A 57,671-nucleotide genomic window follows, 5' to 3' on the forward strand; every position below is an offset into this window, starting at 1 on the left:
ATTGTTGCCCAACAGCACCATATTTTCGATGGCACAATTGCTGATAATTTACGTTATGCCGCCCCAGCAGCAAGCAAAGAACAAATGCTTGCTGCTTGCCAACAAGCACAACTTGCTGATTGGATAAAGGACTTAAAGCAAGGCTTAAATACTCGCTTAGGTACAGGTGGTAGAAGCTTATCGCGAGGACAATCACGGCGGTTAGCATTAGCGCAAGCACTCCTTCGTGCGCCAGCTATTTTGGTATTAGATGAGCCGACCGAGGGACTGGACAATCAATCTAAGCATCAAGTTATGGATGCGATATTAACCAGTATGCAGCATTGTACTGTGATCAGCATAACTCATGATCCGGCCTTACTTGCTAATATGGATAACGTAATTTGGTTAGAACAAGGACAAGTAAAAGCAATAGCAACGCATCAACAATTATTAGCTGAACACACTGACTACGTAAACTTGATCACGCGGTTTTAGTTAATCACTTCAATGGTTACGTTGATCACCCCTAAATTCGGCTCGGCGAGTTTCTCAAACGCATGCTTAGTTAAATCGATGATGCGGCCGCGAACAAAAGGGCCGCGATCATTGACTCTAACGACTACTGAGCGGTTATTTGCAGTATTTGTGACTCTCACCTTAGTGTTGAATGGCAACCGTTGATGTGCGGCCGTCATGGCTTGTTGGTCAAACTTTTCACCACTTGCGGTCAGTCGGCCATGGTATTTATCGGCATAAAAACTGGCCTTACCCTGCTCTGTGATGCCTGTATTTGCATCAGAATAACTTGCAGGCGAGCTACTACAGCCTGCTAAAATAGCCAAAGATAAGCTAATTAAAAGTGGTTTAATCAAAATTCAACGCTCCTTTAGTTTGCATAAAGGTAGCAGCAAGCCTGATACCAATCGACTTAAATATTTAACCATTCTAGCGGGCTAAATAAATGACTAATAACTTAACACGATTGGTATGAGCTTTAACTGAATTAACTGCTACAAAACAAAAAAGCCACCGATTATTGTTCATAATCGGTGGCTTTTTTAATAGAGCACATTATTAACGAATAATACCGCGCTCAGAATTTTTAACGAAATCAATCATCATTTGTACCGCTGGGTACTTAGCAGCATCTTCACTCAAGGTCGCAAGTGCGTCTTCTACACCTAAGCTCTTACGGTAAAGTGTTTTGTAAGCACGGCGCGTTGCCATCACTTCATCGCTTTCAAAACCACGGCGCTTCATACCTTCGGTGTTGATTGCAACTGGGCCCGCAGGCGTACCAATGGTTGTTACAAATGGTGGTACATCTTTGTTGACGCCAGAATACATACCAACAAAAGCATGTGCCCCCACTTTACAAAATTGATGAATACCTGAGTTTCCTGCAAGAATAACCCAATCGCCAATATGTACATGCCCTGCAACAGATGCATTATTAGCAAAAATAACGTTATCGCCAATCACCGCATCATGCGCTACGTGAGTGTATGCCATAAACAAGTTGTTGCTACCAATCTTAGTAACACCTTGATCTTGAATAGTACCACGATGAATAGTGGCACATTCACGAATGACATTGTTATCACCAATGATTAGTGTTGTTGGCTCATTATTGTATTTTTTGTCTTGGCACGCTTCGCCTACAGACGCAAATTGAAATATATGATTGCCAGAACCAATTGTTGATGGTCCTTTGACCACCACATGAGATTCAATAATGCAGTTATCGCCAATCACTACATCGTTGCCAATGTAGCTATACGGCCCAACTGAGACATTATCGCCTAACTTTGCACCTGGTTCGATTATAGCTGTAGGATGGATCACAATTAAAGCTCTCTTCTCGCACACATAATTTCGGCACTACATACTACTTTGCCGTCGACTTTTGCTTCAGCAGCAAACTTCCAGATATTACGGCGCTCTTTTAAAAACTGTACATGTAAATGCATAGTATCGCCAGGAGTAACTGGTTGTTTAAAACGCGCATTATCTATCGCTGCAAATAAATATAGCTCATTTTCACTGCGATTTTCGACTGTTTTAAAACCTAATAAACCGGTTGCCTGCGCCATGGCTTCTAAAATTAATACACCTGGAAAAATAGGCTGGTTTGGAAAGTGGCCAGTAAAGATAGGTTCGTTAAAAGTTACGTTCTTAATCGCATGCAATGATTCACCTGGGGTGTAATCAAGTACACGGTCAACCAGTAGCATCGGGTAACGATGCGGAAGTAAACTTAAAATTTCTTGTATATCTAGGCTATTTAATTCGTTTGCCAAAATAGCATCCTTATCAATTATCAACGTTTAATGACTTAGTCAGAGTCTCTAGCGCTTTAAGGCGGACTTTCATCTCTGGCAAATTACGTAAATGAGCAATGTTACGACGCCACTCTTTATTGGAAGAATGTGGCAACCCAGAAGAGTAAACACCCGGTTCTGAAATCGCTTTAGTTACCATGCTCATACCCGTAAGTATAACACCATCACAGATATCTATGTGACCATTTATGCCGACAAGCCCTGCAATTTGGCAGTTTTTACCAATAGTGGTACTACCAGCTATCACGGTACACCCGGCAATTGCTGTGCCTGAACCAATTTCTACATTGTGAGCTATTTGACATTGATTATCGATAATCACGTTACTATGAATAATAGTGTCGTCAAGCGCACCACGGTCAACCGCAGTACCGGCTCCAATCTCTACTTTATCACCAATAATAACACGACCGAGCTGAGGGATTTTTATCCATTGCCCTTTGTCGTTAGCATAACCAAAACCGTCACTGCCAATGATTGCTGATGATTGGAATAAACAATCACTGCCAATCTCTATGTCGTGATAAATACTGACATTTGCCCATAATTTTGTGCCACTGCCAATTTTAGTGTTTTCACCAATAAAGCAATTTGCACCAATTTGCACGTTATCGCCAATCACAGCACCGGCTTCAATTACAGCATTCGCAGCAATCGCAGCAGTATTGGCTACCGTAGCTTGCGGGTGAATAACTGCACTTGGGTGAACCCCGGCTAATGCCGAGCGTGGTGTAGTATCCAGTAACTGCGCTAATTTTGCGTAACAAACATAGGGGTTTGCAACAATCAGCTTATTACCTTGGTAATATGGTGCATCAGCGGCTGATAAGATCACGGCACTGGCCTGAGTATCTGCTAATTGTGAGCGATATTTCTTATTCGCTAAAAATGCAATATGCCCAGAGCGGGCATTTGCAAGTGTAGCTATTTTTGAGATTTCTATAGCGCCATCACCATCAAGTTCGGCGCTTAGAAGTTCCGCAATCTGCGAAAGCGTATAATTATGCATATATCAGTTCTATTGCTTACTTACTTTATCAACAACTTTGCTTGATAAATCAACAACTGTTTTCGGGTTAAAGTAGATAGTCGTATCTTTAACTTTAACTTCATCGTATTTACCATCTTTAGCAATATCTTCGATTGCTTTGATGATAATACCTTGTACTTTAGCAAGCTCTTGGTTTTGACGTACTTTAATTTCTTGCTCTAAAGGACGACCTTTTTCAGCAAGATTTTTTTGCATGCCTTCTACTTTTTCACGTAACGCATCTTTTTGCGCTTGGCTCATAGTTGTAGCTTCACGTTTAAACTTTTCTGCTTCAAAGCGAATATCGCCTTGTAGTTTTTCTAGCTCTTGGCGACGCTCTGCAAACTCAGCTTGTAACGTTTGCTCAACCTTTGCCATTTGTGGAATTTGTTTGTAGATTTCTTGCATATCTACAATACCAACTTTATGTGCAAAAGCACTTACAGAAGTACCCATCATAAGTGTTGCTAAAATGGCGATTGCCGATGATTTAAATGATTTTTTCACAAAAAACTCCTTTAGAATGTATTACTAATGTTAAAGCTGATGGTCTTCGTATCGTCATCTTCTTCTTGTTGCAATGGATACGCAAAACTGATCAGCATAGGACCCATAGGTGAGATCCACTGCAATGATAAACCGGTTGAAACCCTAAAGCGCATCGGATCTGAATAATCCTCAAGCTTAGCGCGTTCATCCGGCCCTAAATTTTGATAACGGTCAACGTTAAATTCGGTGTCCCATACGTTTGCAGCATCAACAAAGAAGCTAGTACGTACAGAGCTGGTGTTATCTTCATCTAAGAATGGTGTTGGTACGATTAATTCCATACCCGCAACAGCCTTAGCATTACCACCAATACGCCCTTGTGGTGTTAGTACATCAAACTCAGGCGCGCCGCCTATACTGCCAGTCAAGGTACCATCTGGCAATGGGGTACCAGGAATTAATTGTGGCGTACGAGAAATAGCACGCGGCAATATGGTATTACGGTCAAAACCACGTAGTTCCATTTCCGTTATACGGAAATATTCTTGGAATGGCAGAGTTTGGTCATAACCATTGGTTGTACCATAACCATTACCATAGCCAAGTGCGGCACGTGTTGAGAACACCCAACGATGGTTATCGCTGATCGGCCAGTAAAAACGTGAGTCATAATTTAGTTTGAAATAAGTTAAATCTGAATTAGGCGTTGTACCGGTTAAATTAAGTGTTTGGCGAGAACCTGCCGTTGGGAATAAACCACGGTTTACAGTCACTCGAGACCAACCTACACTCAGCTCGTACTTAGTAAAGTCAAAGCCAGCATCTGGGTTATTCGGATCTAAGAAGGTCTCACGCATTACACGCGTTTGCTCGTATTCTGCAATTTCAGACAACTCTTCTTGTATCCAACGCACACCAAAGTTAATACGGTTTACCGCATCAATTGGGAAGCCGATGTTAGTACCAATACCATAGCTCTTCGATTTATAATCGATAAGGCTGAATTTACTTGCATCGTAGTTACTGTAAAAGATGCTACTGCCCTGCGATACACCATCAGGGGTAAAGTAAGGGTCAGTATACGATAAGCTCACTCGCTCAGAACCACGTGACGTATTGATGTTAAAACCAATCTGGTTACCAGTACCTAAGAAGTTAGACTCAGTCACACCAATATTAAATTGCAAGCCTAGGTAAGAACCATAAGCAAGACCGGCATTAAAACTACCAGCTGATTGCTCTTTTACGGTAAAGTCGACGTCTACTTGGTCATCAACACCTGGGACTGGCACCACATTAAATTCAACGCTTTCCATATAAGGTAAACGCTGAATTTGCAATTTAGAACGCTCTAGGTTTTGGTTTGAAAGCCACGCACCTTCCAACTGGGTCATTTCACGACGTAGTACTTCATCCGCGGTATTTTGGTTACCACCGACAATGATACGACGAACATAAACGCGCTGCCCCGGATTCACTGATAGGGTTAACTGAACTTCTTTATTTTCGTCGTCTATTTCAGGAATAGTACGCACTTCTGCGTTGGCATAACCAAAACGTGCTAAATAGCTTTTGATAAACTCTTCTGACGAAGTCACCACTGAGCCATTGTAAAGCTCACCGGCACGCAGTGGAATAACACTTTTGATTAATTCTTCACGGCCCAGTAAATCACCAATGAAGTCAAAACCTTTAACTTTGTATTTAACGCCTTCGGTGATATTCGCGGTAACATAAACCGATTCACGCTCTGGGCTCACTGATACTTGTGTTGAATCGATATTAAAACGTAAATAACCACGGTCTAAATAGAAACTACGGATTTTTTCAAGATCGCCTTCAATGGTTTGTTTCTGGTAGCGATCGCTGCCCATAAACTGCCACCACGGTAAATCTTGTTGTGATTCGGCAAGCGCAAGTAAATCTTCGTTGCTGAACAATTCATTACCAACTAAGTTTATTTGGCGAATTGATGCAGCGTCACCTTCATCAAACTCAAGCTTGAGCTTAACGCGGTTACGCGGCAATTTAGTGATGCTGACATCAATCTTAGCGTTATATTTACCAATACTGTGGAAAAACTCAATTAAGCCTTTCTCAATGTTATCAACCACTGTTTTATCAAGTGGTTCACCTTGGCGAATATCTTGTTGATCAAGCGACTGAGTTAGCTGCTCATCTTTGATGTCTTTATTGCCTTCAAACTCAATAATACTGATTGTTGGACGCTCTGTTACTCTGAAAATAACATTGTTGCCATCACGTAGCGCCTTGATGTTGTCAAAGTGGCCTGAGTTATACAAAGACTTAATCGTTTTTGAAATTGTGTAGTCATCAACACTGTCACCCACATTAATCGGGATATGTGTTAATGCCGCTCCCAACGCTACGCGCTGTAAGCCTTCAACTTTTAAATCGTCAACAATAAAGGAGTTTTGGCCTAGGGCTGCAAAGCTAGCGCCTAATAAACTTGTTACTGCCAAATGTTTTTTTATAGCCATTTTATTATCTTTATCCTTTACAACGGTATTACCGCTCAACACCTTAAAACTATACTTTAACGGTGTTTTACAATCGTGTTTTTAATTCGAGACTGTCGCAATTACTTATAATCGCGATACATCATTGAACAAAGCGAAACATGTAAGAAAAATGAGTAACAAGGCACCCACTTTAAAACCAAATTCTTGTGTCTTTTCAGAGACCGGCTTTCTACGAAAAAGTTCAATTATGTAATACATTAAGTGCCCACCATCAAGTACTGGTAACGGCAATAAATTAAATACGCCTAAGTTTACACTGATCAATGCTAAGAAGCTTAAAAATGCCACTAAGCCATAGCTTACGCTCGTTCCCGCACCGACAGCTATACCAACCGGACCACTTAAATTTTTCACTGATACTTGACCAGTAATTAAGTTGCCAATCATATCAAAACTTAGACTGATCAAGCGCCATGTTTCACTTACGCCCAGCACCATACTATCGAGTGGGCCATAATGTCTAGTTTCAATGTAACCATCTGGCCACTTTTCAACCACAGGCGCGACACCTAAAAAGCCTTGTAACTGACCGTCGTTATTACGCTGCCCTTGTGGCGTGACGTTTATACGTTCTATAGTATCTTGCCTTTTTACACTAAATTGTAATGATTTGTTAGCGGATTGCTGAATAACATTAACTAATTGAGTCCAATCGGTCATTGTTTCGCCATTTACTGCGATAATTTCATCCCCCGCCTGTAAATTAGCTGCGGCAGCGGCAGAATTAGCTGAAATAGTTGCAACTGTCAAAGTCGCTTGCGGGCGAAACGGGACAATACCCAATGAAGCCAATGGCGGTACATCTTGCTGATCCAACTTCCAACCATCGATATCGAGTGTTTTCACCTGTTCTTGAAATTGCTCATCGCGCACCGTAACAGCTACGCTTTTTTCACCTAAACTCGCCATTAGTGCAAACGTAGCATCTTGCCAAGTAGCAATATTATCGTCGCCAATTTTGACAATATGTTGACTTGGCATAAGGCCAGCTTGCTCTGCTCGGCTACCTTCTGTGATCGTACCAACAACCGGTTTAACTGATTGCACACCCACCATGTACATCACAGCTAAAGCAAAAATAGCAAAGATGAAATTTGCCATAGGCCCTGCGGCAACAATCGCGATCCGCGCTTGTACTGATTTAGCGTTAAATGATAAATGGCGTTGCTCAGCTGGTACGTCATCAACGCGCTCATCAAGCATTTTTACATAGCCACCCAGTGGGATTGCAGCAATAACGTATTCAGTGTCGTACTTATCATGCCATTTTATCAGTGGCTTACCAAAACCAATTGAGAACCGTAACACTTTGACACCCGCTTTACGGGCAACCCAAAAATGCCCGTATTCATGTACTGTAACCAAAATACCCAGTGCTAAAATAAAAGAGCCTAAATTCCACAGAAAATCGAACATATTAGCGATTCACCTTTGCAATAAGTTGTGTTGCTTGAAGTCGAGCTAAACGATCACACTCAAGGATTTCATCCAGTGTGTGTACGTTGACATCGATTGTATTGTCAAGAGTTTGTGCATTAATGTGGTAAATATCGGTAAAGCCGATTTGCCCTTGTAAAAATGCATTTACAGCAACTTCATTTGCCGCATTGACGGTGGTAGTTGCCCCCTGCCCAGCTTCGCAAGCTGCGATAGCCAGTTGCAGATTAGGGTAACGAGCAAAATCAGGTTTGGTAAAGGTAAAATCAGCAAGGGCTGAAAAATCAAGCGGTGTTACTCCGCCATCAATCCGAGCAGGGTAAGCCAAAGCGTGGGCGATCGGAGTACGCATATCAGGGTTGCCCATTTGCGCTAATACCGAGCCATCTTGGTACTGTACCATTGAGTGAATAATGCTTTGCGGGTGGATCACCACTTCAATATCTTTAGCAGCGCAGTTAAATAGCCATTTGGCTTCAATAAACTCTAAGCCTTTATTCATCATAGTGGCCGAATCAACCGAAATTTTTTGCCCCATTGACCAATTAGGATGCGCCACGGCTTGTGCCACAGTCACATCTTTTAAGGTCTCGATATCACGAGTTAAAAATGGCCCGCCAGAGCCGGTAAGTAAAATTTTACTGACGCCGTGTTCATGCAGCTTTGCATCGCCTTTGGAGCCTTGCAGTGCAGTTGGTAGACACTGAAATATAGCATTATGTTCGCTATCAATGGGCAATAAAGTGGCTTTATGTTGTTTAACTTTATCGATAAACAACTGCCCTGACATGACCAGAGATTCTTTATTGGCCAGTAATACTTTTTTCCCGGCTGCTACTGCACTTAGTGTGGGTATTAGCCCTGCCGCCCCAACAATCGCAGACATCACCGCATCAACGTCTGGGTGTGCAGCTAATTCACTCATCGCAGCAACGCCACTGCGTACCACTGTTTTACAGCCGCTGCCTGATAGCAATTGGCTTAATTGGCTGGCAGCGTGATCATCGGCCATCACAGCATAGCGTGGTTGATGGCTAATACATAATTGCGCCATTAATTCGCTATTACTTCCCGCTGCAAGCGCAAATACTGCAAACTGTTGTTGATTGCGCGCTACCACATCTAAAGTGCTTAAACCTATTGAGCCGGTAGCACCTAAGATCACCAATTGCTGTTTACAACTCATAGACTAAGTGTCCACGCATAACACAAAACAAAAATGGGCGCCGCAGCAGTTAAGCTATCAAGACGGTCTAAAATGCCACCATGGCCTGGTAAACATGAGCCACTGTCTTTTAAGCCAGCCTCACGTTTAAACATACTCTCAAGTAGGTCACCAATGGCAGAAAATAAAGCGATAAACATGGTCATTATGGCGTAAATTGGCCATACAGACATATCAACATCGGTGAAATGACAAAATGCGAGTACAAAAATAACGGCCGCTACAACGCCGCCTGCAAGACCTTCAATGGTTTTATTTGGGCTTACTTTCGGCATTAATTTATGTTTGCCAAAGTTTTTACCGGTAAAGTACGCGCCAATGTCAGCACTCCAAACAATCCCTAAAACGACCAGTATCAGCATTGAACCAAAATGAGTTGATTGCTCATAGTTAGCACTGCGCAATGTATTTAGCGCAAGCCATAAAGGCACTAAGGTTAGGATCCCCGCAATAGCGCGCATGACTATGCCTTCATTCCATGCTTTCGCCATCGCTGGATAACGCCACACTAGATAAGTGGCTACAAGCCACCAAGAAAATGACAGTGTGAAGATATAATTTGCATCGCCGACTAACTGCCCATCAGTCCATAACTCATCAATTGGCCAGTGCCAATTAAGCAGTACCAGTAATAATCCAATAAATACCACAAACGAACAACGTTTCACTTTATCGCACAGGCCCATAAATGCGGACCATTCCCACGCGCCCAATAAAACAATTGCGCCGGCAATATAACTAAACAGTGTAAGTGGAGTATAAAAAACCAATACCAATGCCAAAGGTGCTAGCACTAAAGAGGTTAAAATTCGTTGTTTTAGCAAAGTGTTACCCTTTTAATTAGGTTTCGGCGAGTAATTGCTTTATTTGTTCGCCAGTACAACCAAATCGTCGCTCTCTGGCAACGTAACAAGCGATAGCGTCAGCAAAAGCTGCTTCATTGAAGTCAGGCCAAAGCGTATCGGTAAAATAAAGTTCAGCATAAGCAGCTTGCCATAATAAGAAGTTGCTTATACGTAAATCGCCGCCTGTGCGTATCAGCAAGTCAGGTTCAGCTTGATCATGCATGCTCATATGTGCAGCTATATCTTGCTCGGTAATATCATCAGGGTTTAACGCCCCTGCAGCAACTTGTTTAGCTATTTGCTTAGCAGCATTAGTCATATCCCAGCGACCACCATAATTAGCAGCCACATTGAGTTGCAAGCCGGTGTTATTAGCCGTTAATTGATGCGCGGCATCAACCTTGCTGCGCAACGCTTCTGAAAAACGAGATAAGTCACCAATGATGGTTAATTTTACATTGTTTTTGTGGAGCTTTTTTACTTCCTTGCTTAATACATACAAAAACAATTCCATCAAGGTACTTACTTCATCTTCTGGGCGATGCCAATTTTCACTACTAAACGCAAACAGAGTCAATGACTCAATCTTCAATTTAGTACAAAACTGTACAGAATGACGAACTGCATCCACGCCTTTTTTATGACCGTATACGCGCGGCCTATTTTTGGCTTGTGCCCAACGACCATTGCCATCCATGATTATAGCGACATGCTTGGGTAAACATTGCTGGGAAATTTTATCAGCGTTAAGAACCATAAATATCGAGTATTCCATAAAAAAACGCCGCCTAGTATACCCCAGACGGCGTTTCAAAACTAATAAATTTCTAAACCCTAGTTCAGCTTATTTAGCTGCTTAGATTTCCATCAACTCGGCTTCTTTCGCCGCTAGTTGCGTATCCATCTCTTTAATGAACTTATCGGTAAGCTTCTGAATTTCATCATCAGATTGACGCGCTTCATCTTCAGAAATCTCTTTATCTTTCAATAAGCTTTTCACATCGCCATTGGCATCACGACGAATATTACGGATTGCAACACGACCGCTTTCAACTTCGCCACGAACGATTTTAATTAAATTTTTACGGCGTTCCTCTGTTAGCGGAGGAAGTGGTACGCGGATCACCGAACCTGCTGACATTGGGTTTAAACCTAAGTCAGAAGCCATGATCGCTTTTTCAACTGCTTGTGCAAGCGACTTATCAAATACACTTAATGCTAGAGTACGTGAATCTTCAATTGTTACATTAGCAACTTGGTTTAATGGCGTTGGTGCGCCGTAGTATGGCACCATAATGCCATCCAAGATTGCCGGATGAGCACGGCCAGTACGGATTTTAGATAATTGACTGCTAAGTGCCGTTACACTTTTCTGCATACGTTCTGCAGCATCTTTTTGAATATCGTTTATCACGGTTCAATCCTAATCTAGTTAATAACTTCATCTGAGGCTTGTGAAGAAATAAGCGTGCCTTCTTCTTCGCCCATAATTACACGCTTTAACGCGCCTGATTTATTCATGTTAAATACGCTCAATGGCATATTATGATCGCGCGCCAATGTGAATGCCGCAAGATCCATTACTTTTAATTCTTTTTCAATGATTTCATTGTAGCTCAAGTGACGATAAAGTGTTGCGTCTGGGTTTTTCACCGGATCATCACTATAAACACCATCAACTTTTGTTGCTTTGATCACTGTGTCTGCTTCAATTTCAATACCACGTAAACACGCTGCTGAATCGGTTGTAAAGAATGGGTTACCAGTGCCCGCTGCAAAAATAACCACACGGCCAGTTTTTAGTAAACTAATTGCTTCAGCCCAGTTGTAAGCATCACACACACCGTTTAGTGGGATAGCCGACATCAAACGGCAATTTACAAATGCACGATGCAGTGCATCACGCATTGCAAGGCCGTTCATTACCGTTGCTAGCATGCCCATGTGATCGCCCACTACGCGATTCATGCCCGCTTCGGCTAATGAGCCGCCACGTAAGAAGTTACCGCCACCGATAACTAAACCCACTTCTACGTCGAGTTCTACAAGCTCTTTAATTTCTTGCGCCATACGGTCTAGTACTTTTGGATCGATGCCGAAGCCTTCGTCTCCCATTAGTGCTTCACCGCTTAATTTGAGAAGAACGCGTCTAAAAATAGGTTTACGATTGATAGTCATATAATTGGGCCAACTTTATAAAAAAAGGATAAAAAATAACCGCGCTTATGATTTTCACATAAAGAGCGCGGTTATTTTAAAGAATTTTCAGCGATGACGCAAAAGCAAATAACAGATTAATTTCATCTAACTCACTTTTTCGTCAAAGGAAATCGATTTTATTGACCTTTAGCGGCAGCAATCTGCGCAGCTACTTCAGCAGCAAAATCTTCAGTTTTCTTCTCGATACCTTCACCAACTTCTACACGTACGAAGCCAGTAACTGTTGCGTTTTTCTCTTTAAGAATTTCGCCAACAGATTTTTTAGGTTCCATGATGAAAGCTTGACCAGTAAGAGAAACCTCACCAGTAAATTTCTTCATACGACCAACAACCATTTTCTCAGCGATTTCAGCAGGCTTGCCTTCATTCATCGCGATATCGATTTGTACTTGCTTTTCTTTTTCAACAACATCAGCAGGTACATCAGCAGGTGTTAGGTATTCTGGGTTTGAAGCAGCAACGTGCATTGCGATGTGCTTAAGTGTTTCTTCATCAGCAACACCCGCAACAACAACACCAATACGCTCACCGTGACGGTACTCAACTAGCGTTTCGCCAGCGATGTACTGTAGACGACGTACATTGATGTTTTCGCCAATTTTAGTTACTAGCTCAACACGATCATCTTCGAACTTAGCTTGTAAGTCTTCGATAGCAATCGTTTCAGCGATAGCAGCGTCAGCAACTTTGTTAGCAAATGCTAAGAAGCTTGCATCTTTCGCTACGAAGTCAGTTTGACAGTTAACTTCTACTAGTACTGCAACACCCGCGTTTTGCTTGATGATGATAGTACCTTCAGCAGCAATGTTACCTGCTTTTTTAGCCGCTTTAGCAGCGCCACTTTTACGCATGTTTTCAATCGCTAACTCGATGTCGCCATCAGTCTCAGTTAACGCTTTTTTACAATCCATCATGCCAGCGCCAGTGCGCTCACGTAATTCTTTAACTAGGGCAGTAGTTACAGCCATTAGTAAATCCTCAAATCTGAATACAGGTTTTAGATAAGCGGGTTACCCGCTCTACAAGAATAGCAAGTCTTCACCTAAATTTAGGTGAAGACTTGATGACAGCTAATTACTCAGCTTCTACGAAGTCGTCTTTCTCAGCTTGAGCAACGATATTGCTCTCACGACCTTCAGTGATTGCTGCTGCAACTGCGCCAGTGTAAAGCTGGATAGCACGGATCGCATCATCGTTACCAGGTACGATGAAATCAACACCGTCTGGATTAGAGTTAGTATCAACGATCGCAACAACTGGAATACCTAGGTTGTTAGCTTCACGGATAGCAATGTGTTCGTGGTCTGCATCGATAACGAAAAGTGCGTCAGGAAGACCACCCATGTTCTTGATACCACCAAGGCTCTTTTCAAGCTTTTCCATTTCGCGGTTAAGCATTAACGTTTCTTTCTTAGTTAACTTCTCGAAAGTACCGTCTTGGCTTTGGATTTCAAGGTCTTTAAGACGCTTGATTGATTGACGAACTGTTTTCCAGTTAGTCAACATACCACCTAACCAACGGTGATTTACGTAATACTGATCACTTGCGATAGCTGCATCTTTAACTGCTTCGCTTGCTGCACGCTTAGTACCAACGAAAAGAACTTTACCTTTGTTAGACGCTGCACCAGTTAAAAACTTAAGTGCGTTGTTGAACATTGGTACTGTTTGCTCAAGGTTGATGATATGTACACGGTTACGTGCACCGAAGATGAAAGGCTTCATCTTAGGGTTCCAGTAACGTGCTTGGTGACCGAAGTGAACACCAGCTTGAAGCATATCGCGCATTGAAACGTTTGCCATTTTGTATTTCCTCTGTTTAGTTTAGGGTTAGGCCTCCACATACCCCATAGCACCAACACCGCAGTTAAATGAAACTGAAATGCACCCAAGTGTATGTGACGATACGTGTGTGTGTTAAAATAAAATTGTGTTTGCCTTAAATACAAAAAATCATTTAAGAATTTATTTGTAAAAAGACGGCGCGCTTTATACCATATTAAAAATAAATATTCAACGTTGCGTGCAAAAATTGTGCGACGATAAATGTAATGAAACTCGATAATGGAGCCTCCATGAGCGCTGTGATCAAGACCCCTGAAGAAATAGAGAAAATGCGTATTGCCGGGCGCTTAGCGGCAGAAGTCCTGGAAATGATAGAACCGCATGTTGTCCCTGGTGTGACCACTGATGAGCTAAATACAATTTGCCATAATTATATTGTTGATGTGCAAAAAGCGGTTCCTGCACCTTTGAACTACCATGGTTTTCCAAAATCAATTTGTACCTCAGTAAATCATGTAATTTGCCACGGTATTCCAAATGACAAAGCATTAAAAGATGGCGACAGTGTCAATATTGATATAACCGTGATCAAAGATGGCTACCACGGCGACACATCAAAAATGTTTCATGTTGGCACGCCAAACATCCAAGGTAAGCGCCTTGCTGAAGTAACCCAAGAAAGTCTTTACTTAGCAATTAAAATGGTAAAACCTGGTGTGCGTTTAGGAGACATCGGCGAAGCAATTCAAAAATACGCTGAAAGCTTTAACTACTCTATCGTTCGTGAATATTGCGGCCATGGTATTGGCAGTGAATTTCATGAAGAGCCGCAGGTAATGCATTACGGCCGTGCTGGCACTGGTGAAACATTAAAAGCAGGCATGTGTTTAACGATTGAACCTATGGTTAACGCAGGCAAACGTCAATGTAAACTATTAAAAGATGACTGGACTGTAGTTACAAAAGATCGTTCTTTGTCAGCGCAGTGGGAACACACTTTATTAGTAACTGAAAATGGTGTTGAAATTTTAACGCTGCGATCAGATGATACGATAGACAGGATCATTGAACATTAAATACTGATTCACCCAATCTAAGGTGAACTAGTATGCTAAGGAGCCAGCCCACGTGGCATTACCAAATAAAGTTAAGAAGTTGCTCAGCGATGCTGAGCAACTCACCGATTATCGCGATTGTTCTAGTTATTTTTATAAATGGTTACAAAACGAGTTTTCAAAACAACCCGTCGGTAATTTGATTAATGCTCGGGCTGAGTTTATTGACCGCCTACTGATCAAACTGTTTCATGTTTATGATTTAGCGCATGAACCTGATTTAGCCTTGATTGCTGTAGGCGGATATGGCCGCGGCGAACTGCACCCTTATTCTGATATCGATTTTTTATTATTAGTGACTGAGCAACCATCAGAAGCAATCTGTGAAAAAATTGGCCAGTTTGTTACTATGCTGTGGGATCTCAATTTAGAGATAGGCCATAGTGTGCGAACCATTGAGCAAGCGATTGAGCAAAAACGTGAAGACGTCACCTTTGCCACCAGCTTACTCGAAAGCCGGTTACTGTTTGGTAATCATATCGAATACGAAAAACTCAAAGCCCATATCCTCGACACGCCAATTTGGCAGTCCGATGAATTCTTTTTAGCAAAAGTAAACGAGCAACAATTACGCCATAAAAAATGCCATGGCACGGCGTATAATCTCGAACCCAATATTAAAGAAAACCCGGGTGGTCTGCGCGATTTGCAAACCATTATTTGGGTCGCTAAAAAGCATTTTAGAGCCGAAACCTTACAAGAATTGATAAGTCACGGGTACCTTACACACGAAGAATACCAAGAGCTATTAGAGTGTTTAGAAAACCTCTGGAATATTCGTTTTGCGCTGCATTTAGCAGCAGGACGCTCGGAAAACCGTTTACTGTTTGATCACCAACCACTGGCCGCCGATTTACTCGGTTTTGGTAGCGATGGTAAAGCCTCTGTCGAACGAATGATGAAACGGTTATTTAGGATCATGAGCCGCGTGCGTGAGCTCAATCAAATGCTATTGTCGTACTTTGAGCAAAGTATTTTGCCTGAAAGTAACGAGCAAGCCGTGATTGAACTTGACCGTAATTTCGAACGCGTTGGCCATCAGATTAGAGTAAAAAACCCGTCAGTGTTTTTCCGCCGTGACCAACTGTTTGTATTATTTGAACACATTGCCGACAACCCTGAAATCACCCATATTTACCCAAGTACGATTCGCACCATTCGCCAAGTACGCCGACGCCTGTTAGGTGATTTACAAGATTATGCCGCCTGCCGTGAAGCATTCCTGCGGCTAGTAAAACATCCTAACGGCATGGGCCGCGCATTTACACTGATGCACAAACACGGCATGTTAGCAGCGTATTTACCGCAGTGGCGTAATATTTTTGGGCAAATGCAGTTTGACTTATTTCACGCCTATACCGTGGATGAGCACACCCATAAGTTGATCAACAATATTTACCAGTATTTTGGTAAAGACAACGTCGCAGAGTTTCCTATTTGTTGTGAAATTGTCACCCGCATGGACAAACCCGAGCTACTGTACTTAGCGGGTATTTTCCACGATATAGCCAAAGGCCGTGGTGGCGATCACTCCGAACTTGGTGCTGTTGACGCTATTGCCTTTGCCAAGTTACATCGTTTTTCAACTTCCGATGGCAAATTAATTGCTTGGCTGGTTAGTAATCATTTGCTTATGTCTGTAACTGCACAGCGAAAAGATATTAATGACCCAGATGTAATTAAAGACTTTGCTACCCGAGTTAAAACCGAGCGACAACTTGATTACCTGTATTGCTTAACGGTAGCAGATATTCGCGCTACCAATGATAATTTGTGGAATGATTGGAAAAACACCCTATTGCGTGAGCTGTATTTACATACTCAACGCGCATTACGGCTAGGCCTTGAAAACCCAATGGATCAACGCGATCAAATTCGCGATAAAAAGCATCAAGCCAAACAACGCCTCATCAACAATGGCTATGATGAAAATCAGATTGATTTAATTTGGAGCCGCTTTAAAGCAAATTACTTTACTGCTTTTAGTGAGCAACAGTTATCATGGCATACTGAACACTTACTAAACTGTGACGATTTAAGCCAACCCAGTGTTGCGGTATCAAATACCGCCATGCACGGCGGTACGCAGATATTTGTCTACAGCCCCTACTCCGGTGGTTTATTTGCCCGTTTGGTAAGTGTGATTGGCTCTAAAAAAGCACAAATCCAACACGCCCAAGTGCTCACCACTCGCGACGGCTATGTGCTGTTTAGTTTTGTAGTACTTGAAGTCAGTGGCGATCCGATTGCCAGTGCTCAAGCACAATCAATCAAACGGGGCCTTGATCAAGCCCTGGCCGATCCGAAAAAGAAAATTCGCTTTAAAAAGAATCGCTCACAGCGCTTTAAAGACTTTAATATTAAGCCAAAAATTATTCTGCGCCCGCACCCGCGTAAAGATCGCAGCTTAATCGAAATTCAAGCGGTGGATATTCCTGGTTTATTAACCAAAATAGCCGAAGTGTTTCAAGCCCATTTATTACATATACACGCCGCACGGATCACCACAGTGGGTGAACGTGCAGAAGATTTCTTCGTGGTCTCAAATAACGAATACCAAGCGCTTACCGACGAAGAACAAGCAAAAATTCACCAAGCATTGCGTAAAAAACTCAACGCAGAAACCGAATAAGAGGACCTTATGTCAGATTTAAAAAACATCATTGAAAACGCCTGGGATAATCGCGATAGCATTAGCCCAAGCACAGTATCAAGCGACGTAAAGCAAGCAATTATCGATGTACTTGAGCTACTTGATAGTGGTGCTGCGCGAGTTGCAGAAAAAATCAGTGGTGAATGGGTAGTCCATCAGTGGCTAAAAAAAGCGGTTTTACTGTCGTTTCGTATTCGTGACAATCAACCAATGAACGACGGCGTAAACCAATTTTACGACAAAGTACCGCTTAAATTTAGCGATTATACGCCGGAGCAATTTCAACAAGGCGGCATGCGTGTAGTACCAAACGCGGTTGCCCGTAAAGGCAGCTTCGTCGGTAAAAACGTGGTATTAATGCCTTCTTATGTAAACATTGGCGCATACGTTGATGATGGCACTATGGTTGATACCTGGGCCACTGTAGGCTCATGTGCACAAATTGGTAAGAACGTCCATTTATCAGGTGGTGTTGGCATAGGCGGTGTTTTAGAGCCATTACAAGCCAATCCTACTATCATTGAAGATAACTGTTTTATTGGCGCACGGTCTGAAATCGTAGAAGGCGTGATCGTTGAAGAAGGCGCAGTTATTTCAATGGGTGTTTACATCAGCCAAAGTACTCGTATTTATGACCGTGAAACTGGCGAAACTCACTACGGCCGCGTACCAGCAGGCGCAGTAGTTGTCCCTGGTGCATTGCCATCAAAAGACGGTAGCCACAGTTTGTACGCTGCAATTATCGTGAAAAAAGTAGATCAGCAAACCCGCGAGAAAGTAGGGATTAATGCATTGTTGAGATCGATAGACGAATAAAGCTGTGAGCTTTCAGCCGTCAGCGATCAGCTGATTTGAGTTAATAGCTGGGTTTGAGGATATCACTCCCAGCTATTTTATTTTCAGCCAATCCAAATTAATTAAAACCGAGTGCCTACTTTCCCAGTCAAATCACAGATCACTAAACTGAAACCTGACGGCTGACGGCTGACGGCTGACGGCCTGTCTCTTGATCACAAGTCGAGTTCCTTCATAAAAGCATAGGACTCGACTAAAAATACCAACTTCACCCAGCCATCCCACATGGCTTTTGTGCCAACACGCCCTGTTCGTTTACTATCGTGCCAACCTCCCAATTTGGCTATCGCATAATATGCCCACTTTAACGACGGGGCTTTCTTCGGCAGTGCAGCCTGCTGATTTGTCGCTTTAAAGAGTAATTTCCAACTTAATGTGTCTAAATAGACTTCGCAGCTGATTTTTTCTGCTTCTTCTCTATTTTGAGCAAGCTCCCTTAATTGCAAAAGTCTGACCGCTATAAATGCCTCTATTACTGCTGCCTTTTTTAAATTATCTAAGTGTTGCATGCGTAACTTTTCAACTTCTGTTCCTTCCGTTTTCCAAATCTTATGGAACTCTTCTATGCGCCACCTTAACTCGTAATAACGCGCTATTTTTCTTGCTTCTACTGCATTTGTAACCGACTCTGTTGTATACAGTAACCACTGTAATTTATTCTTGTTGTCGTTATTTTGTTCCGTGCATACCACGAGGGTCAGCGGGGCTTCTTTTTCACCTTTTGCTCTTTGTGGTTTTTTCAATTTAATCGATGTAAAGCTTACATCTATATGGGCTGTTCGTGCTTTTCTCCCGCCTCTTTGTTGAATATCTATTTCATACTGACCTGCGGGAGTGAGTGTCGGTAAAATATCTTCTAATTTATGATATTCACCTACAAGACGACGATTGTCTTTTGCTCTGACAATAAAGCGGTGTTCATTTTGTATTTGGTAATCAAGGTATTCATACATGTCCGCTTCGCGGTCACATACGTCTATTACATTACTTAAATCACCAAGGCGCTCTTTAACTTCTTCAACATTATTTTGCCATTTGTAGCTTTCTTTTAGCTCTCTATCACGGCATTGCAGCGTATTTTGTTTACCCGTTTGTTTCTTCTCTCTATACCAGTAATGTTGGTATGCAAGCCCTATTGCTTTTTCTTCATTTGCATCGAGCATCAGTGTTGAGTGAGCGTATAAAGTGCGACCTTTAGAGCTGCGCTTTTCATCAGATGCCGAATTGACCTCACCTAATTCATCACATACTGAATGTTTATAGCTCAGCCCTGTTGTATCTTGAAGAGCAAGCACGAGTGGTCGCTCTTTAACGATGGTGTCAGTATGCGCAAACCCAGCTTGCGCAATGTCATCAGCAGAAATATTATCGTTACGGATAAAGCGATATGCGCCTTCAATACTTGCAGGGTCTGGACAAGATGACATTAAGGACTTACCGGCATTACTTGCCAAAGAAGCGGCTATCTTTACAAGGCGTTTAGTGCGGCGAGGATCGTTAAGCTTAGCTTTACTGAAAATAAGTTGCGCCCATTCGAGAGATTCATTGCTTACCATATTCATGACCTATTTTTTTTGTATATTAGATCATGAATATAAGAAAATAGAAACTTCTGTATAAGAGACAGGCTGACGGCTGACGGCTGACGGCTAAAAATACTCCTATTTACCATTTCGCATAATGATCTTCGGTGAAGCCCCACTCGCCGCTGAGGGTAATGACTTCATCTGCAAGGGTAATGTCACCATAAAAACGGCCGAAGTGTTGAGTGAAGTTAGTCGCGATAATAATTAAGTTGGTTTTATCTTGGCGTTTACCTATTGGTTCGAAGTATAAATTGATGATACCGTCGTTTGAACGCAGCCGCCATTTACTCGTTGCTTTAGCATTACCATAGCGCTCAAATTGAAAATCGACCATATCAATTTTATAAAGCGTGCCATCGAGCCACAAGGCGTTTTCGGTAAAACCTGTTTCAATAACCCCCGCACTTAAATTTAAACCTAAGCGGCGGCCATCAGCTAATGTGCAGGCTAAACTCCCCCAGTTCCAAAAGGTTTCGCGACGCATGAAACCCGCGCTCCAATCAACACTTGCCAGTATTTTAAGCTCTTCAAATACATATTTGTTACCACGCCACTGAAGTGTTCCAGTACAGGGTAATGCGGCAGTTTTTTGGGTAAAATGAAAGCCTGTAAAACCGGCACGAACACACACCGCAAGCGGGTTATAATTTATCGATTCATCAATACAGGCACTAATTTTCAGCCCGGACTTTAAATTTACCTCTACCGAGCGTATTTGCGGCTTAGCGGTTGTATTAATAGTTACGCTGTTACGCCCTTTTCGAAAAGTCGCTTGCCCGGTGTTTGGTGTGCTATCAATACACGTATTTAAAGCCAGTAAGCTGATAAAACTGACTTCATCGAATTCTGTCGTTTGTGGGTCGTATACATATACAAAACAGTGACTCGCAATTTTTAAATCAACGATCGCTAAACCAATAATTAACTGCTCACAACTCAAACTAATAAATTGAAATTGATTAAAGCTTAACTTTTTAAAAAGCGTACTTCTGGATTTACCCATAGTACTACGCAGGTCAAAATCCAAGTAATTGATGTCATCTACTCCATCTGGAAAAATACCAAAGTCGGCTTGTCCATCTTGGTCAATCAGCTCATGCTTTTTCATGATAAGCTCCTTGCTTTTTAAACAACATTTTATCGATTAAAAATATTGTTAGTAAGTCTAACTCAAAACAACTTAAAAATGATCGCTTAAAAAAGTGCCACCGAATTTATACTTAAAGTGTTACAAGTTATTACAAAATTGCCTCTTTTGGCTGATTTAGTGGTTTCTTGGTTACTTTTGACACACATGCTATTTACCATACTGGCACTTTTTTCACATACCACTACAACGCACAAAAACAAATATTGGAACACTCACTATGAACCTGACACGTAGTTCGCTGAAAAACCCCGCGAGTGTCATTGTTATCTTGGTACTAATTATATTGTTTGGCATATTAAGCATTTTTAAGCTGCCAATCCAATTAACCCCTGATATTGAACAACCGCAAATAACTATTTTTTCTGGCTGGCGCCAAGCAGCGCCAGAAGAGATTGAATCTGTCATTATTGAACCTATCGAAAATGCAGTAAAAAATACCCCTGGTGCATTAGAGGTCAATACCAATATCAATCGTGGTAACGGCGCAATAACACTGACCTTTGCTGTTGGCCAAAACATGCAACAAGCAATGCTCGATGTATTAACCAGCCTTAACCAAGCGCCCCCCTACCTTTAGACGCATTCGACCCTGTGGTATTCGCTGGCGGTAATAATGGTGAGGCAGCTGCAACCTTACTGATCACACCAAAAGATTATCAATCAGATAGTTTAGATTTTGATATGCCGCAGTTTCAAAAACAAATTGATGAGTTTATTGAGCCAAGGTTAGCGCAAATTCCTGGTGTTGCCCGGGTGGATCTGGCCAGTGAGCGCCCGCAAGAGTTGTGTATTACCTTTGATCCTCATAAAGCAGCAGCCCTGGGCGTAAGCCTTGATCAAATAAGTAACGTACTGGCAAGCTCTCGCGATACCTCTGGCGGCTTAGCAAATGTGGGCCGACGTCAATATACAGTGCGTTTTACTGGGCAATATGATCTCTTAAGTATGGCACAGATGCGTGTTGGCTATTCAGGTGACAGGCCCATTTATTTAGGGGATATTGCCAGTGTTGAACGTACTTACTCTGACCGCTTAGGAATGAGTGGCCGCAATGGAAAGCCCGCTTATTACATCCGTATTTCTCGTGCTAATCAAGCCAATACCGTAGCATTACTGGATGATATAAACCTAGCAATTAAAGAGCTAAACGAAGGTCCGTTGGCAGCCAATGGCCTCTCTATAGAGCTTAGTTTCGACGCCTCAGTACACATACGTAATGCCCTGTCATTAGTAAAAAGTAATCTGGGCTTAGGCGTTGTATTATCGTGTTTGATCTTATGGCTGTTTTTAGAGGCCTGAAAGCGACCTTGATCATTGCAGCAACAATTCCCATTTCACTGATGGTGGCATTTTTAGCGCTGAATATTTTTGGCCGTAGCCTTAATGTTATATCCCTTGCGGGTCTAGCATTTGCTGTTGGCTTAGTATTAGATGCTGCCATCATAGTCCAAGAAAATATCGCTCGGCTGCGCACTGATGGTATAGATAATAAAAAAGCAGCGCTCAAAGGAGCGGCTCAAGTCACGGGTGCCCTATTTGCGTCAACCACCACCAGTGTTGCGATCTTTTTGCCCATTTTATTTATGGCGGGAATTGAGGGGCAGTTGTTTTCTGACTTAGCACTGACACTTTCAATAGCAGTGATCACTTCAATGATATGTGCAATCACGCTAATCCCATTAGCAAACCATTTATGGCCTGATGCGCAGATAAAAGCAGATCCATATCAGCAATATTGGCTAAAACTGAGTAATTTTATTATGAGGCTTACCAATACGCGGATTAAACAAATGAGCTGGATCGCTGTATTACTGGGTGGCTCAGTACTCACAGCATTTACTATGTTACCTAAAACTGATTTTATGCCGCGTGCGCCTACCGACGGCTTCTTTTTCAATTTAATCACACCTCCCGGTGGGAATGTGCAGTTTATGGAAGAAGAGTTGCTACTGCGCGTTAAAAAACGGCTAATGCCCTACTACACAGGTGAAAAAGAACCGAGTATTAAAGACTTCAATTTTTATGCTTTTGGCTCAAATGCTGGCGGCTTTATATATTCCGCCGATCCACAGCGGGTTGAAGAGTTAATGAAAGTAGCCAAAGAAGAAATTTTTATTGATTTACCTGATACCCAAGTATTTTTCTTTCGCGGTTCAATGATCCAAGTTGCTAACGGTGGCGATGGTCGTGCTATCAATATTGACCTAACTGGGCCAAACATGGATAACTTAGTTAATGCAGCTCAAATTGCGTTAAGTGCCGTCAATGAAGCGCTACCAAACGCGACCGCTCAGCCACAACCACGCCTTGATATGGCTGAACCAGAACTGAGATTAACACCTAACGATCGCCGTATTACCCAAGCAGGGCTGACTCGTCGAGATGTGTCGCAAGCCGTGCAAGCCTACACTGGCGGTTTATTTGTGAATGAGTATTTTGATGGTAATGAACGCATGAATGTCATTTTACGAGGCATTCCTTGGCAAACGCCAGAAGAACTTAAAGCCCTGCCAATTGTAACCCCACAAGCAGGCATTCAAACCCTTGGCGAACTTGCCAACATTGAACGAACGGTAGGTCCGACTCAGTTACGTCGGGTAAATGGCCGCCGTACAGTGATTATAGTGGTAACTCCACCTGCCGATATGAGTTTACAACAAGCGCAAACAATTTTAACTGAACAAGTAATGCCTAAAGTCAGAGCGAGTCTGCCAACTAATGCGGGAGCAATCCTAGCTGGCAATGCCCAAAAAATGAATTCTGCGATGACCGAAATGGCACTGAATTTTGTGCTGGCATTGTTTATTTTATTTTTATTAATGACAGCCCTGTTTAAATCCGCAACAGACAGCGCACTGGTATTACTGGTTATGCCGTTAGCCATTGCCGGCGGTGTACTCGCGCTATTTATTTTAAACTTATTTACCTTTCAATCACTGGATTTGCTCACCATGATTGGCTTTATCATTTTGTTAGGACTGGTGGTTAACAATGCCATATTACTGGTCGATCAAACTAAAGTCGCATTGGCCTCAGGATTGAGTCGTAACGCTGCAGTGAAACAAGCGGTTTTACTAAGAGCAAGGCCCGTGTACTTGAGCACACTCACCAGCTTATTCGGCATGCTACCACTGATGCTTATGCCAGGGGTTGGCTCTGAAATATACAGAGGCCTTGCTACCGTTATTGTTGGCGGTATGGCTATCAGTGCATTATTTACGCTTATTTTGATGCCTAGCTTGTTACAACTAGGTCGTAACACAACGCCTGCGTCAACTAATCAACAAACTACATCAGCAGTTCAATGAAGATCGAGGATATAACTATGAATAGAATAAAATCAGCTTTACAGTTTTTCATGTTGTGCAATTGTTTATTTGTTGCTCCTGCTTTTGCCATTGCGCCAGTCACTGTTGCTGAGGTGAGTAAAGCACCTCTTACCAGCGAAATAGCGGTTAATGGCACACTGTATGGCAAAGACGACGTTACTTTAACAGCCGGAATAAGTGGCCGCCTGATGTATGTTGCAGAGCCTGGTAGCGAAATAAACAAAAATGATATTCTAGCGCGCATGGATACCCTGCCATTAGAACTGGATAAAGCACGCCAAGAAGAAATGCTAAACCGCGCTAATATCAATTTACGTTTATATCAACAAGATCTAACCCGCTTAAAAGAACTCGCAAAATCAAGTAGCGCAGCCCTGAGTCAGGTTGATGAAGTGCAAAATAAGCATGACTTAGCTCGATCTGATATAGCACTTGCCAATGTTGAGCTGAGGGTGATAGAAGATAAGTTAACCAGAGCCACAATCCGTGCGCCTTTTACAGGCGTTGTTAGTGAGCGGTTTAAACGCGCAGGTCGAGAAATAAATCGGGCCGACGAGTTACTCACTTTATTGGATATTCATCATTTAGAAGTCCGTTTATATGTGCCAGTTAAATACTTAAAGTATTTACAAACGGGTATCACCTTACCTATCACTAGTGGCGACTTATCACAGCCAGACACTGCCTCGGCAATCATTACTGCGGTTATTCCATCAACTGATCCACGCTCGCAAACCGTTGAAATACCTGCTAATTTACAAACAGATAATCAGCATGCTTGGGCCATTGGCCAACTTGTCGATGTAACGGTGCCATTGAGAACTAAAAACGACGTGTTATTAGTAAATAGAGATGCACTGATCATCCGTAAGCAAGGCACTCATGTAGTAAAAATTGATGGTCAACATAAAGCAATCCAAATTCCGGTAACCGTGGGCAGTGGTAAAGGAGAGCTTGTAGCAATCTCCCCCCTTGCAGACAACAGTTTAAATGCCGGCGATAAGATCGCAATTCGTGGTGCTGAACGTTTACAAACAGGACAAGAGGTTGACGTACAGAGTAAATAATCAACTCGTTAACTCACCTCATATATGCAGCCAGTTGCATAAGTGGCTGCATCTACTTACAAGCAAAACCAGTCAAATCTATTTGCTTAACTTGCCCGCCTTTATCTGTATGCGCATTATGATTGATAATTAACACTGTGCCTTTTTCACTAAAAGTAAAATGCCCAAGCCAATCAAGAGTGACAATTGGTGTTAAAGTATAAAAGCCATTATCATCAGAGCATTGATAAGAAAAATAATGGGTCGCTTTGCCAAAGGCACCGATATCAGAGGTATACACACTGATATTACCTTGTTGTTGGTAGTCGTCGGCTTGAGTACCCACAACCAAATATAAGCCACTAATTATCGCCAGGACAATAAACTGCACGCCCGCCACAATAAAAATGAGGCCATCAACCAATTTACGATACCAAACACGGGGTTGCTCATGATGTTGCCGATCTTGTTTTACTAATAAAAAGCCGCCAATAGTTACAAATAATAACTTAATAGGTATCAAATAGGCGCTGAACAAATACATGGTTTTTGCATTGTGCCATTGCAAACCAAAAGCGGGCGGTATTAGTAGACTGTCTAGCAGTGGCAACACAATCAATAAGTACGCAATAATGAGTTTTTTACGTTTTAGCATTTACATGTGATAGCAATTTATGATGTGTTTGAGTGTACGAATAATAGCGGCCAATAAAAAGCCCGCTAAGGTAACTTAACGGGCTTATAAAAGTTCAACATGCTGAGTGTTACTCAATCATCCTCAACGTTGTCTAAGCCTTTGGTGCCGTCTTTGGCTTTTAATTTATGGTGTATCGCTGATTTTATTAGCATATAACCACTAATTGGCGCAGTGATTAATAAAAAGATAGTGATCAATAGCTCTTTCACACTAATACCATCTTGTGCATTACTAAAAAACACCATAGCGGCAATCAGCACCCCAGCCATACCTAAGGTGGTGGCTTTGGTTGGCCCATGCAAACGCATAAAAAAGTCAGGCATTTTAATTAAGCCAATCGAGCCAATTAAAATAAATGCGCCACCAATCAGTAATAAAATAGACACGACCCATTCACTGTACATACGTATTCCCTATTCGATGATATCGCCACGTAGCAGATACTTACATACCGCTACGGTGCTGACAAAGCCAAGCATTGCAATTAACAGGGCGGCTTCAAAATACAAGCCTGTCCCCATGCTCATACCGTATAAGATGATCAATGCAATCGTATTGATATACATAGTATCAAGCGCGAGAATTCGATCAGGTACCGAAGGGCCAACCACTAAACGCCACAAGTTAAGTAACAGCGATAGGCCTATCATGGCAAAGACGATTAAAAAAACCGTTTCTAACATTGAAATATCTCCTTAAGTGGCGCTTCATAGCGCTGCTTTATGGTATCGATCAAGGCTTGTTCATCATCTAAATCTAGCACATGAATTAATAAGAAACGCTCTGTTGGCTCTTCATCTGGCGGTAATGACTCTGGGATCGGGTAAACTTCAGCACTAACAGTACCTGGCGTAAGCGATACCGTACTTGCCAAGATTGTGATCGGCATTGCATGAGTTAGATCCAGCGGGACTTTCACAAATGCCGGACGCAGCTTTTTAACAGGTCCTAAAATTAACAGTGCAACTTGTAAATTTGCCGTAATAATATCATACAGCACAATCAAAAATTGCTTTACTGCAAGACCTGGCTTAATTATCAGTGGCTGTGGCTCACGAAATGGAAATGTGATCACAGGAATAAAAAAGGCAAACAGCGCGGCCAAAATTAAATGACCTGGCGATACACTATTATTTAACAGCAACCACACGACAAACAGTAATAAACTGCGAAATGGTGTAGGTAGCCAACGAAAACGGGATTCTAAACGCATTATAAGCCTCCCTTAAGAACCATATTTATTCCGGCCGGTATATCATGTAATTGCGTAGCAGCAGCAATCATATAGTCGGAAATAGGCCCCGCAAAAATAACCATTAATGGCGAACACGCTAATAAACCTATTACGGCAATAACTTGCATTGGTTTGGCATGCTCTTCTTCTGGATGATCACGACCTTGGTGCTTGCGCTCCCAAAATAAACTGGTGCCTGCCCGAGATAATGCAACCAATAGCGCAAAGCTGGCAATTAAATACACTGGCCAAAATAATAATGCTCGCTCACTATCGAAGGTTACTTTCAAAATCCAAATTTTGCCGACAAACCCTGAAAGCGGCGGCATACCAACAACAGCTAAAGCAGCAACAATAAAACAGCCACCTAATAATATCGGTTGTGCTACACCACGTCCTGGGGCTAAACGATCCGCCACTTTACCACGTTGATGAGCAATTAAATCTGCTAATAAAAATAGCGCCGCACAAATAATGGTTGAATGTACTAAATAGTACAACAAGGCAGCCGTTGCACTAACATGCTGAATTGCAACTAATGCAACTAAAGTCCCCACCGATACCACCACCAGATTTGCGGTTAGTTTGCGCAAATCTTGAGCAGCAAGTACACCAATGGCACCAATCACAATGGTCGCAATTGCTAAACCCCATAACCAAGGCTGCGCCATGTGATTTAATAAACCCGCCTGCTCACCAAATATAACGGTATACACCCGCAGCATGGCATAGACGCCCACTTTGGTCATAATCGCAAACAAGGCTGCCACTACCGGCATAGCACTGGCGTATGTATTGGGTAACCACAGGTGCAACGGTAATAGTGCGCCTTTTAATGCGAACACAACCAGTAGTAGTAAACCACCAATTTTCGCAAGGTAGACGTCATCACCTTGTAACTGGGATACTTTTAGCGCCATATCGGCAATATTCAAGGTGCCTAATACGCCATATAAAATACCTAAGGCAATCAAAAATACACTTGAGCCAATCAAGTTTAATACAACGTATTGTAATGCCGCACGCGTCTTATGTTTATCCCCTGCATGCATCAATAACGAGTAAGAAGCAATTAACAGTACTTCAAAAAATACAAACAGATTAAATAAATCACCGGTTAGAAATGCACCATTGACACCCAGTACTAAGAAGTGCACCAATGGATGGAAAAAGCTGCCTTTTTCATCATCGCCCACACTACTGTAAAGTACCACGGCTAACGCTAAAAATGACGTTAAAGCGACCATTAATACCGACAACAAATCAGCAACTAAAACAATACCATATGGGGCTTGCCAATCGCCAATGGCATAGACCATAGGGCCTGAGTTATAAACATGAACCAGCAATACAGCACTAATACAGGCTGTAATAATTGACATCACGATCGACACTACACGACGAATTGGAATGCTTTTACCGCATGGCGGTAATAACAGCAGGATGGCTGCAAGCATTGAAATTAAGATAGGCAATGAAGCCAAGTGCTGAATCATCTGTGCTCCTTGTTGTTGCTTTTCACAAGGTGACCATCAACATGATCATTACCTAGATCAGCACGACCACGAATGGCTAAAATCACCACAAAGGCTGTCATTGCAAAGCCAATTACGATTGCCGTTAAGACTAATGCTTGTGGTAAAGGATCGGCATAATCAGCGCCAGTGCCCAGCACCACCGCTTTATTAATTGTTAATCGTCCGGCTGAAAATAAAAATAAATTTACCGCATAAGAAATCATCGTTAATCCCAGCACCACTGGAAAAGTTCGCGCTCTAAGAAGCAAATAAATGCCACAAGTCACTAATACACCAACGCATGATGCGTATAACAGTTCCATTAAATATTGACCTCTTCTTTGGTTGCATCGGCAGTGAGTTTACCAAGACTTGCTAAAATCATTAAGGTGGCACCAACCACGGTCAGATACACGCCTAAATCAAATACAATCGCACTGGCAAGCTCCGTTTTACCCACAAATGGAATATCAAAGTAATCAAACCATGTGGTTAAGAACGGTCGGCCAAATGCCCAGCTACCTAAACCTGTAAACATGGCAATCGCGATACCTGAGGCTATGATTTTCCGATAGTTCACATCAAAGCGAGAAGTGATCCACACTGAACCTCGAGCCATATATTGTAAAATAAACGCAATAGAAGTCACCAAACCTGCAATAAAGCCACCGCCTGGTAAATTGTGCCCACGCAAGAAGATATACGCTGAAACTAGCAAAGCTAAAGGCAATAAGCTTTGCGAAATACTAGTAAGTAGTATTGGATAACGCTCGCGTGCCCATGGACGCCCTTCACTGTCACTGGCTGGCATAAATAAAGGTAAGTTTGTCAGTAATTTATAAATACCTAATGCAGCAATACCTAGTACGGTAATTTCACCTAGGGTGTCAAACCCCCTGAAATCAACCAAAATAACGTTAACTACGTTAGTACCACCACCGCCAGTTTTTGCATTGGCAACAAAGAAATCTGAAATTGATTCAAGTGGGCGCGTTAATAACGCATAACAAATACTGGCAATCACGATCCCTACAGCTGAAGCAATGCCTAAGTCACGTAACATGCGTAATGAACTTGACTCTTTTGGTGTACGTTGCGGTAAAAAGAACAGCGCCAACATCAATAAAATAACCGTCACAACTTCAACAGTTAATTGTGTTAAAGCTAAATCCGGCGCAGAAAAACGAGTAAATGCCACCGACACCATTAAGCCCACAATGGATATCATTAATAGCGATACCATACGAGCGCGATGCCAGATCACAGTGCTAATTGCACCAATAATCAATAAGCCTGCGCCAATGCCATTATAAAAATCAATCGGCGTACTTGGAACTGTGCCTGCTAATTCACCCATTTCAAATAATGGCCAACCCGCGCACAGTAAAACCACGCCGAGCATAATAACAATATAGCGTTGTAATGAACCATTTTCAGTACTGCGGATCTTCTCTTGGCTCCATTTAATAACGCTATAAAGCACCCTTTCAAAAGTCTTTTTAGCATTCAATGTTGGTAACGAAGCTTGAAATTGAAACAAGTGTTTACGCTGAATATAAATAAATACACCACAGCAAGTCGCCAAAAAGCTCATCAACAAAGGTAAGTTAAAGCCATGCCAAATTGACAACTTAAACTCAGGCGTTGCATCCCCTAACACAGCCAAGGATGCCGCCGATAAAATGCCATCAACCACAAAGTTTGGAAACATACCAACCAGCAAACATAACACGACTAGGATTTCGATTGGCACGCGCATATAACGCGGTGGCTCATGCGGGGTTTTAGGTAAATCAATAGGGTCGCCATTAAAGAATACATCATGGATAAAGCGCGCTGAATAAGCCACTGAAAAAGCAGCTGCTAAAGTGGCTAATACGGGGATCAGCCATGACATTGAACCAAGCACTTGTTGGTGTAAGGTTTCCGCAAAGAACATTTCTTTTGATAAGAACCCATTTAACAGTGGCACACCCGCCATTGCCGCAGCGGCAACCATTGCAAGAGTTGCGGTATAAGGCATAAAGCGCCACATACCATTAAGTTTACGCATATCTCGGGTGCCGGTTTCATGGTCAATAATACCGGTCGCCATAAATAAAGAAGCTTTAAATGTAGCATGGTTAATAATATGGAAAATCGCAGCTACCGTAGCAAGCTCTGTATCTAAACCTAAAAGTAAGGTAATTAAACCAAGGTGACTAATGGTTGAATAGGCTAACAAGCCTTTTAAATCATGCTTAAATAACGCGATATAAGCGCCAACTAATAAGGTCGTTAAACCCGTCATCGCCACTAAAATAAACCACGTGTCGTTACCAGCAAGCGCAGGGTGGAAACGCGCCAGTAAAAATATCCCCGCTTTAACCATAGTTGCAGAGTGTAAATAAGCACTAACCGGTGTTGGCGCCGCCATCGCATGCGGTAGCCAAAAATGAAATGGGAACTGTGCAGATTTAGTAAATGCACCGAGTAACACCAGTACCAAGGCAACTTCGAATAGCTCGTGTGATTGGATCAACGCACGGCTGGCTAAAATCACATCGAGATTATAACTGCCAACAATATCCCCAATCAGCAATAAACCACCTAATAATGCTAAGCCACCGGCTCCAGTCACTGCCAGCGCCATTCGCGCCCCTTTACGCGCTTCAGTTTTATGCCACCAGTAGCTGATCAGCAAGAACGAGCTGATACTAGTAAGCTCCCAAAAAAACCACAGTTGAATAACGTTATTCGACATTACAATGCCAAGCATTGCCGTCATAAATAGCATTAAGTAACTGTAGAGCTTTGACATTGAGTCTTTCGGACTCAAATAGTAACGAGTATAAAAGATTACCAGCAGACCTATTCCTAAGATCATAAAAATAAACAATAAGCTTAAGCCGTCTAAGCGTAAAGCTATGTCGATTCCTAATGCCGGCATCCATTGTGCGGTAAAGCGCAGTGTCTCCCCCGCTAAAATTGCTGGCGCGTGATAAATCGCAATTGCTAAGGCACATAACGGCGCTAGCATAGTTAAGCTCGTAGATTGATTACGAGTCAGTTTTCCGGTGCAGGACGAAATAACACTGCCAATTAAGGATAACAAGGGTATCCAGAGCAAAGTCATAATGAGAAACCTTTTGAAGTCATAAGAGTATCAATACATTGCTAGTTAGTTTTAGTTTAGTACTGGTTATTGTGATGGTTAATTTTTTGCTTAAATAAATGCTTTATGGATATAGTTATACTGATCAAGGACGATTTTGTCTATAGTCAGCCAAGCTACTTGCTGCTATTTTGTGCTAATTTAACGCTGATTTCATATTATTCACAACTTTACTCGGCAATATTTTTATTTGGCATTTTATCTATAAAGTCCATAGCAGGCTCCATTTGTCGAAAATAATCAATAAAACGAACTGGTTGATAGTCCGGCTCACTGATTTTTTTCCGCCATAACTGCTGATATTGAGCAGAAAGTGGCAACCTTTGATATTGCATAATTGACCAGTCTGCACTTGGTTTGTAAGCTTTACTTCCCGTTTGGCAGCTATCGCTTAAAGTCCAGCCAGCAGGCGCAGGCACACCATTGGCAATAAACAAATTAGGAGCGACGAAACCGCGCTGTTCACATAACCATGCTTGTTTTGCTATAGGCAACACATACTCATCTTCAAAGCCATTAAAATGCATCAATTCATGTAAAAATAAACCGTAATGGCTCGCCGAGTTTAAATGCATTATTCCGCCTTGCACATTACCTGACCCTGTTGCCGTCATCATAACGATAAAATCAAAGCCTGTTGGCCATCTTTGCTGCGTTATGAAAGGCTGCCAATCACATTTAGCTGCCAAGCCTGGCTGTTGCTGACAGTCAATTGTATTACCTAAGTAAATGGGTTTACTAAAGCAGAAACTAGCTGTTCGTGGTTGTGGTTGCTGTTGGTATCGTTGGGTAAATGCATTGAGTTGGCTAATACCTTGGCGGTGATCTGTCATCATCAATACATTAAACTGACATTGAGATGTTGCTTGAAGCTGTGAAAAAGCTAATAAAAACCCTTCATCATTAGCAAAGCCTTGCTCGATAAACTGCGGTGCAACTCTGCGCTTTAACTTCAAATGCTCAGCAGCATCACTGGCAGGTAACCGTTGTTGCTCTTTTAAGCTCTCTAAATCACACCAGCGCTCAAGGCGAAGTAACTGTGCGCTGAGCTGCCGCCGTTTCTGTTCACTTTGCTGAGCGACACTGACACGCCAAAACGGCTGTGCTGCACGTGGCTGATCATTATTTAATAGGCGCAATGCCCATGCAAACTGAGCATCTGTAACGGCATTTAAAGCTAACAAGTATAAAGTGGGATCTGAGAGACTATTTAATTGCGCATTAAACTCATCAGCAAAACGATAATAGTTAACCACAATAGAGTGAGGATTGTGTTGGGCATGCCAAAAAGCAATGTTGCGATGCTGTTCCACTGAGCTTGGTAAGCAACCAACACTCAGTACAACAGCAACGCTAATGAGGTATTTAACTAGCGTTTTCACCAGCCATTAACTCAAGCTCTAAACGCGCATATTTATATTCCACAAACTCATGCACATTGGTGGCAAGTGCTAAGCGGAAAAAATCAGTAGCTTGATAATCTAAGCCTTTTGCTTGGTACATTTTCGCAAGGTAAAAATACGCTTCACACAAACGCTGCGCATACTCTTGTTCAGTTGCTACGCCTTCGCTAATGCTGTCTAAAAAGGCACGTTCGCTCATATCGCCAATAAACAATGAGATTAAGCCATAAGCCCATTGACTATCGTCAAGGCCTTGCGCATTGGCTTTTAACGTAGCTAAAGCTTGCACTGGATCAGCGTTCGCTTGTGCTAAATAAAGCCACAATACTCGGTATGGATCACTGGGTGAACGAGTTAAAAACTCTTTAAGATCAGCAGCTGCAAGGTTTGGTCTATCGCCATAATACAGTGCAATACCACGATTTAAATAGGCGTATTCGTGCTGCTCATTGAGTTCTAAAGCGGAATCAAAAAATTCATAGGCTTTTTCATATTGCTGCATCAAGGTATGGTGAATGCCGAGAAAATTATACACTTCGGCGAGATCTGGTTTTAATTGCACAGCACGATTAAAATCGATTCGTGCCAAAGTAGACATACCTAAGCTGTCAAATAATACACCGCGGTCATAAAATAATTTTGCTTGTTGATCTGGCGCTAAATCAGCGCGATTCAATAATTCCGAATAACGAGCTATGGCTATTTCACTACGAAAATCAGAAGGCAATGGTGCAGTGAAAGGCACATTAACAATCGCAGAGGGTTGTGCTTGCGAAGTAGATTGACAGGCGCTTAAAGACAAAATAGCAAACGATGCCAAGGCTATGTGTTTAAGTATCATTAAAATCCTTTATACCAAGATAAGTAGCAAACAGATAAGACAAGTGCTATCCACAGAGGTTTCATTAAAGCATAAAAAAAGAGGCTATACAGCCCCTTTTTATATTATCCAGAGAATATCTGGATTAAATATCAACAATTAAGCGTCAGTTGGCGCCTCAGCTGAAGATGCAGCTGCTTCCATTGCTTCTTTGATACTTAGACGTACGCGACCTTGACGGTCTACTTCTAGTACTTTAACTTTAACTTCTTGACCTTCAGATAGGTGATCTGTCACGTTATTTACGCGCTCAGTGCTGATCTGAGAGATATGCACAAGGCCATCTTTACCAGGAAGAATATTTACAAACGCACCGAAATCAACGATACGTACCACTTTACCTTCGTAGATAGTACCTACTTCAAGTTCAGCTGTTAATTGCTCAATACGGCTGATTGCATTTGCTGCGCTTTCACCGTCTGTTGCTGCGATTTTGATTGTGCCATCATCACCGATTTCAATCGTAGTACCTGTCTCTTCAGTAAGTTGACGAATAGTTGCGCCACCTTTACCGATAACTTCAGCGATTTTCTTCTGTGGTATCTTCATTGTGTAGATACGTGGAGCAAACATTGAAAGCTCTTCAGATGGTGCAGAAATCGCTTCGTCCATCACACCTAGGATGTGTAAACGTGCAGCTTTTGCTTGTTTAAGCGCAATTTGCATGATTTCTTGCGTGATGCCTTCAATCTTGATATCCATTTGTAGTGCAGTAATACCTGCAGCAGTACCAGCTACTTTAAAGTCCATGTCACCTAAGTGATCTTCATCACCTAAGATGTCAGAAAGAACCACGAATTTCTCGTCTTCTTTAACTAGACCCATCGCGATACCCGCAACAGACGCTTTAATTGGCACACCTGCGTTCATAAGTGCAAGTGAAGTACCACATACTGATGCCATTGAAGATGAACCGTTTGATTCAGTGATTTCAGATACCACACGGATTGAGTAAGGGAACTCAGTCAATGTAGGCATTACAGCTTGGATACCACGCTTAGCTAGGTTACCGTGGCCGATTTCACGACGCTTAGGAGAACCAACAAAACCAGTTTCACCTACGCAGAACGGAGGGAAGTTGTAGTTAAGCATAAAGTGGTTTTTGTGTGTACCCGTTAAATCGTCGATTAACTGTGAATCACGTTCTGTACCAAGTGTAGCAGTTACAAGTGCTTGAGTTTCACCACGAGTAAAGATTGCAGAGCCGTGAGTACGTGGCAATACGCCAGTCATTACGTCAAGTGCACGGATCATATCTGGTTCACGACCATCAATACGTTTTTCGCCAGCAGTGATGCGGCCACGAACGATTTTCTTCTCAAGAGAACCGAATACTTTACCCACTTCTTGCTTGTCTAGTGACTCGCCTTCAGCAAGTTCAGCTGTTAATACCGCAACAACTTCATCTTTTGCAGCGCCAAGTGCTTCTTTACGCGCTACTTTATCGGTGATGCGGTAAGCTTCGCCTACTTTATCAGCTGCGATTGCCGCTACTTTATCTTCTAAAGCAACGTTTTTCTCAGGTGCAGTCCAATCCCATGTAGGCTTGCCTGCTTCTGCTTTGAATTCGTTGATTGCGTTGATGATCGCTTGAGATTGCTCATGACCATAAACAACTGCACCTAGCATTACGTCTTCAGCTAATACGTCAGCTTCAGATTCAACCATAAGTACTGCGTTATCAGTACCTGCAACAACTAAATCAAGTTGGCTTTCTTCAAGCTCTTTTAATGTTGGGTTAAGTACGTACTCACCGTTGATATAACCAACGCGTGCTGCACCAATTGGGCCACTGAATGGGATACCAGAGATAGCAAGTGCTGCTGAAGTACCAATCATCGCAACCATATCAGGTTGGATTTCAGGGTTAACAGAAACAACCGTTGCGATAACTTGTACTTCGTTTACAAAACCAGTTGGGAAAAGTGGACGAATTGGACGGTCAATAAGACGTGCAATAAGTGTTTCACCGTCGTTAGGACGACCTTCACGCTTTAAGAAGCCACCAGGGATACGACCTGCAGCGTACATACGCTCTTGGTAGTTAACTGTAAGTGGGAAAAAGTCTTGGCCTGGTTGCGCTTCACGCTTACCAACAACCGTTACTAATACTGAAGTATCGCCAATGCTTGCTAGTACTGCGCCGTCAGCTTGACGTGCGATAGCACCTGTTTCTAGGGTAACTGTATGTTGACCTAGTTGAAATTCTTTAATAATTGCTTGCACTTAAAATGTTCCTTAAATGTATTCTAATAAGTTGCCATCAAAGTACCAATTACAGTACATAATTGTATTCAGTTGGAAATCAATTAAGTACTACAATTGGCAATGATGCAAATAAGCGTAGATAAACCTTTTTATCTACGCGCATAGTATATAACAAAGTAATGCAAAATTGCGAGCTTAGTCCCTAGATAAAAGTGGTGATAATAGGCGCGCTAAAAAGAGTGCTTTGCTGTCACTAACTATGTGGCTTTTATTTGATATTTCAAGAGAATTAATTGTTGTGGACAGAGAGAGTGAGAAATTTCAGGCACAAAAAAAGGAGCTAAAAAGCTCCTTTTTAAGAAATCTAGTTCTTAGCGACGTAGGCCAAGTTCTTGGATTAGCGCAGTATAACGTGCAATGTCTTTACCTTTAAGGTAATCAAGCAGTTTACGGCGAGTGCTTACTTTACGAAGCAGACCACGACGTGAGTGGAAGTCATGCTTGTGATCAGCAAAGTGACCTTGAAGCTTGTTGATATCAAAAGTTAAAAGTGCAACTTGTACTTCAGGTGAACCAGTGTCGCCTTCTGCACGTGCGAATTTTGCGATGATATCGATTTTTTCTTGATTGCTTAGTGACATAGTAACTCCAAAAATAAAATTTAAAAGGTGTCTTAGCCGATCACTAATTCAGCCAAAACGATTAGCGGGCGTATTCTACCAGCTACGGAAATAACTACAAGGGAAACTTTACTCGCTTGCTTCTTGTTGATTTGATAAGCCGCGCTTTGACTTCAAATGACCATCTGCATTTTTTTCGCCAGTGCCAATAAACACACCATCTGCCAGCACTTTAATAGCGCCTTCAGGTAGTTCTACACCAAGCACCACAGCTTGTCCGTGGCTAAATGAAACGCCCTGTTCTTTGCTTATTTCAACCACAGGTAAATCAACTAAAGCAGTATCCATGGGCAGTAACAGCTCATCAAGGTAAGTCGATGGGCTAATATCTTCTGCTTTGGCTTTTGCTAATAAAGTTTCAAGTTGCTCAAGCGAGACCATTTTATCAGCAGGGTAATGCCCAACTGCACTGCGGTGCAGCATGATCACATGCGCGCCACAGCCTAGGTTTTCACCTAAGTCATCAACGATGGTACGAATGTAGGTCCCTTTTGATACGTGGGCGGTCATTTGCACTTCATTGTTCGCTTCGTCAAACTCATCAAGCGTTAAACTAAATACATTGATTTTTCGGCACTTACGAGGAACTTCAATGCCTTCACGAGCGTATTTATATAACGGTTTACCTTGGTACTTAAGCGCTGAATACATTGACGGGTACTGGTCTGATTCGCCTAAAAACTTAGCAATTTCTTCGCGCAGCTGCTCAATGGTCACGTTCACATCTTTAGTGCTAACAATCTCGCCATCAGAATCCGATGTCGTTGTTCTTTCACCTAACTTTGCGCGCACCACATAGGTTTTATCAGTATCGAGTAAAAACTGAGTAAACTTAGTGGCTTCACCAAAACAAATTGGCAGCATCCCGGTGGCTAAAGGGTCAAGGGCACCTGTGTGCCCTGCTTTTTGCGCAAAATACACGCCTTTAGCTTGCTGTAACGCTTTATTTGATGAAATGCCTATTGCTTTGTTTAACAACAAAATACCGTCAACTCGGCGGCCTTTACTGCGCTTTGCCATCTGTATTTGTGCCTTCTTCGCTATCTGTTTGATCTTGATTTTCTTGGCTATCTACTTCATCTGCATCTGGTACATGCTTTGCTTTATCTTCACGAATGATAGAGTCAACAAGGTTTGAAATACGCATGCCTTCCATCAGTGAATTATCAACCACAAACTTCAGCTCAGGCATAATGCGGGCACGAATACGCTTACCAAGTAATGAGCGGATATAACCAGTCGCTTCATTTAATACTTTAGCGCTTTGCTTTGCAGCATCTTCATCTTGGGTGTTAAACACAGTAATAAAGATTTTTGCGTAAGATAAATCACGTGATACTTCAACAGCCGAGACTGTCACCATACCTAAACGTGGATCTTTAATTTCACGTTGCAAAATAACAGCAATCTCTTTTTGGATTTGCTGAGCAACACGATCTGTACGAGAAAACTCTCTCATTATACTCTACTCTAAATTTATAACTCATTGAGAAATATAAATAAGTTATTTAAATAATGAATACACAAATGGGGGCTGAGCCCCCATTTATTATCTTAGCTTACGAACAATTAAAGTGTACGTTGTACTTCAACTGTTTCGAATACTTCGATTTGGTCACCAACGCGAACGTCGTTATAGTTCTTAACGCCGATACCACATTCCATGCCGTTACGAACATCAGCAACGTCGTCTTTAAAGCGACGCAGTGACTCAAGTTCACCTTCATAGATAACCACGTTATCACGAAGTACACGGATTGGTGCGCTACGTTTAACAACACCTTCAGTAACCATACAACCGGCGATTGCGCCAATCTTAGGTGACTTGAACACGTCACGTACTTCAGCAAGACCAATGATCTCTTGTTTAAACTCAGGTGCTAACATACCTGACATAGCTTGCTTAACTTCGTCAATCAAGCTGTAGATAACGCTGTAGTAGCGTAAATCTAAGTTTTCAGACTCAATAACTTTACGCGCTGAAGCATCAGCACGAACGTTAAAGCCAACCACGATTGCATTAGAGGCTGCTGCAAGTGTTGCATCAGTTTCTGTAATTCCACCTACGCCAGAACCAACAATCTTCACTTTAACTTCGTCAGTAGAAAGTTTAGTCAATGAATCAGAGATTGCTTCGATTGAACCTTGTACGTCAGCTTTAAGTACCACGTTAACTTCTGATACATCGCCATCAGTCATGTTAGTAAACATGTTTTCAAGCTTCGCTTTTTGTTGACGCGCTAGTTTAACATCGCGGAACTTACCTTGACGATAAAGAGCAACTTCACGGGCTTTACGCTCGTCTTTAACAACCGTTGCTTCATCACCTGCCGCTGGAATACCAGATAGACCTAAAATCTCTACTGGGATTGAAGGGCCTGCAGACTTGATGTCTTTACCGTTTTCATCGCGCATAGCACGAACACGGCCATACTCAAGACCACATAATACGATGTCACCTTGGTTAAGCGTACCTGATTGTACAAGTACAGACGCTACTGGACCACGACCTTTATCAAGACGCGATTCAATAACAACACCTGCCGCCATACCCACACTTGGTGCAGTTAGCTCTAAAAGCTCAGCTTGCATTAATACCGCTTCTAACAGCTCATCAATACCTAAACCCGTTTTAGCTGAGATATGCACGTATTGTGTATCACCGCCCCACTCTTCTGGGATAACGTCTAGTTGAGCTAGCTCGTTCTTAACGCGATCTGGGTCTACGCCTTCTTTATCCATTTTGTTCACAGCGATGATTAAAGGAACGCCAGCTGCACGCGCATGCTGAACCGCTTCTTTAGTTTGTGGCATTACACCATCATCTGCTGCAACCACTAGGATTACGATATCTGTCGCTTTCGCACCACGAGCACGCATTGACGTAAACGCCGCGTGACCAGGTGTATCTAAGAAGGTGATCATGTTGCCGTTAACATCAACATGATAAGCACCAATGTGCTGAGTAATACCACCGGCTTCGCCAGAGGCTACTTTTGCAGAACGAATATAATCAAGTGTTGACGTTTTACCATGGTCAACGTGACCCATTACAGTCACTACTGGCGCACGTGGCTCAGACTTACCATCTTCATGGCGGTCATTAAGAACGGTTTGCTCTAATTCGTTTTCTTTAACAATGATAACCTTATGACCCATTTCTTCTGCAACAAGTTGCGCAGCTTCTTGGTCAATCACTTGGTTAATGGTAACCATGTCACCCATTTTCATCATTGTTTTTACAACTTCAGCGCCTTTAACAGCCATGCGCGATGCAAGCTCTGCAACTGTAATTGTTTCGCTGATACGCACTTCGTTTTTCACATCAACTGTTGGTTTTTGGAAACCGTGTTGTAGTGAAGCAGGTGCTTTTAGCTTGCTTTTCTTGCCTCTTGAAGGAACGAATTTCTCTTTCGCTGGGGCTTTTTTCTTTTTCTTCGCACGGCGTGCGCCTTGCTCATCACGGGCATCAGCAACATCTTCTGCTTCACGTGCGTAAGTTGAAGTCGTAAGGTGGTGATCAGCGGTTTCTTCACGCTTCTTACGTTCTTCTTCTTCTTTCTTCCAGCGAGCTGAATTTTCTTCTGCTAGCTTTCTTGCCTCTTCTGCTTGACGTTTCGCTTCTTCTTCAGCTTTCTTCAATGCGGCCTCTTCTGCTTCTTTTTGCAGACGCTCAGCTTCAACGCGATCTTTCTCAGATTTAGCGCTTTGTTCTGGAGTCATCTGCTTCTGTTTTGCTGCACGTTCAGCATCTGCTTTACGTTTAGCTTCTTCTTTCGCTTTACGGTCAGCCTCTTCTTTGGCTTTACGTTCAGCGTCTTGTTTTGCTTTAAGCTCAGCTGCTTCTTTTGCAGCTTGTTGCTCTTGCTCACGGCGTGCGGCTTCTTCAGCTGCAATGCGTGCTTGCTCTTGTTCTTGCTCAACAGCACTTTTCTTCACGTAAGTACGTGTTTTACGTACTTCAACTTGTACTGACTTTGCTTGACCCGTAGAGCCTGTCACACTGAGTGTGCTTTTGCTTTTACGTTGCAAGGTCATACGTGCCGGGCCATCTGAGCCTGTACCGCCGTGTTGCTTGCTTAAGTGATCAAGTAACGTTGCTTTTTCAGCTTCAGTTACATTATCACCCGCTTGCTTAGTGATACCGGCCTGCGATAATTGTTGAAGCAATTTATCAACAGTTGTACCGATATCCCCGGCTAGTTTTTCAACATTTACTTCTGCCATAGTCTCTAATACCTCCGTTAATAAATTACTCGTCTGCGAACCAACAAATGTTACGCGCAGCCATAATTAGCTTACCAGCTTCTTCAGGAGAAACTTCGGTGATATCAACTAATTCATCAATACCTTGCTCAGCTAAATCTTCAAGCGTTACTACACCTTTGCTTGCCATAACAAACGCAAGGTGACGCTCTAAACCTTCTAGTGCTAATAAGTCTTCTGCAGGCTCAGCACCATCAAGGCTTTCTTCTGTTTTTAATGCTTTCGTTGTTAGTGCATCTTTTGCACGTGAACGTAATACATCAACTGTTTCTTCATCTAGACCATCAATTTCTAAGAATTCAGATGCAGGAACATACGCTACTTCTTCAAGGGTTGAGAAACCTTCATTGATAAGAAGCGTTGCAAAATCTTCGTCGATGTCTAAGTTTTCTGTGAATAAGTTAATTAACTTATCAGATTCCGCTTCGTTCTTAGCACGCATCTCTTCCACAGTCATTACGTTCAATTCCCAACCAGTTAACTGGCTAGCAAGACGTACGTTTTGACCATTACGGCCAATTGCTTGTGCTAGGTTATCTGCTTCAACAGCAATATCCATTGAATGCGTGTCTTCATCCATTACGATTGACGCAACTTCAGCAGGTGACATCGCATTAATAACAAATTGTGCTGGGTTATCATCGTAAAGTACGATGTCAACACGCTCACCACCGAGCTCAGTAGATACAGCTTGTACACGAGCACCACGCATACCAACACACGCACCAATTGGGTCGATACGTTTGTCGTTAGATTTAACGGCGATTTTAGCACGTGAACCAGGATCACGCGCTGCTGCACGTAATTCAATCATTTCTTCGCCAATTTCTGGCACCTCAATGCGGAATAATTCCATCAGCATTTCAGGCTTAGAACGTGTTACAAATAACTGTGCGCCACGAGCATCTGCTTTTACTTCGTAAAGTAAACCACGAATACGATCGCCTGGACGGAAGTTTTCACGTGGTAGCATGTCATCACGGTAAATAACCGCTTCAGCATTGTTACCTAAATCAAGCACGATTGCGTCACGCGTTGCTTTTTTAACAACACCGGTTACCAGCTCGCCTTGTTGATCTTTATACGCTTCAACAACTAAGGCACGCTCAGCTTCACGTACTTTTTGCACGATTACTTGCTTTGCCATTTGCGTCGTAATACGGTCAAATTTAATTGACTCTATTTGCTCTTCAATGAAATCACCAATCTTAAGATCAGGATCATCTACTTGTGCAGCTTCTAATGTAATTTCGCTGTATGGGTGCTCTAATGAGCCATCTTCAAGTACTTCTGCAATCTGCCAACGACGATAAGTATCGTAGTCACCTGTTTTACGGTCAATTGCAACACGTACTTCAATTTCACCCGTGTGTTTTTTCTTAGTCGCTGTCGCTAATGCGAACTCTAACGCTTCGAAAATCTTTTCTTTTGGAACCGCTTTCTCATTGGAAACGGCTTCAGCAACCAATAATATCTCTTTTGCCATGGGTTATGCCTCGCTTGCCCTATTCCTTCGCACTCGAATTAAAACTTTGCGATTATGTTCGCACGTTCAATGTTACTGAGCATGATGAAGTGTTCAGTGCCGTCACTTGAAAGTGTGATCATATCACTGCTAACTGATACTAAATCGCCTTTAAAATTACGACGACCATCTTGTGGAAGTTTAGTACGCACGCGTACTTCCTCTCCTTGTGCCTTCTCGTAGTGATCTTGTTTGAATAATAGACGATCAACACCAGGAGACGATACTTCCAAATCATATTCATTTGTAATTGGGTCTTCGACATCTAAAATCGCGCTTATTTGACGACTTGCATCAGCACAATTATCAACCGAAATCCCCGCTTCATGATCTATATAGACCCTAAGCGTAGAATGGCGACCCGCTTGCACAAACTCTAGACCATGTAATTCAAAGCCTAACATCTCAACTGACGGTGAAAGCATGGCTAATAAATCTTGCTCAAGTTTTGTCACGAAAATCCTCCATACAAACAAAAAAAGGGCTTATAGCCCTAAAATACTTAGCTTATTCCTTGATTTAAAATCAAGTGGTGCAGATACAACAACGCCCCGAACCAAGCGGGGCGTCACACCTAAAGCATAAAACTGTGTGGCCATGGGCCAAGCTTGGTTGCGGGTAGCTAACGCCACCTAAATAAACCCAAAGGCTTAAACGCAAAACGCGCATTACATAGAATGCGCGACTTCAAATCAGTAACTAAAATCGCTACTCATAAGCATGGCAACAAGATCTTAAAATCGTAAAAACGACTAACTTACCTCAAGAACTTGGTTGCGGGAGCCGGATTTGAACCGACGACCTTCGGGTTATGAGCCCGACGAGCTACCAGGCTGCTCCATCCCGCGCCAACTGGTATCAAACTTACGATACCTATCTAGCTAATCAACTAAGCTAAACAATGGCGGCTATTATAGAGAGGCTTGGCATAATTAGCAACCAAAAACTGGTAAAGAATACCTAGACTATAAAGTACAAGATTACACGCCGGAACAATTAGCTATCATAAAGCGACAATAGGCGTGTTTGATTAAAGAAGTCATCTCCCTAGATAATTGGATATTTTTCATATTTACTTAACCTGAACTCTGGTTAAGAGATGTACTTATGTATTGATATTAAATAACAAATATATTTCTCAGTCTCCAGCCGGAGACTTTTAGTGATAACAAGGCGAATTTACGCGTCAATAGCTAGCCTATTGCAAGTAAATTCAACGCAGTTAGCGTTAAAAGTAGCCGCTGGAGATAGATTTATTATCCAGAGTTCAGGTTACTTACCCTTTGCAGCCTAGCGTCTATACTTAGACTTCTAAGGCAGTCTGCATACGTCTAGATTTTTAAGAGGGCTTATTATGGGTGTATCAGCTCATCATCAAAAATATTGTTACAGGGCATAGCAATAATAAAACCCAACTTTCACTGTTTTACAATCACTTTTCATGTACAACTTAAACGCCATGCACTGACGATGCAATGGCCCAGCAGTCAGGAGATAAGTGAAAAAAGTTATATTTTGTACTGTTCGTTAGAACGTACGATTACTCATTTGGACTGCTTATTATCAGTTCTGCCTTTTATTCAACACCATGCAAACATTTTAAGTAAAAGCGGTCTCACATCTGAGGACGTTGATTTATTGGGTGATGCGTTTATCGCGGCACTAAAAATTCATTTAGGTAATGAGTTCACGCCACAGATAGAAAACGCTTGGCGGTACGCCATTAGGATGTTTAAAAGTATTGTAAAAAGCTACTTATTTAATACCAATAACATTGTTGCTATTAATAAGTCAGTCCAACAGCAAATGAGTTCCTAATAAATAAGCGGTAAATTGGCCGTTTATTGCAAGGTCGCCAACTCTTGTAATAAACGGTCGATCTGACGTTGTTCAACATCAATTAGCGTGGCATATTTCGACGTTAATGCGGTCATTTTTCGCGACAATGAATTATCAAAGGTCGCATCCGTCAAATTATTCGGCTGCTCGCTGGCTTGAGTTTCAAGCGCCGCTATTTGCTTATCCATTTGCGCTTGGTAAGTATCTATTTTTGATTGCCTTTGTTCAATATCACGTTTTATCTCTTGCACGCGAATAAACGAATCAATATCTTTACTTTGCGTTGACTGCTTGTCAATTTCGGAGCTGTTGGTTACTTTCGGTAATCCCAGCTTTTCTTGTAGCAGGCGATCAATATCTCGCTGCTCGCGTTCAATTAGTACGTTATAACGCTCTGACACATTAGTCATTTGATTGGCAATTGCTGTTTCTTTTTCCGCACCAGACAAATTATTTAACTGCGCATCAGATTGATCTTTTAAATCAGCGATCTCTTGGTTCATTTTTTCGCTAAGCGTATCAATTTTATCTTGGTGTTGTTGAATATCAGCATCAATTTGCTTAGTGCGAATATACGTATCAACTTCAGTGGAATCCATATCTCCATGAGTGACGATATTACTGGGTACGGCTGGGTTTTGCTCTTTCACTGTAATAAGTTTTGCATCATTCCCACACGGAAATTGGCTAAACTCCATCACCCCATTTTTCTCACATTGATAAACGCTCGCATGCAATGGCGCAACAAAGCACAGCGTAATAACACAAGGTAAAATAATTTTTAATGTTCTAATATTACTCTGATGTTTGTTCATAAGCTGACATTCCCTCGTTTATGTAGGTAACCTACACAGGTTTCTTCTACCTATATACCACTACTTTCAGAATTAATAAATGCGATCTAAGCAGTAACTTAGTGCGTATACAATTATTTTGGGCAAAATCTATAATGTATAAAACACTGCGGTTCATTTTTGGTGACCAACTTAATGCCAGCCACAGCTGGTTTAAAGAGAAAAACCAAACGCAATATCTTTATGTCATTGCTGAATTAAAACAAGAAACCGATTATGTAAAACACCATATACAAAAAGTAGTGGCGTTTTTTGCCACCATGGAAAACTTTGCCGTTGCACTTAAACAAGCCCATTTAAATGTTCTTCATTTAACCCTAGATGATACTCAAAACGATGCGTGCATCACATCATTGTTAACCCGTTTAGCTAAGCAGTATCAATGTCAGCAAATTCAATATCAATATCCTGATGAATATCGCCTTCAACAACAAATGCGACAATTTAAATCATCCAGTAGCTTAAAAATCAGTGGCTGCGATAGTGAACATTTTTTATTACCTTATGCTGATATCAGCAACCACTTTACAAAAGATAAACATGTAAAAATGGAGTTTTTTTATCGCATGATGCGTAAGCGCTTTAATATACTGATGCAAGATAATGCACCACAAGGTGGGCAATGGAACTTTGATCAAGACAATCGTAACAAATTAAAAAAAACCGATTTAGCCGCCATCCCAGAGCCAAAAATATTTACCAATAATATTGAGGGCATTTTACAGCGAATTAAAAAACATCACGTAATCACCTTTGGCGACTGCTCGGCAACCTTGTTATGGCCAACCAGTCGCGCGCAAGCAAAACAATTACTTGCCTACTTCTGCACTTACCTGCTGCCTTGCTTTGGGCAATTTCAAGATGCGATGACCTGCCAAAGTCCACACCAATGGAGCCTATACCATAGCCGACTAGCGTTTGCGCTGAACACTAAAATGCTGCACCCAATGCAAGTCATTAAGCAAGTATTAGCAGAATTTGCGGCACGACCAGAGCAGATCAACCTTGCTCAAGTTGAAGGGTTCATTAGGCAAATTTTAGGCTGGAGAGAGTACGTACGAGGTATTTATTGGCAAAATATGCCTGATTACGCAACTAAAAATGAGCTGGGTGCTAGCCGTTCATTGCCTGATTATTTTTGGCACGGTAAAACAAAAATGAACTGTATGCAGCAAGCAATTACGCAAAGCTTAGAGACCGCCTATGCGCATCATATACAACGGTTAATGATCACCGGTAATTTTTGCTTATTAACCGGTATTGCTCCTGATCATGTTGATAACTGGTATTTAGGCATTTATATCGATGCCATTGAATGGGTAGAAATGCCCAATACTCGTGGTATGAGTCAGTTTGCTGATGGTGGTCTTATCGCCACAAAACCGTATGCTGCAAGCGGTAACTACATAAATAAAATGAGTGATTACTGCAAAAGCTGCCACTACAAAGTACAACAAAAAACACAAGTCACGGCTTGCCCGTTTAACAGCTTATATTGGCAATTTATGCACAGCCATCAAGCGCGATTAACGCACAATCCCCGTATTGGCATGGTTTATAAGAATTGGCAAAAGCAAGACCCAGCTCAACAGCAAGCCACTCTTAACAGAGCACAGTGGTGCTTAGATAATATAGAAACGCTATAGAATGATACGACACTATTTTTTGCGGCCATAAAAAAGCCGCCTCAGCTGAGGCGGCTATAAATAACAATTAAATCAGGGGAAAAATAATGTCAAAGGGTTGGTTATTTACCTTCTAGCAAGTTACCACTGCCAATTTCAATTTTGCGTGGTTTAAGTGCTTCAGGGATCTCACGTTGTAAATCGATGCTGAGTAAGCCATTTGCTAAATCTGCACCAAGTACTTTTACGTGGTCGCCTAGCTGAAATTTACGCTCGAAATTACGCTCGGCAATGCCTTGATGAATAAATTTGCGCTCTGCGCTTTCATCTTTGTCGGCTTTAACACCAGCTACTTTTAAGGTGTTGTTTTCTGACTCAATTGTCAGCTCATTATCACTAAAACCGGCAACAGCCATAGTGATGCGATATTTGTCTTTATCAAGTGCTTCGATGTTGTAAGGAGGAAAGCTTGGCTGCTTGTCTGTGCGAGCTGCCGCATCCATTAAAGATGCTAAATGATCGAAACCAATGAATGAACGATAAAGTGGTGATAAGTCTACTGTACGCATAATAATATCCTCATATTTAAGCGATATTTTGCATGGGCTTTTCGGTTGAACAAGCGCAGGCAAAGTTTAATTAATAATATAAAATTCAATAACTTCTATTTAGTAAGGACCCATCAGGCGTCCTCATTAAACTATATATGGACGGCAAAATTGTTTTCAAGATTATTTTTAAAAAAAATTTAAAAATTTTCAAAATACACCTTTGCCTACACAATAGATAAGGCTAGAAGATTTGCATTTCAAGTCTATAACGCGTACTTAGGGAGATTAACTTTAGAGGTGTTGATGAAGAAAATAACAAGTTTATTAGTAAATATTATAATTTTGGTTGTGGTATTTTTGGTTGTTACTACTTATCAGCAACGTAATTTACTCAGCGCTGATCACAGCCCTGCGCCATATTTTAATTTACCTATGCTCAATGACAGCGACCAACGTATTGATATTGCTATGCTCAAAGGCAAAACCACCGTCGTTTATTTTTTTGCACCATGGTGCACTATTTGTCATTATAGCATGCCAAATCTAGAAGCCGCGTTACTCGATTCTGATATCAATGCAATTGGTATTGCACTTGATTATAAAAATGCACAAGAAGTTGCGCAGTTTATTAGCGAACTTAAGCTAACAATGCCCATTTTACTCGGCGATAGAAACACGCAAAGTAATTATAAAATCAGCGCCTTTCCTACTTATTATGTACTCAATGAACAACTACAAATAACCGCACGTGCAATTGGCTATTCCAGTGAATTAGGAATTAACTTGCGCTCAAGTAATTAAAAAATGGAACACGCCAATCGCTTTTTTACACTGTTTTTATTTTTTTAATTCGCTACTATAAACACACACTAAATCGAGGAGAGCGATATGTTAACTGTAATTTTTGGCCGTGAAGGCTGCCCTTTTTGTGTTCGTGCAAAAGATGTTGCTGAAAAACTAGCAAACGAACGTGATGATTTTAAATATCGCTATGTTGATATTATTAAAGAGGGTGTAAGTAAAGCCGATTTAGAACAATCAGCAGGTAAGCCTTGTCCAACTGTGCCACAAATCTTTGTAGACCAACAACACATTGGTGGTTTCACAGAGTTTGAAGCTTATGCCAAACAGAATCTTGGACTTTATCAATAAGTTCTGTATCAAATTTGTTAATCAGTTTGATTTACCCAAAATCAAACTGATTAAATTATGACCAACATCAATTACATAGAAATTAGTTGTAATTTATACAAGCATTTGCCTCGCAAATCCTATACAATGCGCGCCTCTTTAAATTCGTTGAGGCGTATTAATGTCAGAACCAGTCACGTTTGAATCTCTAAATCTTTCTCCTGCAATTTTGAAGGCAGTTGAAGAGTTGGGTTACAAGACACCATCTGAAATCCAAGCTCAATGTATACCGTTATTGCTAGAAAGAAAGGACGTACTGGGACTAGCTCAAACGGGTACAGGTAAAACAGCAGCATTTGCACTGCCATTACTTAATAATATTGACCCGTCTGTGAAGCAGCCACAGATCCTTGTTCTCACACCAACCCGTGAGCTTGCGATCCAAGTAGCTGAGGCATTCGAACAATATGCTAAACACACTCGTGGTGTTGAAGTATTGGCACTTTATGGTGGCCAAAGCTACAGCATCCAATTAAGTGCACTTCGTCGTGGCGCGCAAATTATTGTCGCAACTCCAGGTCGCTTAATCGATCACATTAACCGCGGTACAATCAAGTTCGATAGCTTACAAGCGCTTGTTCTTGATGAAGCCGATGAAATGTTACGTATGGGCTTTATCGATGATGTTGAAAACATCATGGAAAAAACACCGCGCGAAAAGCAAACATGTCTTTTCTCTGCGACTATGCCTAAGCAAATTCAAAACATCAGCAGCAAATATATGAATAACCCTGAACAGGTTCATATCTCTGCGCGTAACTCAACAGTATCATCTGTTGAACAAGTGTTTTGGAATGCAAGCGTACACAAAAATAAAGCGATTGTTCGTTTCTTAGAAGCAGAACAATACGAAGGTGCTATTGTTTTCGTACGTACACGTAACGATACAGTACAACTTGCTGAGTTATTAGAGCGCGAAGGTTTCTCTGCGGCGCCACTTAACGGTGACATGAACCAGCAAGCACGTGAACGCACTGTTGATCGCTTAAAAAGCGGCATGCTGAACATTGTTATCGCAACAGACGTTGCGGCACGTGGTCTAGATGTTGACCGTTTAAGCCTTGTTATCAACTACGACATTCCGCAAGACTCTGAAGCCTACGTTCACCGTATCGGCCGTACAGGTCGTGCTGGTCGTACTGGTAAAGCGATTCTTTTCGTAAAACATAACGAACGTTATTTACTTAAAAATATCATTCGTCATACGAATTCAGATATTGCGCAAGTTGAATTACCAACAGCTAAAATTGTTGAAGAAAAACGTATTGCTGCGTTACAAGCTAAGCTTACTATCGCGCTTGAAAACAAAGACATTACTTTCTTCAATGAAGTTGCTGCAAATATGGCGCAAAAGCTTGAACTTGCTCCTGAAGACCTAGCCGGTGCGTTACTGTGTTTAGCACAGCAACAATCACCCATTAAGGTTGAAGAAGTTAAAATTCAGCAACGTGAGCGTAGCGAACGCAATGACCGTAATCCACGTAATGATCGTGGTGACCGTGGTCGTCGTAACGAGCGCAGCGAACGCCCTGCTCGTGACCGTGATGCAAAACCTCGTGAGCGTAACAGCCGTGATGCAGGTCCTATGGATACATACCGTATCGAAGTAGGTCGTGAACATGGTGTTCAGGTTAAGAACATTGTTGGTGCAATTGCTAACGAAGCTGATATCTCAAGCAAGTTTATTGGTGACATTCGTCTTCACGACAGTCACAGTACGGTACAATTACCGCAAAACATGCCTAAAGATGTATTAGATCATTTCCAAAAAGTGTTTATTTGTAAACGCCCTATGGGTATGACACTAACACAAGCTGAAGCAGCTTCTGAGCGCCCAGAGCGCAGCGAACGCCCAGCTGGTGACAGAAAGCGCAATGACGGCCCTCGCGGTGATAAGCGCAGTGGTCCTCGTAAAGAACGTCGCCCAGTAAGCTTCACAGCTAAATAAGCAGCGTCTCTTTAATAAAAAACCTTGCCACGAAAGTGCCAAGGTTTTTTTGTTTTTAGCGCAACGTTACAGCAGTAAATCTCAGCCCTAGGCAAACCTCACTTTATTACTTGTAATAGTATGTAATGTTTAATAGTGATTTTCTCAGCTATAAAGTTTGTGGAATAAGGAATACACCTTTATTCAAATTAATACTCAGCAAACTTAAAATGGAGATTTATCATGTCAAATACACTTACTATACTTCCGAATCCAAAAACAATCTTAGTCGCGAATACCACTCCTGCGAATACAACCGCGCTTGCACTGAAGCGGAAACCTGGCAGATCTCGGAAAAGAAAGGGACTATTTCAGGTGTCGGGGTAACGGTATCCGGTGCAGGTGCTTGGGCAAAAATGTCTGGCTCGTTTGATTTTTCGATTGTAAATCTAGAAAGCTCTCGCACCTATCAAAAAATGGTGACGTAATATCCACCACTACAGAAAAAATTATAATTAGCTATGAGAAATAGAGTTGATTTTAAAATTAAAAGCTTCTGTATTTTCATACAGAAGCAAATATTACTAATACTTTCTGCAGGTCATATTAATTGTGCAGTTTTTACCATCTGAGCTACATGACGTTGATTGACTGCAAGTCATTTCTCGTCCATCTTGATAAATGCCTTCTAAAAAGTTTCGTAGATTCCTATTAAATCTGTCACCTTTATCATGATATAAGTTAAAACTTGCCATGTTATTACTTACGGTTCCTGAACCAGCAATTTCGTTACAATCTGGTCCACTCACTGCACAGATTTTGGTTGCACCACTGACAGAATTAAAAATGTGAAATTGTAATGGTTGAGCAGTTGCCTCCCCCATTTCCTGCTTAACTTGCTGCCCGTTGGAACTGTTGCGCATTATTTTATCTATTATATTAGTAACACCATCAGCTCGACCAATATACTTATCAATCAAATCTCCATCTTTATTTTTACTACCTCTTTTCTGAATAAATTGATGATCATTATAAATTTCTTCGAGTGAAGAGCTACTCTCATCCAATGGCTTATCTACATCGTATATTTCAGTACAGCCAGTCTCATCACAACAAACTTCGACTGTTGGATCGCATTTATAAATCACTTTTTGATAAAGTTTGTTTTCCATATAAGCGGTGCGAAATGCCCAAAGAATATCGCTTGTTTTTGCATCTAATGAGCTGCAATCATTCGTACAATTTGACACAAAATCATAGTCAACGTGCACTAAAGCCCCTGTTGATTTTTGACGCACCCGCTTCGCATGTACTTTATGCTCTTTATTGTCTGCATCCTTAAAATACATAACTAATACATCATAAGAGTAACTCTGTTGGCAAGTTGGGTTTGAACTTTTCAAGCTATCTAGGCAAGAGTTTGCCAGTGTAGGGGTAGGTATAAATAAGAAATATACACCAATAAGTAAAAATAGTTTTTTAATCATAATCCTTAATCCTTAATCCTTAATCCTAATAGTAGTCAACATCAATAATAGTTTAAAAAATTTTCGGAAAATACAAAGTAATGAATATTTTTTGTAAACAAAAGTAAAGAAAATGAATTTATTTAGTTTCTCATAAAATTTAAAACTAAAATAAAAGCCTCACCATTTTCATGATGAGACCCCTCTTTAAAGTTAAAACCCTAGTTATTAAGGCGCGACTGCTGGGTAGACGTAACTGGCATCTAAGCCTAGCGGTATACCAAGTGCCCAATAGCCGAGTAGAAATAAACTCCAACCGATTAAAAAGGCGATTGAATACGGCAGCATCATTGCGATAAGCGTCCCGATACCGGTGCCTTTAACATATTTTTGGCAATACACCACAACTAATGGGAAGTAAGGCATCAGTGGCGTGATGATATTTGAGCTTGAATCACCGACCCGATAAGCGGCTTGAGTTAGATCCGGTGAAATTCCCAATTGCATCAACATAGGCACAAACACAGGGCCTAACAATGCCCACTTAGCAGAGCTTGAACCAACAAATAGATTTACAAATGCGGTTAAAAATATAATCCCCACAACAGTTACTGAGCTTGGTAATGCCATGGCTTTTAACAGCTGCGCGCCTTCAATTGCCAATAACGCACCTAAGTTAGATTTACTAAAAGCTGCAATAAACAAGGCACAGAAAAACGCCATTACAATGTAATACGCCATGCCGCTCATTGCTTTACTCATGGCATCAATCATATCTTTAGAGCTTTTAAATGTGCCTACGGTAAAACCATACACAGCACCAGGGATCCAAAACAGGAGGAAAATTAGCGGCACAATTGATTGCATTAAAGGTGAACGGAAATTAGTGAGTGAGCCATCTTCGCTGCGCATTGCTGAATCTGCAGGGGCTGATACAAACGCTAATAACGCAAGACCTGCGACCATTACAGCACTTGCAATAAAAAATGCGCGTTTTTCGTCACTACGGGCATCTTCAAATGCTGGTAAGTCTTCTTTGTTACCATCCAAGTCGGTATTTTTTAAGCGTGGTTCAATAATTTTATCGGTGATATACCAGCCTAATAAAACAATAAATAAACTAGAAGCTGAGGTAAACGCCCAGTTATTAAGCGGGTTAATCGACATCGCTGGGTTGATAATTTGGGCTGCACTTTGAGTAAAGCTTTGCAGTAATGGATCGATCCCTGATGGAATAAAATTCGCACCAAAACCACCACTTACTCCAGCAAATGCGGCGGCAATACCTGCCAGGGGATGACGCCCTGCGGCATAAAAAATAACCCCAGCTAGTGGAATAACTAACACGTAACCCGCATCGGTTGCTGTATGGCTGACAATAGCAACGAGGATAATTGAAGGCGTAAGTAATTGCTTAGGCGTTACTTTAAGCATGAGCTTTAAGCCGGTATTAATAAACCCAGAGTGTTCAGCCACACCTACACCTAGCATTGCCACTAACACCACGCCCAGTGGCGCAAAGCCAGTAAAGGTTTTTACCATTGACGATAAAAAGGTGGCTAATGAGTCACTTGCTAACATATTATTGATTATGATGGCTTCGCCAGTACGCGGATCGATAGCGTCAAAATTGACACCCGATAACCACCATGACAACAACCAAATTAGTAACATGGCAAATAAAAAGATAATTGCCGGATCAGGTAGCTTGTTGCCCACCCGCTCTACAAAGTTTAAAAATCGTGCAACTAGCCCTACCGGCATTGCTGCATCATTGTTATTATTCATTTCGCTTGTTCCCTAGAATTAATACTTAGCTACATTACCGTAAATGCTGCTTTAGGTAAATTTTAAGTGAACAGAAAACATTCTTTTTAGGGACGTCATTATATCGATCGCACAAAAAAACGGCTAAAGAGCCGTTTTTTTTGCATGAACTGAGTATTAAGCCAGAGCTTTTACTTCATCCCATAATCTTACAACAAGGGCTTTATCTTCTTCATTAAGCTCGCCATTGCGATACGCTTTCACTAAGCTTTTTTCAACTGTTTCGTTTAGCTCATCAATTTCAAGGTTCAGTTCTTCAACTTGCGCATAACCTACCGCTAAATCAAAATGGCCTCGTAAATAACCACCGGCAAATAACTCATCGTCAGTGGCTTTGATCACTAAGTCATCAAAATACTGTTGGGCTGCATCAATATAATTTACTAAACTCACTTTTACTTCTCCTGTGCTTGCAGGGTATCTTGGTGACCCACAGCGTACATAACATGGTCGTTAAATCCGGTTGTTACCCGAATATAACCGCTTAATTGATCATCTAACTCGCTATCACCGGTATCGGCTATAAGCGGTCGGCCATTTAAGGCCTGTAATTTGGTTTTGGTTGCGACGACGATAATGTTGTCTTTACCGATTGCGCGGATAAGTGCAGGGCTTAATTGCTGATTACCACGGCCAAAAATATGGCCTTGCCCACCAATTAGCGTGATCACTAATTTAGTGCTGCGTTGCTCGGTGATATCTAGTAGTTGTTGTGCTGTTAGGTCTTGCGCAACTAAATTTTGATTTTCAACTAAATCAACGCCTAACAAGGTGTTTTCAAGCCCCATTTCTTGCATGATGGCCTCAACCGTTGAACCACTCCCCATCACATACAAGGTGTCTTCTTCCATTTCACTAACAACATGCGCGGCAATATCTGCCAATACCAATTCGTCAGTTTCTTTACCGCCGTTTTTAACCGCTTGTACATAACGTACTTCACTGGGTACTTGCATTTCGCCGTAGCGCTTTGCTTTTACTGTCCCTTGGCGAAACGCATTCTCATCAATATCCATCACATCCGCATCTGCTAAGGTCACTAATTCGCCTTTAACCAGCATTTCAACAACTCGACCTGCGGCTTTTGGAGTTATAGCATACACACCAGAATGAATTTTACAGCCTGCTGGAATACCAAGTACTGGCACTGTGTCTGCCACTGCGTGACATATATTACGGGCTGTACCATCGCCACCGGCAAATAAAATCAAATCAACACCCAATTGCTGTAATGCTTGAGCGGCAAGCTCAGTATCTGAACTGGTGGTCGAACGTTCGCTGTGATAAATAACCTCAGTCGTGAAACCGAGCTCTTTGGCCGTATTCTCGCCCATTGCATCATTAACAGTGTAAACACTGAGTAAGTCTTTATAAGGCAGTAACACCTCAAGTGCAGCCTTGGTGCGCAAATTAGCTTTTGGCTCAGCACCGAGCTCTATTGCTTGGTAAGCCATGCCATCACTGCCTTTAAGTGCTACGCTGCCACCTAAACCCGCCACCGGGTTTACAATTAATCCTAATTTAAACTGCATCACTAAACTCCTGAGGGTGTTGCCGTACAAACTGTGTGGCAGTTAAAGGCCATGGCGTATTATAAAAATCACTTAACGCTTTTAAAAGAGCGGTAGTACGAGGATTAAAGCCACTTTTTATTAATTGTAGAAGCTGTTGATGGACACGCTGTTGGAAGTCAAATCGACAGGTTTGCTCACCATTTAAGTTATCGACCGATACATTAAAATCAAAGCCCGCTGCAACACTCAACGCCCATTCAATGGCTTGCGGCTTTACTTCAACCACTTCAAATTCAGCTTGCTGCGCTTTATTACGACCATCTGGGCAATACCAATAACCGTAATCTTCCAATAACCTGCGCTTATCTCCCGCCACCAGCCAATGGGCTATTTCGTGTAATGCACTGGCGTAAAAGCCATGGGCAAATATAATTTGATGATAAGGCGTTTCTGCGTTTGCGGGTATGTAAATAGGCTCATCCACGCCTTTGATCAAGCGCGTGTTATGGCTTTGATAAAAGGTAGTGTCAAAAATAGAAATTAAATCGGCTATTTGATGCATAAAATTCTGTTATTTCGCCTCAAAGAAATACAACGCGTACACGCTAAAACGAGGCGAATTGTACGGGCTTTTAGCAAGAATGTAAAAGTTGATAGCGGCTAAACAGGCTGGTGTTGGTGTCTTGTTTTTATTTTGCAAAGTTATCGTCTAGTACGCACAGCCAAAAGTGACTATTCGCTGTAATCGAACTGCTTTTATTTACTGTTTAAGCAATAAGCCTTACCATCTTTGTACTTAGTAAATAAAATTCTAAAGCCATGCTGAAATTATCTGTTATAAATCGACCAAAGCTTTTACTTGTTTCTTTAATTGCCCTAATAATAAGTATTCCCCTGCCTTCATTTGCAAAGAGTGTCAGCATTAATGTGTTTGCAATTCCTTCAAAGCCCATTATTAACTTAGTTGAGCAAACCAGTGATGTATTAAAAGAACAAGGAATGATCAGTTTTTATGAAAAAGGCATGCCGGTACACGCGACCTTGTATTTAACTGACTACGCACAAGGCTCTGAAGATGCCATCAAACGTGCTGTAAAAAGTATCGCCAAGCAACATCAATCATTCCCCTTAACTGCGCAAGGGTTTAGTGTGTCGCAAAGTAATTGGGCATTTCTTAATTTACACTATTCATCAAAGCTACAACGGCTCTCAGACGAAGTAACACTGGCCATTTCACCACTACGTGATACAAATGCTGCGGTCCCTAGCTGGGTTAAACACTACCCAAATAAATTAACAGCGTTTGAGCGCTATGGTAGCCCTAATGTTTTTCAAAACTTTCAGCCCCATTTAACCTTATTAGCTAACGAAAAAAGCCCTAAACTGGCGACTGTAAATAAATATATGCAGGCCCAAGAGCCTCTGGCGCAAGGTAAAATAATCGGCATTGGCATTGGTATTTCCGACCAGTTTGGTCAGCAGCAGCAAGTGATTGCTGAGTACTTTTTTAATAACAATAAAAACTAACTTGTTTTTGTCGCTATTGCTTTGCTAAATAATTTTTCAGCAATCGGGTGTTGCGGGTATTTGCTTTAAAGTAAGCGTCAAAAATATCACCGACAAGTGGAATTAAGCCACCAAAAAAATCAATCAACATATTTATTACGATACGTAATTTTAT

Annotated in this window: 51 protein-coding genes, 1 tRNA gene and 1 pseudogene (2 of these 53 running past the window's edge); 12 read left to right on the plus strand and 41 right to left on the minus strand. The window is 41.8% G+C overall.

Annotation, left to right across the window (positions count from 1 at the left end; all coding sequences use genetic code 11):
* A protein-coding gene (gene cydC / locus NDQ71_RS05360) for a thiol reductant ABC exporter subunit CydC (protein ID WP_192542247.1) crosses the window boundary here: on the plus strand, positions 1–477 show its end. 1,257 nt of this gene lie to the left of the window's left edge; 477 of the gene's 1,734 nt are visible here — the last part of the coding sequence; its start codon lies beyond the left edge, outside the window; its stop codon occupies positions 475–477.
* On the opposite strand, the gene NDQ71_RS05365 is transcribed toward cydC, so the two are convergent.
* The 14 genes from NDQ71_RS05365 to rpsB form a co-directional block, all read right to left on the minus strand.
* Positions 474–857, minus strand: coding sequence for a septal ring lytic transglycosylase RlpA family protein (locus tag NDQ71_RS05365; RefSeq protein ID WP_192542258.1), 384 nt, complete (start codon positions 855–857; stop codon positions 474–476). The genes cydC and NDQ71_RS05365 overlap by 4 nt on opposite strands.
* A gap of 199 nt (positions 858–1,056) precedes the next feature.
* Entirely contained in the window at positions 1,057–1,827 is a 771-nt protein-coding gene (gene lpxA, locus NDQ71_RS05370; RefSeq protein WP_064667589.1) for an acyl-ACP--UDP-N-acetylglucosamine O-acyltransferase, read from the minus strand.
* A gap of 2 nt (positions 1,828–1,829) precedes the next feature.
* Entirely contained in the window at positions 1,830–2,282 is a 453-nt protein-coding gene (fabZ, locus tag NDQ71_RS05375; protein ID WP_016707632.1) for a 3-hydroxyacyl-ACP dehydratase FabZ, read from the minus strand.
* Positions 2,283–2,295: 13 nt separating this feature from the next.
* Complete coding sequence (gene lpxD, locus NDQ71_RS05380) at positions 2,296–3,333, minus strand: UDP-3-O-(3-hydroxymyristoyl)glucosamine N-acyltransferase (protein WP_064667590.1); 1,038 nt, start codon at positions 3,331–3,333, stop codon at positions 2,296–2,298.
* Between the two features lie 9 nt (positions 3,334–3,342).
* Positions 3,343–3,861 (minus strand): OmpH family outer membrane protein, encoded by a 519-nt coding sequence (locus NDQ71_RS05385; RefSeq protein ID WP_064667591.1) that lies wholly within the window; start codon positions 3,859–3,861, stop codon positions 3,343–3,345.
* Between the two features lie 11 nt (positions 3,862–3,872).
* Complete coding sequence (gene bamA, locus NDQ71_RS05390) at positions 3,873–6,344, minus strand: outer membrane protein assembly factor BamA (RefSeq protein ID WP_064667592.1); 2,472 nt, start codon at positions 6,342–6,344, stop codon at positions 3,873–3,875.
* A 105-nt stretch (positions 6,345–6,449) separates the two neighbouring features.
* On the minus strand, positions 6,450–7,802 hold the full coding sequence (rseP, locus tag NDQ71_RS05395) for a sigma E protease regulator RseP (RefSeq protein WP_192542246.1): 1,353 nt from the start codon (positions 7,800–7,802) through the stop codon (positions 6,450–6,452).
* Position 7,803: 1 nt separating this feature from the next.
* Entirely contained in the window at positions 7,804–9,009 is a 1,206-nt protein-coding gene (ispC, locus tag NDQ71_RS05400) for a 1-deoxy-D-xylulose-5-phosphate reductoisomerase (RefSeq protein WP_301562383.1), read from the minus strand.
* The gene (locus tag NDQ71_RS05405; RefSeq protein WP_192542244.1) at positions 9,006–9,872 is read right to left on the minus strand and encodes a phosphatidate cytidylyltransferase; all 867 of its coding nucleotides are present in this window, start codon (positions 9,870–9,872) and stop codon (positions 9,006–9,008) included. Before NDQ71_RS05405 ends, ispC begins: the two co-directional genes overlap by 4 nt.
* Before the next feature lie 16 nt (positions 9,873–9,888).
* The gene (locus NDQ71_RS05410; RefSeq protein ID WP_192542243.1) at positions 9,889–10,668 is read right to left on the minus strand and encodes an isoprenyl transferase; all 780 of its coding nucleotides are present in this window, start codon (positions 10,666–10,668) and stop codon (positions 9,889–9,891) included.
* Between the two features lie 81 nt (positions 10,669–10,749).
* Complete coding sequence (frr, locus tag NDQ71_RS05415; protein ID WP_064667597.1) at positions 10,750–11,307, minus strand: ribosome recycling factor; 558 nt, start codon at positions 11,305–11,307, stop codon at positions 10,750–10,752.
* A 14-nt stretch (positions 11,308–11,321) separates the two neighbouring features.
* Positions 11,322–12,071 carry a UMP kinase gene (pyrH, locus tag NDQ71_RS05420; RefSeq protein ID WP_064667598.1) on the minus strand — a complete coding sequence of 250 codons (750 nt, stop codon included), beginning with the start codon at positions 12,069–12,071 and terminating at the stop codon, positions 11,322–11,324.
* Between the two features lie 158 nt (positions 12,072–12,229).
* Positions 12,230–13,081, minus strand: a complete 852-nt coding sequence (gene tsf, locus NDQ71_RS05425; RefSeq protein WP_016707642.1) for a translation elongation factor Ts — start codon at positions 13,079–13,081, stop codon at positions 12,230–12,232.
* A gap of 106 nt (positions 13,082–13,187) precedes the next feature.
* Positions 13,188–13,916 (minus strand): 30S ribosomal protein S2, encoded by a 729-nt coding sequence (rpsB, locus tag NDQ71_RS05430; RefSeq protein WP_064667599.1) that lies wholly within the window; start codon positions 13,914–13,916, stop codon positions 13,188–13,190.
* 272 nt (positions 13,917–14,188) lie between these two features.
* Here rpsB and map point away from each other — a divergent pair, with 272 nt between their 5' ends.
* From map to dapD, 3 genes are read left to right on the plus strand one after another with little or no spacing between them, the layout of a single operon-like run.
* On the plus strand, positions 14,189–14,974 hold the full coding sequence (gene map / locus NDQ71_RS05435) for a type I methionyl aminopeptidase (protein ID WP_192542242.1): 786 nt from the start codon (positions 14,189–14,191) through the stop codon (positions 14,972–14,974).
* 52 nt (positions 14,975–15,026) lie between these two features.
* Complete coding sequence (gene glnD, locus NDQ71_RS05440) at positions 15,027–17,645, plus strand: [protein-PII] uridylyltransferase (RefSeq protein WP_192542241.1); 2,619 nt, start codon at positions 15,027–15,029, stop codon at positions 17,643–17,645.
* A 9-nt stretch (positions 17,646–17,654) separates the two neighbouring features.
* Positions 17,655–18,482 (plus strand): 2,3,4,5-tetrahydropyridine-2,6-dicarboxylate N-succinyltransferase, encoded by an 828-nt coding sequence (gene dapD / locus NDQ71_RS05445; protein WP_192542240.1) that lies wholly within the window; start codon positions 17,655–17,657, stop codon positions 18,480–18,482.
* Between the two features lie 194 nt (positions 18,483–18,676).
* On the opposite strand, the gene NDQ71_RS05450 is transcribed toward dapD, so the two are convergent.
* Together NDQ71_RS05450 and NDQ71_RS05455 are read right to left on the minus strand one after the other, a co-directional pair.
* Complete coding sequence (locus tag NDQ71_RS05450; RefSeq protein ID WP_301561664.1) at positions 18,677–20,077, minus strand: IS4 family transposase; 1,401 nt, start codon at positions 20,075–20,077, stop codon at positions 18,677–18,679.
* A 109-nt stretch (positions 20,078–20,186) separates the two neighbouring features.
* On the minus strand, positions 20,187–21,215 hold the full coding sequence (locus NDQ71_RS05455; protein WP_225736732.1) for a DUF2804 domain-containing protein: 1,029 nt from the start codon (positions 21,213–21,215) through the stop codon (positions 20,187–20,189).
* A 259-nt stretch (positions 21,216–21,474) separates the two neighbouring features.
* Here NDQ71_RS05455 and NDQ71_RS05460 point away from each other — a divergent pair.
* A pseudogene (locus NDQ71_RS05460) lies at positions 21,475–24,565 on the plus strand (efflux RND transporter permease subunit).
* A gap of 17 nt (positions 24,566–24,582) precedes the next feature.
* The gene (locus NDQ71_RS05465; protein WP_225736733.1) at positions 24,583–25,653 is read left to right on the plus strand and encodes an efflux RND transporter periplasmic adaptor subunit; all 1,071 of its coding nucleotides are present in this window, start codon (positions 24,583–24,585) and stop codon (positions 25,651–25,653) included.
* A 52-nt stretch (positions 25,654–25,705) separates the two neighbouring features.
* Here NDQ71_RS05465 and NDQ71_RS05470 read toward each other — a convergent pair whose 3' ends face one another.
* The 18 genes from NDQ71_RS05470 to NDQ71_RS05555 all read right to left on the minus strand — a co-directional run bounded on the left by NDQ71_RS05470 (position 25,706) and on the right by NDQ71_RS05555 (position 45,850).
* Positions 25,706–26,287 (minus strand): hypothetical protein, encoded by a 582-nt coding sequence (locus NDQ71_RS05470; RefSeq protein ID WP_192542756.1) that lies wholly within the window; start codon positions 26,285–26,287, stop codon positions 25,706–25,708.
* A gap of 113 nt (positions 26,288–26,400) precedes the next feature.
* Positions 26,401–26,733: a Na+/H+ antiporter subunit G gene (locus NDQ71_RS05475; RefSeq protein WP_064667617.1), complete on the minus strand. Its 333-nt coding sequence runs from the start codon at positions 26,731–26,733 to the stop codon at positions 26,401–26,403.
* A gap of 9 nt (positions 26,734–26,742) precedes the next feature.
* Complete coding sequence (locus NDQ71_RS05480; protein ID WP_016707651.1) at positions 26,743–27,012, minus strand: K+/H+ antiporter subunit F; 270 nt, start codon at positions 27,010–27,012, stop codon at positions 26,743–26,745.
* Positions 27,006–27,542, minus strand: a complete 537-nt coding sequence (locus NDQ71_RS05485) for a Na+/H+ antiporter subunit E (protein WP_192542757.1) — start codon at positions 27,540–27,542, stop codon at positions 27,006–27,008. Before NDQ71_RS05485 ends, NDQ71_RS05480 begins: the two co-directional genes overlap by 7 nt.
* Positions 27,542–29,059 carry a monovalent cation/H+ antiporter subunit D gene (locus tag NDQ71_RS05490; RefSeq protein WP_301562384.1) on the minus strand — a complete coding sequence of 506 codons (1,518 nt, stop codon included), beginning with the start codon at positions 29,057–29,059 and terminating at the stop codon, positions 27,542–27,544. Before NDQ71_RS05490 ends, NDQ71_RS05485 begins: the two co-directional genes overlap by 1 nt.
* Positions 29,056–29,403 (minus strand): Na+/H+ antiporter subunit C, encoded by a 348-nt coding sequence (locus tag NDQ71_RS05495; RefSeq protein WP_064667620.1) that lies wholly within the window; start codon positions 29,401–29,403, stop codon positions 29,056–29,058. Before NDQ71_RS05495 ends, NDQ71_RS05490 begins: the two co-directional genes overlap by 4 nt.
* On the minus strand, positions 29,403–32,195 hold the full coding sequence (locus NDQ71_RS05500; RefSeq protein WP_301562385.1) for a monovalent cation/H+ antiporter subunit A: 2,793 nt from the start codon (positions 32,193–32,195) through the stop codon (positions 29,403–29,405). The genes NDQ71_RS05495 and NDQ71_RS05500 overlap by 1 nt, the downstream gene beginning before the upstream one ends.
* 209 nt (positions 32,196–32,404) lie before the next feature.
* Entirely contained in the window at positions 32,405–33,616 is a 1,212-nt protein-coding gene (locus NDQ71_RS05505) for a hypothetical protein (protein ID WP_192542759.1), read from the minus strand.
* On the minus strand, positions 33,600–34,478 hold the full coding sequence (gene nlpI, locus NDQ71_RS05510; RefSeq protein ID WP_192542760.1) for a lipoprotein NlpI: 879 nt from the start codon (positions 34,476–34,478) through the stop codon (positions 33,600–33,602). The genes NDQ71_RS05505 and nlpI overlap by 17 nt, the downstream gene beginning before the upstream one ends.
* A 138-nt stretch (positions 34,479–34,616) precedes the next feature.
* Positions 34,617–36,743 carry a polyribonucleotide nucleotidyltransferase gene (pnp, locus tag NDQ71_RS05515; protein WP_064667624.1) on the minus strand — a complete coding sequence of 709 codons (2,127 nt, stop codon included), beginning with the start codon at positions 36,741–36,743 and terminating at the stop codon, positions 34,617–34,619.
* Positions 36,744–37,096: 353 nt separating this feature from the next.
* On the minus strand, positions 37,097–37,366 hold the full coding sequence (gene rpsO, locus NDQ71_RS05520) for a 30S ribosomal protein S15 (RefSeq protein WP_016707659.1): 270 nt from the start codon (positions 37,364–37,366) through the stop codon (positions 37,097–37,099).
* Between the two features lie 108 nt (positions 37,367–37,474).
* Entirely contained in the window at positions 37,475–38,425 is a 951-nt protein-coding gene (gene truB, locus NDQ71_RS05525) for a tRNA pseudouridine(55) synthase TruB (RefSeq protein ID WP_064667625.1), read from the minus strand.
* On the minus strand, positions 38,409–38,864 hold the full coding sequence (rbfA, locus tag NDQ71_RS05530) for a 30S ribosome-binding factor RbfA (RefSeq protein ID WP_064667626.1): 456 nt from the start codon (positions 38,862–38,864) through the stop codon (positions 38,409–38,411). Before rbfA ends, truB begins: the two co-directional genes overlap by 17 nt.
* A gap of 110 nt (positions 38,865–38,974) precedes the next feature.
* Complete coding sequence (infB, locus tag NDQ71_RS05535) at positions 38,975–41,632, minus strand: translation initiation factor IF-2 (protein WP_064667627.1); 2,658 nt, start codon at positions 41,630–41,632, stop codon at positions 38,975–38,977.
* 25 nt (positions 41,633–41,657) lie between these two features.
* Positions 41,658–43,157: a transcription termination factor NusA gene (nusA, locus tag NDQ71_RS05540; RefSeq protein WP_301562386.1), complete on the minus strand. Its 1,500-nt coding sequence runs from the start codon at positions 43,155–43,157 to the stop codon at positions 41,658–41,660.
* Between the two features lie 38 nt (positions 43,158–43,195).
* Entirely contained in the window at positions 43,196–43,651 is a 456-nt protein-coding gene (gene rimP / locus NDQ71_RS05545; RefSeq protein WP_064667629.1) for a ribosome maturation factor RimP, read from the minus strand.
* 316 nt (positions 43,652–43,967) lie between these two features.
* A tRNA-Met gene (locus NDQ71_RS05550) sits at positions 43,968–44,044 on the minus strand.
* A gap of 993 nt (positions 44,045–45,037) precedes the next feature.
* Positions 45,038–45,850 (minus strand): DUF4124 domain-containing protein, encoded by an 813-nt coding sequence (locus tag NDQ71_RS05555; RefSeq protein ID WP_064667631.1) that lies wholly within the window; start codon positions 45,848–45,850, stop codon positions 45,038–45,040.
* 134 nt (positions 45,851–45,984) lie between these two features.
* Here NDQ71_RS05555 and NDQ71_RS05560 point away from each other — a divergent pair, with 134 nt between their 5' ends.
* Entirely contained in the window at positions 45,985–47,535 is a 1,551-nt protein-coding gene (locus tag NDQ71_RS05560) for a cryptochrome/photolyase family protein (protein ID WP_301562387.1), read from the plus strand.
* Between the two features lie 101 nt (positions 47,536–47,636).
* On the opposite strand, the gene NDQ71_RS05565 is transcribed toward NDQ71_RS05560, so the two are convergent.
* Complete coding sequence (locus NDQ71_RS05565; protein ID WP_064667632.1) at positions 47,637–48,083, minus strand: Hsp20 family protein; 447 nt, start codon at positions 48,081–48,083, stop codon at positions 47,637–47,639.
* 285 nt (positions 48,084–48,368) lie between these two features.
* On the opposite strand from NDQ71_RS05565, the gene NDQ71_RS05570 reads away from it, so the two are divergent.
* From NDQ71_RS05570 to NDQ71_RS05585, 4 genes are all read left to right on the plus strand, one after another.
* Positions 48,369–48,866, plus strand: coding sequence for a TlpA disulfide reductase family protein (locus NDQ71_RS05570; protein ID WP_192542810.1), 498 nt, complete (start codon positions 48,369–48,371; stop codon positions 48,864–48,866).
* An 87-nt stretch (positions 48,867–48,953) separates the two neighbouring features.
* Entirely contained in the window at positions 48,954–49,217 is a 264-nt protein-coding gene (locus NDQ71_RS05575) for a GrxA family glutaredoxin (RefSeq protein ID WP_064667634.1), read from the plus strand.
* A 160-nt stretch (positions 49,218–49,377) separates the two neighbouring features.
* Positions 49,378–51,204 (plus strand): DEAD/DEAH box helicase, encoded by a 1,827-nt coding sequence (locus NDQ71_RS05580; protein ID WP_192542809.1) that lies wholly within the window; start codon positions 49,378–49,380, stop codon positions 51,202–51,204.
* A gap of 125 nt (positions 51,205–51,329) precedes the next feature.
* Positions 51,330–51,671 carry a hypothetical protein gene (locus tag NDQ71_RS05585; protein ID WP_192542808.1) on the plus strand — a complete coding sequence of 114 codons (342 nt, stop codon included), beginning with the start codon at positions 51,330–51,332 and terminating at the stop codon, positions 51,669–51,671.
* Positions 51,672–51,767: 96 nt separating this feature from the next.
* Here the strand turns inward: NDQ71_RS05585 and NDQ71_RS05590 are convergent, their stop codons facing one another.
* From NDQ71_RS05590 to NDQ71_RS05610, 5 genes are all read right to left on the minus strand, one after another.
* Positions 51,768–52,670, minus strand: coding sequence for a hypothetical protein (locus NDQ71_RS05590; protein WP_192532694.1), 903 nt, complete (start codon positions 52,668–52,670; stop codon positions 51,768–51,770).
* Between the two features lie 207 nt (positions 52,671–52,877).
* Positions 52,878–54,437, minus strand: coding sequence for an AbgT family transporter (locus NDQ71_RS05595; protein WP_192542807.1), 1,560 nt, complete (start codon positions 54,435–54,437; stop codon positions 52,878–52,880).
* Between the two features lie 156 nt (positions 54,438–54,593).
* Positions 54,594–54,869: a YfcL family protein gene (locus tag NDQ71_RS05600; RefSeq protein WP_064667638.1), complete on the minus strand. Its 276-nt coding sequence runs from the start codon at positions 54,867–54,869 to the stop codon at positions 54,594–54,596.
* A gap of 2 nt (positions 54,870–54,871) precedes the next feature.
* Positions 54,872–56,008, minus strand: coding sequence for an ATP-NAD kinase family protein (locus tag NDQ71_RS05605; RefSeq protein WP_192542806.1), 1,137 nt, complete (start codon positions 56,006–56,008; stop codon positions 54,872–54,874).
* Positions 55,998–56,552, minus strand: a complete 555-nt coding sequence (locus tag NDQ71_RS05610) for an elongation factor P hydroxylase (RefSeq protein WP_301562388.1) — start codon at positions 56,550–56,552, stop codon at positions 55,998–56,000. The genes NDQ71_RS05605 and NDQ71_RS05610 overlap by 11 nt, the downstream gene beginning before the upstream one ends.
* A 365-nt stretch (positions 56,553–56,917) precedes the next feature.
* Here NDQ71_RS05610 and NDQ71_RS05615 point away from each other — a divergent pair, with 365 nt between their 5' ends.
* Positions 56,918–57,517 carry a 2'-5' RNA ligase family protein gene (locus NDQ71_RS05615; RefSeq protein ID WP_301562389.1) on the plus strand — a complete coding sequence of 200 codons (600 nt, stop codon included), beginning with the start codon at positions 56,918–56,920 and terminating at the stop codon, positions 57,515–57,517.
* A gap of 13 nt (positions 57,518–57,530) precedes the next feature.
* On the opposite strand, the gene NDQ71_RS05620 is transcribed toward NDQ71_RS05615, so the two are convergent.
* Positions 57,531–57,671: the final stretch of a DUF4112 domain-containing protein gene (locus NDQ71_RS05620; RefSeq protein ID WP_192542803.1), read on the minus strand. The gene runs 213 nt beyond the window's last position; only the last 141 of its 354 coding nucleotides appear in the window; its start codon lies beyond the right edge, outside the window; it ends in the stop codon at positions 57,531–57,533.

It is taken from the genome of Pseudoalteromonas sp. KG3 (assembly GCF_030436385.1).
In the GTDB taxonomy this organism is placed as follows: domain Bacteria; phylum Pseudomonadota; class Gammaproteobacteria; order Enterobacterales; family Alteromonadaceae; genus Pseudoalteromonas; species Pseudoalteromonas prydzensis.

Excerpts from the sequence above, each read along its gene's own strand:
- nlpI (WP_192542760.1), bottom strand. The coding sequence starts at position 34,478 with ATGATACTTAAACACATAGCCTTGGCATCGTTTGCTATTTTGTCTTTA.
- NDQ71_RS05610 (WP_301562388.1), bottom strand. The coding sequence starts at position 56,552 with ATGCATCAAATAGCCGATTTAATTTCTATTTTTGACACTACCTTTTAT.
- NDQ71_RS05455 (WP_225736732.1), bottom strand. The coding sequence starts at position 21,215 with ATGAAAAAGCATGAGCTGATTGACCAAGATGGACAAGCCGACTTTGGT.
- NDQ71_RS05585 (WP_192542808.1), top strand. The coding sequence starts at position 51,330 with ATGTTTAATAGTGATTTTCTCAGCTATAAAGTTTGTGGAATAAGGAAT.
- NDQ71_RS05490 (WP_301562384.1), bottom strand. The coding sequence starts at position 29,059 with ATGATTCAGCACTTGGCTTCATTGCCTATCTTAATTTCAATGCTTGCA.
- NDQ71_RS05495 (WP_064667620.1), bottom strand. The coding sequence starts at position 29,403 with ATGGAACTGTTATACGCATCATGCGTTGGTGTATTAGTGACTTGTGGC.
- NDQ71_RS05500 (WP_301562385.1), bottom strand. The coding sequence starts at position 32,195 with ATGACTTTGCTCTGGATACCCTTGTTATCCTTAATTGGCAGTGTTATT.
- infB (WP_064667627.1), bottom strand. The coding sequence starts at position 41,632 with ATGGCAGAAGTAAATGTTGAAAAACTAGCCGGGGATATCGGTACAACT.
- rseP (WP_192542246.1), bottom strand. The coding sequence starts at position 7,802 with ATGTTCGATTTTCTGTGGAATTTAGGCTCTTTTATTTTAGCACTGGGT.
- map (WP_192542242.1), top strand. The coding sequence starts at position 14,189 with ATGAGCGCTGTGATCAAGACCCCTGAAGAAATAGAGAAAATGCGTATT.
- NDQ71_RS05450 (WP_301561664.1), bottom strand. The coding sequence starts at position 20,077 with ATGGTAAGCAATGAATCTCTCGAATGGGCGCAACTTATTTTCAGTAAA.
- NDQ71_RS05465 (WP_225736733.1), top strand. The coding sequence starts at position 24,583 with ATGAATAGAATAAAATCAGCTTTACAGTTTTTCATGTTGTGCAATTGT.
- NDQ71_RS05560 (WP_301562387.1), top strand. The coding sequence starts at position 45,985 with ATGTATAAAACACTGCGGTTCATTTTTGGTGACCAACTTAATGCCAGC.
- NDQ71_RS05470 (WP_192542756.1), bottom strand. The coding sequence starts at position 26,287 with ATGCTAAAACGTAAAAAACTCATTATTGCGTACTTATTGATTGTGTTG.
- rpsB (WP_064667599.1), bottom strand. The coding sequence starts at position 13,916 with ATGGCAAACGTTTCAATGCGCGATATGCTTCAAGCTGGTGTTCACTTC.
- NDQ71_RS05605 (WP_192542806.1), bottom strand. The coding sequence starts at position 56,008 with ATGCAGTTTAAATTAGGATTAATTGTAAACCCGGTGGCGGGTTTAGGT.
- NDQ71_RS05580 (WP_192542809.1), top strand. The coding sequence starts at position 49,378 with ATGTCAGAACCAGTCACGTTTGAATCTCTAAATCTTTCTCCTGCAATT.
- pyrH (WP_064667598.1), bottom strand. The coding sequence starts at position 12,071 with ATGACTATCAATCGTAAACCTATTTTTAGACGCGTTCTTCTCAAATTA.
- NDQ71_RS05565 (WP_064667632.1), bottom strand. The coding sequence starts at position 48,083 with ATGCGTACAGTAGACTTATCACCACTTTATCGTTCATTCATTGGTTTC.
- NDQ71_RS05595 (WP_192542807.1), bottom strand. The coding sequence starts at position 54,437 with ATGAATAATAACAATGATGCAGCAATGCCGGTAGGGCTAGTTGCACGA.
- NDQ71_RS05485 (WP_192542757.1), bottom strand. The coding sequence starts at position 27,542 with ATGCGTTTAGAATCCCGTTTTCGTTGGCTACCTACACCATTTCGCAGT.
- truB (WP_064667625.1), bottom strand. The coding sequence starts at position 38,425 with ATGGCAAAGCGCAGTAAAGGCCGCCGAGTTGACGGTATTTTGTTGTTA.
- rpsO (WP_016707659.1), bottom strand. The coding sequence starts at position 37,366 with ATGTCACTAAGCAATCAAGAAAAAATCGATATCATCGCAAAATTCGCA.
- NDQ71_RS05410 (WP_192542243.1), bottom strand. The coding sequence starts at position 10,668 with ATGGAATACTCGATATTTATGGTTCTTAACGCTGATAAAATTTCCCAG.
- tsf (WP_016707642.1), bottom strand. The coding sequence starts at position 13,081 with ATGGCTGTAACTACTGCCCTAGTTAAAGAATTACGTGAGCGCACTGGC.
- NDQ71_RS05480 (WP_016707651.1), bottom strand. The coding sequence starts at position 27,012 with ATGTTAGAAACGGTTTTTTTAATCGTCTTTGCCATGATAGGCCTATCG.
- lpxD (WP_064667590.1), bottom strand. The coding sequence starts at position 3,333 with ATGCATAATTATACGCTTTCGCAGATTGCGGAACTTCTAAGCGCCGAA.
- NDQ71_RS05555 (WP_064667631.1), bottom strand. The coding sequence starts at position 45,850 with ATGAACAAACATCAGAGTAATATTAGAACATTAAAAATTATTTTACCT.
- nusA (WP_301562386.1), bottom strand. The coding sequence starts at position 43,157 with ATGGCAAAAGAGATATTATTGGTTGCTGAAGCCGTTTCCAATGAGAAA.
- rbfA (WP_064667626.1), bottom strand. The coding sequence starts at position 38,864 with ATGAGAGAGTTTTCTCGTACAGATCGTGTTGCTCAGCAAATCCAAAAA.
- NDQ71_RS05570 (WP_192542810.1), top strand. The coding sequence starts at position 48,369 with ATGAAGAAAATAACAAGTTTATTAGTAAATATTATAATTTTGGTTGTG.
- NDQ71_RS05590 (WP_192532694.1), bottom strand. The coding sequence starts at position 52,670 with ATGATTAAAAAACTATTTTTACTTATTGGTGTATATTTCTTATTTATA.
- NDQ71_RS05475 (WP_064667617.1), bottom strand. The coding sequence starts at position 26,733 with ATGTACAGTGAATGGGTCGTGTCTATTTTATTACTGATTGGTGGCGCA.
- NDQ71_RS05575 (WP_064667634.1), top strand. The coding sequence starts at position 48,954 with ATGTTAACTGTAATTTTTGGCCGTGAAGGCTGCCCTTTTTGTGTTCGT.
- ispC (WP_301562383.1), bottom strand. The coding sequence starts at position 9,009 with ATGAGTTGTAAACAGCAATTGGTGATCTTAGGTGCTACCGGCTCAATA.
- bamA (WP_064667592.1), bottom strand. The coding sequence starts at position 6,344 with ATGGCTATAAAAAAACATTTGGCAGTAACAAGTTTATTAGGCGCTAGC.
- dapD (WP_192542240.1), top strand. The coding sequence starts at position 17,655 with ATGTCAGATTTAAAAAACATCATTGAAAACGCCTGGGATAATCGCGAT.